The organism is Streptomyces sp. NPDC004542, assembly GCF_040610035.1.
GTDB lineage: Bacteria > Actinomycetota > Actinomycetes > Streptomycetales > Streptomycetaceae > Streptomyces.
In genome coordinates, this window is sequence record NZ_JBEXLP010000026.1 from 1 (window position 1) to 55529 (window position 55529).

A 55529-nucleotide genomic window follows, 5' to 3' on the forward strand; every position below is an offset into this window, starting at 1 on the left:
GGGCGTCGGCTCCCCCCCCCGCCCCCCCCGCGGGGGGGCGGGCCCCCGGCGGCGGCCCCGGGGCGCCCCCCCTACCGGCGGCCGACGGACATACGGACCCGCCGGCCGGGCGCCCAGGCCGTTGCCCGTCTCCGCGGCTCCCTCCGGTACGCGAGGTGACCGTCCCCCCGCCCGCCCGGAGGGCATGGTCACGCCGGCTGGCCGAACAGCTGCCGGAGCACGTCCTCCATCGTCACCAGCCCGGCCAGCCGCCCGTCGGCCCCGAGTACCGCCGCGACGTGCGTACGGCTGCTCCGCATGGCGGTGAGGACGTCGTCCAGCGGCGAGCTCTCGCGCACCCGGGCGATGGACCGCATGTCGCGCAGGCGGAACGGCACGTCCCGTGGCGCGGCGTCCAGCGCGTCCTTCACATGCAGATAGCCGACGATCCGGCGCCCCTCGTCCACGACGGGGAAGCGCGAGAAGCCCGAGCGGGCGGACAGGGCCTCCAACTGCTCGGGCGTGACGCCCACGCGCGCGTACTCCACCCGTTCCAGCGGGACCACCACGTCCCGCACCGGGCGGCTGCCCAGCTCCAGCGCGTCGTGCAGGCGCTCCTGCGCGCGGTCGTCGATCAGGCCGGCCTCGCCGGCGTCCTTGACGATCTCGGCGAGTTCGGCGTCGGAGAAGGTGGCCGAGACCTCGTCCCTGGCCTCGACCCTGAGCAGCTTCAGCAGCGTGTTCGCGAAGGCGTTCACCGTGAAGATCACCGGCCGCAGCGTCCGCGACAGCGCGACCAGCGGCGGGCCGAGCAGCAGCGCGCTGCGCACCGGCTCGGCGAGCGCGATGTTCTTCGGCACCATCTCGCCGAGCAGCATGTGCAGATACGTGGCCAGGGTCAGCGCGATCACGAAGGAGACGGCGTGGCCCGCGCTCGTGGACACGCCCAGGCCGTGGAACACCGGTTCCAGCAGGTGCGCGATGGCCGGTTCCGCGACCACACCGAGGACCAGCGTGCACAGCGTGATGCCGAGCTGCGCCGCCGCCAGCAGCGCGGAGACGTGCTCCAGCCCCCACAGCACGCTCTTCGCCCGCCGGTCGCCCGCCTCCGCGTGCGGCTCGATCTGGCTGCGCCGCACGGAGATCAGCGCGAACTCGGCGCCCACGAAGAAGGCGTTGACGACCAGCGTCGCCAGTCCGATCAGCAATTGGACGGCGGTCATCGCACGGCCTCCCGGTGTTCGTCGTCGAGCGGCGCGTGCAGCAGTACCCGGGCGGCCCGGTGACCCGAGTCGTCCACCACGTCGAGCCGCCATCCGGCGACCTCGACGTGGTCCCCGCTCTCAGGTATCCGCCCCAGCTCCGTCGCCACCAGCCCGGCCAGCGTCTCGTACGGCCCGTCCGGCAGCCGCAGGCCCACCCGGGCGAGCTGGTCGGTGCGGGTGGCGCCGTCCGCCGAGTACAGGGCGCGGCCCTGCTCGTCGGCGCCGGCCGGGGCCAGGTCGGGCGTCTCGTGCGGGTCGTGCTCGTCCCGTACCTCGCCGACGACCTCCTCGACGATGTCCTCCAGGGTGACGACGCCCGCGGTACCGCCGTACTCGTCGATGACCACGGCCATGGTGTTCCTGCCGGAGAGCCGGTCCAGCAGCCGGTCGACGGTGAGCGACTCGGGCACCAACAGGGGTTCGCGCATCACCTGTCCGACGGAGCGGTGGATCCGCTGCTCGGCGGGGACGGCCAGGACGTCCTTGATGTGGGCGCTCCCGACGACCGAGTCGAGGCTGTCGCGGTAGACCGGGAACCGGGACAGCCCGGTCGCCCTGGTCGCGTTCGCCACGTCCTGGCAGGTGGCCTGGACGTCGAGCGCGACGACCTGGACGCGGGGGGTCATCACGTTCTCCGCGGTGAGGTCGGCGAGGTTCAGGGTGCGGACGAACAGTTCGGCGGTGTCCGCCTCCAGCGCGCCCTCCCGGGCGGAGTGCCGGGCCAGCGCCGCCAGCTCCTGTGGCCCGCGCGCGGAGGCCAGCTCCTCGGCGGGCTCCACGCCGAGGCGCCGCACGACACGGTTCGCCGTGTTGTTCAGGTGCGTGATGAAGGGGCGGAAGGCGGCGCTGAACCAGCGCTGCGCGTTGCCGACCCGTTTCGCCACGGCCAGCGGCGACGAGATCGCCCAGTTCTTGGGCACCAGCTCGCCGACGACCATGAGGAACACCGTGGACAGGGCCGTGCCGACCACCAGCCCGACCGAGCTCGCGGCGGACCCCGAGAGGCCCAGTGCCCGCAGCGGACCGGCGAGCAGCTTGGCGATGGACGGTTCGGCGAGCATGCCGACCACCAGGTTGGTGACCGTGATGCCGAGTTGCGCCCCGGAGAGCTGGAACGTCAGGTTCCGTACGGCCTTCAGGGCGCCGGCGGCACCGCGCTCGCCGCGCTGGACGGCCCGCTCCAGCTCGCCCCGCTCGACCGTGGTCAGCGAGAACTCGGCCGCGACGAAGGCGCCGCATGCGAGTGAGAGCAGGATCGCCACCAGCAGGAGGAGCACTTCGGTCATCGGGTCACCTCCTTCCCATGGTTGTACAGGGCAGGAAGTGGCGCGCGGTGTCGCCGGCCAGGAGGCTCGCCCATGGGCGTGGACTCACAACCTTTCATGCAGGAACGAGTGATCCTCCCATGGTAAAGGATGGGCAAAGAACGGTGGAGGGTGCGCTCAGCCGGCGGTGAACGGCTTCACCCAGCGCCGCCAGTGCTCCTCGGGCGCGTACCCGGCGGCCCGCCAGGCGTGGTGCACGCTCTCGTTGCGGACCAGCACCATCGCGTCCCCGCGCCGCCCGCCGAGCCGGACGAACCGCTCCTCGGCGGCGGCCAGCAGCGCCGAGCCGATGCCCTGCCGCCGTCGCCGGGGATCGACCGCCAGCCGGTACAGATGGCAGCGCCAGCCGTCGAAGCCGGCGATCACCGTGCCGACGAGTTCCCCGTCCTTCTCGGCGAGGATCAGCGCCTCGGGATCACGGGTCACCAGCCGTTCGACACCGTCCCGGTCGTCGCTGATGCTGGCGCCCTCGGCGGCCGTCTTCCAGAAGGCCAGCACGGCGTCGAGGTCGTCGGGCCCGGCGGGCCGTAGCCGAAGATCAGTCATGCGGTCATCACACCACTGCTGGTCCGGCGGCCGGATGAATTCCAGCATGCGGACGGCCCTCGGCCGGCTGTGCGCCGCGCAGCTCCTCGATCACCTGCGCGAAGTCCGCCATGTACGGCTCCAGGACGGTCAGGTACGAGAACCCGTACCGTTCCCGCAGCGCCCGCACCCGCCCCACGATCTCCCGCAGGGTGCCGACCAGCACGATCGGCAGCGCCAGCGCCTCCTGAGCGGTCAGCTGCGGCTGGCGGTCGAGCAGCGGCTCGATCACCGCCTCGGGGTCCTCGGTGACCGCCACCGTCTGCACGAGCAGGTTCAGCTCGGCGGGCTCCGTGCGGCCCGTCGCGAACTCCCGGTACCGGGCCACCCGCTCGTCCAGTTCCTCGGGGGTGAGCGGCGCGATCCTGCCCGTCGTGCTCCCCGGGACCACCCGCGCGGCCGTGAACGCGGCGATGGCGGCCCGCTCGGCGGTCAGCCGCAGCATCCGGTCGCCGTTGCCGCCGATCAGCAGCGGCACCCGCGGCTGCGCGGGCCTCGGCTCCGCCGAGTCGAGCAGCCGCTCCAGCTCCGCCACCGTGTGCGCGAGGTGGTCCACCCGCTCGCCCGGCGACCCGAAGGGCAGGTCGGCCGTGTCGTGCTCCGCCCGCACGTAACCGGTGCCGAGTCCGAGTTCGAGACGGCCGCCCGTCAGCGCGTCCGTGGTCGCCACCTCGCGGGCCAGCAGCGCCGGGTTCCAGAAGCCGGCGTTGAGCACGAAGGTGCCCAGGCGCGGCCGCTCGGTCGCCCCGGCAGGTTGACCCCGAAGCGGAACGGACGCGGCATGAACTCTCCTCAGCACCGGGTGACTTGAGCCGTCGCCGCGATTCCATCACTCGTGCGCGATGGCCGCCAGCACATTCATGCGCGATGCACGCAAGGCCGGCAGCAGGGCCGCCACCACACCCACCAGCGCCGAACCGGCCACGACCGCGACGATCGTGCCCCACGGGATCGCCAGCGCGGTCATGCCCTGCAGGGCCAGCACCCGCTGGGTGCACACGCCCCACACCAGGCCCAGGGTGAGCCCCAGCACCGCGCCGAACACCGCGATCACCACCGACTCCAGCCGGATCATCCGGCGCAGCTGCCGCCGGGCCAGCCCGATGGCGCGCAGCAGGCCGATCTCCCGGGTGCGCTCCACGACCGACAGGGCCAGGGTGTTGACCACGCCGAGCACCGCGATCACGATCGCCAGCCCGAGCAGCGCGTACACGAGGTAGAGCAGCACCGCTATCTGGTCGTGGACCAGTTTCTTGTAATCGGCCTGGTCACGGACCTGCACCTGCGGGTACGGCTCGAGCGCCCGCTCCAGTCGCGCGCGCAGCCGGTCCGCGCTCGTGCCCGCGGCCTTGTCCACGTACAGCGCCGCGTCCTGCCCGTCGGGCACGTACTTCTCCGCCGTGGCGATGCCGAAGAACAGCCCGCCCTGCGTGCCGAGACCCGAGCCGCCCTGGTCGGTGAGGGCACCGACGGTCATGTCGGCGGTCCGGCCGCCGGGGAACTCCACCGGGACCGTGCCGCCCAGGCGCACGTGGTGGTCCGCGGCGAAGTCCACGTCCATGCCGAGGTGCCCGTCGGCCAGCGCCGCCGCGCTGTCGCCGCCCCGGTAGGAGACGTGGGCGACGTCGTCCAGCCGCGCGTCGTACCCGGCGGCGCTGGTCTTGACCCGCTTGCCGTCCGGCAGCCGCAGCGCCACCGGCACGAACCGCTGGCGTACGACGAGACGCACGCCCTCGGTGGTGCGGACCTTGTCGGTGATCTCCTTGGTGAAGGGCAGGAAGCGGCCGTTCTGGACGGTGAAGTCGGCGCCCAGCGTCGTGTCGATACGCTGGTCGAACGACCGGGACATGGAGGCGCTGGCCACCGACATCCCGCCGACCAGGGCCAGACCCACCATGAGCGCGGCCGCGGTGGCGCCGGTGCGGCGGGGGTTGCGCAGGGCGTTGCGCTGGCTCATCCGGCCGACCGGGCCGAACAGCGCCGGGAACGCGCCACCGACGACCCGGATCACCGGCCGGACCAGCAGCGGCCCGGCGATCACCGTGGCGACCAGCGTCAGGACCACGCCCAGACCCAGCAGGGAGGCCGCCGACGCCGTCCTCGTCGCCGCCGCGCAGCCCGCCAGCGCGGCCACGCCGGCCGCCCCGACGACACCACCGGCGATCGCGCGCGTCCTCAGCGGCCGTCCGATCCCGGCGATCTCGGCGTCCGCGAGCGCCGCCATCGGCGAGACACCCGCCGCGCGCCGGGCGGGCAGGTACGCCGCGACGAAGGTGACGCCGACGCCGACGACGTACGCCGAGACGGGCGTCGGCCACCCGATGACCATCTCCGTCGCCTTCAGGTTCATCCCGAACGCGCTCATCAGCCGGATCAGCCCGAACGCCAGCCCGATCCCGGCGGCGAGGCCCAGCGTGGAGCCGACCAGGCCGAGCAGCACCGCCTCGGTCAGCACCGACCGCCGCACCTGCCGCCGGTCGGCGCCCAGCGCCCGCAGCAGGCCCAGTTCGCGGGTGCGCTGGGCGATCAGCATGGAGAAGGTGTTGACGATCAGGAAGATCCCGACCAGGACGGCGATCCCCGCGAAGCCGAGCATCACGTACTTGATCACGTCGAGGAAGCCGCCGAGGGTGTCGGCGGCCGACTTGGCCTGTTCACCGGCGGTCTTCAGCTCGTACGGACCGCTGCCGACCGCCCGGCCGATCCGGCTCTTGAGCTCGGCGTCGCTGACGCCCTTCGCCGCGTCCACGGAGATGCTGGTGGCCCGGCCGGGGGAGCCGAGGAGTTCCTCGGCGGCGACCGCGGGGTCGAGGAAGACCAGGGCCGCGCCCGGGTTGGTGGTGGTGAAGGTGGCGATGCCGACGACCCGCACCCGGAAGCTGCCGGGCGCCGCCTGCACCGTCAGCGTGTCGCCGATGCGGACGTGCTTCTTGCCGGCGGTGTCCGCGTCCAGCAGCGCCTCGCCGGCGCCGTGCGGGGCGTGACCGGAGGTCAGCTTCACCGGGCTGCGGTGGCTGAGGTACCAGTCGGTGGCGACGGTCGGGGCGCCGGTGGTCGGGCCCACGGACTTGTTCCGGCTGTCGACCACCACGATGTTCTGCACCGACACCTCCGCGTGGGTGGCCAGGACCCCGTCGACCTTCGCGACCCGGGAGGCGAGCGCGGCGGGCACGGTCCGGACCGCGCCGGTCGGCACGGACGACCGGAGGTCCTCCTTCGGCCGCACCGTCACGTCCGCGGAGGTGGAGGCGAAGAGCCGGTCGAAGGTGCGGGTGACCGTGTCGGAGAAGATCAGACTGCCCGCGACGAACGCCACGGACAGCACGACGGCCAGCGCGGACAGCAGCAGCCGCCCCTTGTGGGCGAGGAAGCTGCGCAGGGTCGCCTTGAGCACCTGGTCAGGCCTCCTCGGTGGCGGCGCCGCGGTCGGAGGTGCCGCGCGTGACGTCGAAAAGCTTCATGCGTTCGAGCACCGCGTCCGCCGTGGGCCGTGCCATCTCGTCCACGATCCGGCCGTCGGCGAGGAAGAGCACCAGGTCGGAGTGGGCGGCGGCGCCCGGGTCGTGGGTCACCATGACCACGGTCTGGCCGAGCTCGTCGACCGCGTCGCGAAGGAACCCGAGGACCTCCAGTCCGGCCCGTGAGTCGAGGTTGCCGGTCGGCTCGTCGGCGAAGATCAGCTCCGGCCGGGAGGCCAGCGCCCGGGCACAGGCCACGCGCTGCTGCTGCCCGCCGGACAGCTGGGCGGGCCGGTGCCCCAGCCGTCCCCGCAGCCCCAGCGTGTCGATGACCTGGTCCAGCCACTTCTCGTCGGGCTTCTTGCCCGCGATGTCCATCGGCAGGGTGATGTTCTCGGCCGCGTTCAGCGTCGGGATGAGGTTGAACGCCTGGAACATGAAGCCGATCCGGTCCCGCCGCAGCCGGGTCAGCTCGCGCTCCCTCAGCCCCGTGATCTCGGTGCCGCCGAGCCACACCTGACCGGCCGACACGGTGTCGAGGCCCGCCAGGCAGTGCATCAGGGTGGACTTCCCGGAGCCCGAGGGCCCCATGACCGCGGTGAACCGGCCCCGTTCGATGTCCACGTCCACCGAGTCCAGGGCGAGCACGGCGGTCTCGCCCGAGCCGTACGCCTTGGTCAGCCCCCGGGCGCGGGCCGCGGTCCCCTCGCCGGGCGCCCGGCCGGGCGCGTGCTCCGCAGCAGATGTGGACAAGGCCGCCTCCTCGCTCGCCTGGACGTCGTGACTCCTCGTCCCGGCCGAGCGTAGTGTGACCGGTCGCACACCCGGTATCCCCCCTGGGACAGAGCCGCTCTCCGCCTCAGGTCGCACCCGCGCTACCGGTGTAAGGGCCACTCTCCACCCGGGGGAGGAGAACCGGCGCTCACCGCTCTCCGGGCCGCCAGGCCGTGCCCAGCACGCAGTACGACAGGGGCAGCCTCGGTCCCTTCTCCGGCATCAGCAGCTCGCGGTAGGGGCCGAGTTCGAACCCGGCCGCCCGCAGCGCCGCGACCGGCTCGCGGGACAGGTGGCAGCCGCCGCTCAGCGCCGGCCACACGGTCCCGTCCAGGGCACGCTGGGCGAGGGCCATCGTCCGGCCGCCGCCCCGGCCGTGCTCGAAGAACCGCACCTCACCGCCGGGCCGCAGCACCCGCCGCACCTCGCCCAGCGCACGCGGCACGTCCCGGACGCTGCACAGCACCAGCGACAGCACGACCGCGTCGAAGGCCTCGCTCTTCACCGGCAGCGCCTCCGCCGCGCCCGGCACCACGTCCACCGGCACCTCGGCGCGCAGGGCCGCCCGCACCGCCGGCTGTCGGAGCAGGCGCTCGGGCTCGATCGCGACGACCTCCGCGACCGCGCCCGGATAGTGCGCGAAGTTCAGACCGTTGCCCGCGCCGATCTCGATCACCCGCCCGGACAGCCCGGCGAGCATCCGCTCCCGCACCCCGGCCAGCCCCAGCCTGGACTCGGCGCACGTGCTGGCGCGGGCGTAACAGCGGGCGAAGAGCGGGTGGTGGACGGGACCCCGTGCGACCTTGCCGGAGCCGGTGGAGCGCAGCCGCATGACGACCTCCCGGACAGGACGGGCCTGTACCGGGATCGTCCCCCGTACGGGCCCGTCGCACCCTCCGCCTAGGAGATGAAGTCGCGCACCTTCTGGTACACGCCCTGGTCGTTGTTCATGTCGGTGTGCGAGATGCAGCCGACGTCGACGTTGGTCGCACCGCTGAGCAGCGCCGAGGAGTCCGGGTCGATCGCCTCGTCGCAGTCCGACCAGTAACTCGCGTACGACACGCTGCCGGGTGTCTCGTCGCCGGAGTTGAGGGCGGTGAGGAAGGAACTGCCCGTCTTCATCTCCTTGCAGGACGTGTACAGCCACCCGCACAGGGAGGCGACGGAGGTGCCGTGGTTCACCCCGGCGACCGACACGAAGTCGTCGACGTACGACGTCCCGCCGAGGTTCTTGAGGTAGTAACGGCCGCTCAGCGCGCCCATGGAGTGGACGACCAGGTCGACCTTCGAGGCGCCGGTCTTCGCCAGCACGGACGTGACCTCGGTGGCCAGCTGCTGGGCGGTGGTGGCGTTCGACTGGGTCCAGTCGTACGACCACGCGAACAGCTGGGACGACGTGTAGCCGTCGGCCTCGAAGTCCGCGACCCAGTCGTCCCAGCCGCTCGCCGAGCCGCTGAGCCCGTGCACGAACACGACCGGGTCGTGGCTCGCCGCGTGGGCCGGGGCCGCGGTGAGCGGGAGGGACAGAAGGAACGATGCGGTCACCGCCGATACTGCCGTGGCGATTCGACGCTTGTGGCGCTGCATGAAGCCTCCTGGAACGGGTGGGGTTGCCAGGAGTGTCCGGAAGGGTCTACGCGCGCCGCATCGGTGAAGTCGCCAGTCTTTACGAATCAACTGACCCACCAGTAACATCGATGGCGTGGTGCCGCCGGTGAACCCCCCACCTCTGCCCCGCACTTCGCCACCCCCGCCCCCCGACGCGGCTCCCGCCCCGGCGGAGGGCGTCCGCGCACGGCTGCGGCACGTCGCGTACGGCGACCCGCGCGCCGTCGCCGAGCTCCTCGCGCGCCTGACCGAACGACAGGCCGCGGGCCTCGACCCGCTGCCCACGCGGCCCGCCGCCGTCGCCCCCCGGCTGCTGCGCGCCCACCGCCAGGAGATCCGCTCCCTGCCGGACGACACCCGGCTGCTCCTCCTCCTCGCCGCGGCCGACCAGTATCCCGTCGCCACCCACGCCTTCCTGCGCGCCGTCGCCGCGGCCCGCCTCGACACCCGGCCGCTGGAGGCCGCCGACGTGGCGGGCGTCGCCCATACCGCCGTCGACGGAGTGGAGTTCCGCGACACCTGGACGAGGATCGCCGCGTACGAGGCCGCGTCCCCGCAGGAGCGGCGGGAAGCCCACCGGCTGCTCGCCCGCGTGCTGAGCGGCACCGGCGAGGCACCCCGCCGCTCCTGGCACCGGGCCGCGGGCGCCCTCGGCCCCAGTGCGCGCCTCGCCGCGGAACTGCGCACGTCCGCCGACCGGGCCCGGGCCGCCGGCGACCCGGCCCTGGCCGGTGCGCTGGCCGAACGCGCCGCCGCCCTCTGCACCGACCCGGGCACCCGGACCCGGCTGCTGACCGGCGCCGCCGCCGACGCCTGGCGGACCGGCGACGCGGACCGGGCCCGCACCCTGGCCGCCCGCACGGACGACCCCGCCCTCAACGGCGTCTTCGCCCTGCGCGCCGGCAACGCGGCGGAGGCCTTCGACGCCCTGCTGGCGGCGGCGATCCGGTCCGGGAGAACGGAGGACGAGGGCCGGGCGGACCCCGTGGCCCGGGAGGGTGGGGGCGGTGGTGGTGCGAAGACGTCGGGTGGCGGCGGTGGTGGTGCGGAAGCCTTGTCCGGGGGCGGAGGCTCCAGGGGCCCCGGCCCGGGTGGTGGCTCAGGCCGCCCCGGCGGGGACGGAGTCGAGGCGGTCTCGGCGCGGGGCGGCGGCGCGCGCACGGTGGCCGGGCGGAGCACCGCCTCCTCACCGGTGCGGCGCGGCAGCGTGCGCGCCGTGGGCGGGGACGGGCGTCGGGAGGGCGGTGGGGGCCAGGCCGTGGAGTTGCTGGCGCTGGCCACGGAGGCCGCCGTCTACACCGGGGACCTGCGCCGGTGCCGGGAGGTGTTCCTGGTCGCCCACTGGCTGGGCGTGCCGCCGCCCGGCGCGCTCGGCGGGCTGGCCGCGGCGGTGGAGGGACGCTACGAGGACGCCCGGGACCTGCTCAGGCGGACCGCCGGACGGTGCGGGCCCGGCGGTGACCCCACCCTGCTGATCCACGCCGGCATGACCGCCCTGATGCTCGGCGACCACTCCCGCGCCGCCACCGCCACCCTCCGGGCGGCCACCACGGCCCGGGCCCGGGGCGCCCTCGCGACCGTCGCGCAGGCCATGGAGTTCCGGGCCTACGCCGACTTCTGGACCGGCCGCACCCACGCCGCCGAGGCCGCCGCCCGGGAGGCGCTGGAACTCGCGTACGCCACCGGGCAGGACAACGGCGCCTGCCACCTGCGGGCCGCCCTGGCCATGTTCGCGGCGGTCACCGGCGACGAGAGTGCCTGCCACGAGCACGCCCGGGCCGCCCGCGCCCATGCCCTGGCGCGTGGCCTGGGCCTGCCCGCCGCCCTCGCCCAGTGGGCGCTCGCCTTCCTCGACCTGACGGGCGGCCGTTTCCCCGCCGCGGCGGCCCGGCTGCGCGCCCTCGCCGGGTTCGGCCCCGGCCATGGCCACCGTGCCATCCGGCACCTGGCCACCCCCCACTACGTGGAGGCCGCCGTCCGCAGCGGCGACACCCGGGTCGCGCGCGCCGCCCACGCCGACTACCACCGCTGGGCGAGCGCCGTCCGCAGCCCCGACGACCTGGCACTCAGCGCCCGTTGCCGAGCGCTGCTCGCCCCCGCGGCCGAGGCCGTCGGCCACTACCGCACCGCACTCGACCTGCACGCCCGCGGCACCCGGGAGTACGAACGGGCCCGCACGGAGCTGCTGTTCGGCAGCGCGCTGCGCCGGCTGCGCCGCCGGAGCGAGGCCCGCGACCGGCTGCACAGCGCCCTGGAGGCGTTCGAGTCCTTCGGCGCCCCGCACTGCGCGGCCCGGGCCCGCGCGGAACTCCGCGCCCTCGGCGCCCCGTCGACCCCGTCACCCACCGATCAAAGCCCCGCGACCGCCCGGCTGACGGCCCAGCAGCTGGTGATCGCCCGCATGGCCGCCGAGGGCGCCACCAACCGCGAGATCGCCGACCGCCTCGCGCTCAGCCCCCGCACCATCGACCACCATCTGCGCGGGGTCTTCGCCCGGCTGGACATCCGGTCGCGGATCGAGCTGGTACGGCTGCTCGGGGACGACGACACCCCGGGCAGCCGTTGACCGCCCCGCTCAGGGAGCGTTGCGCACCCGGAACGCCTCCGCGTCCCACGTCCCCTCCAGTCGCGGCGCCAGCCAGCCCGGGGCCCCCGCGCGGAACTCCGCGGGCGGCAGCGCGCCGGCCCCGGCGGGCAGCGCGCCCAGCAGCGGCACTCCCGCCACCTCCGGGAGATCGGCGAGGTTGCACCGGCAGGCCAGGTCCGGGGACTCGGGCCAGCTGCCGATCACCACACCCGGCAACTCGATCCCGCGCGAGCGCAGTTCCCGCGCCGTCAGCTCGGTCGTGTTCAGCGTGCCAAGACCGGCCGAGGCGACGACCAGCACCGGTGCCTTCAGCAGCCGGGCCGCGTCCGCGAGCGTGCCGCCCGCCGCGTCGAACCGGACGAGCAGCCCGCCCGCCCCCTCGACCAGCACCAGATCGTGGTCCGCGGCCAGCTTGGCGGCCGCCTCGGCCACCTCGTGCGGGTGCACGGGCGCCATGCCCGCCCGGCGGGCCGCCGTACCGGGGGCCAACGGCTCCGGGTACCGCGCCAGCTCCGCCGTCGCCACGTCTCCCGCGAGCCGCGCGACCTCGTCGGCGTCCCCGCGCTCGTCGGGCCGTACCCCCGTCTGCGCGGCCTTCAGCACGGCGACCGACCGCCCGGCCGCCACCGCGGCGGCCGCGACGGCGGCGGTCGTGACCGTCTTGCCGACCTCCGTGCCCGTGCCCGTGATCACCAGTACCGGCATCTCATCCCTCCCGTGCCGCCGCGCACACGGCACGCGTGATCCGCGCCACGTCCGCGTCGGCGGTGACGTACGGCGGCATCGTGTAGATCAGGTCGCGGAAGGGCCGCAGCCAGACGCCCTCGCGCACGGCGGCCCGGGTGGCCGCCGCCATGTCGACCCCGTGGTCCAGCTGTACCACCCCGATGGCGCCCAGGACCCGGACGTCCCGTACTCCCGGCAGCCGCGCGGCCGGCGCGAGCCCGTCGCGCAGGCCCGCCTCGATCCGCGTGACCTCCGCGAGCCAGTCCTGCCCGAGCAGCACTCCGATGGAGGCGCAGGCGACGGCCGCGGCCAGCGGATTGCCCATGAACGTCGGCCCGTGGGCCAGCACCGGCACCTCGCCCCGCGAGATGCCGTCGGCCACGCGCGTGGTGCACAACGTGGCCGCCATCGTCAGGTAGCCGCCGGTCAGGGCCTTGCCCACGCACATCACGTCCGGGGCCACGGCCGCGTGCTCCGCCGCGAACAGCGCGCCGGTGCGCCCGAAGCCGGTCGCGATCTCGTCGAACACCAGCAGCACGTCGTGCGCGTCGCACGCCTCGCGCAGGGTGCGCAGATACGCGGGGGAGTGGAACCGCATCCCACCCGCGCCCTGCACCACCGGCTCCACGATCACGGCGGCCAGCTCACCGGCGTGCCGCTCGATCAGGTCGTGCAGCCGGCCGGCGTAGGCGTCGTCGTACTCCGCCGGCGGCGCGTCGGCGAACACCTGGCGCGGGAGCACCCCGCTCCACAGCTCGTGCATCCCGCCCTCGGGGTCGCACACGGACATCGGCTGCCAGGTGTCGCCGTGGTAGCCGCCCCGCCAGGTCAGCAGCCGCCGCTTCTCCGGGCGGCCGAGCGAACGCCAGTACTGGAGGCACATCTTGACCGCGACCTCGACCGACACCGAGCCGGAGTCGGCCAGGAAGACGTGCTCGAGCCCTTCCGGCGACATGTCGACAAGGAGCTTCGCGAGGCGTACGGCGGGCTCGTGGGTGAGCCCGCCGAACATCACATGGCTCATCCGCCCCAGCTGCTCGCGCGCCGCCTCGTTCAGGACCGGGTGGTTGTAGCCGTGGATCGCCGACCACCAGGAGGACATGCCGTCGACCAGTTCGCCCGAGCCGTCGGCGAGCCGGAGCCGGACCCCGCTCGCCGACTCCACCACCAGCGGCTCGGTACGTCCGGGCATCGGGCCGTACGGATGCCACACGTGCCGCCGGTCCAGTTCCAGCAGCTCCGGCACGCCCGGCCCGGGCTGGTCAGGCATTGGGCGCGAGGTCCGTTCCGGCACCCCGGCGGCGGACGGCGACGAGGTCGGTGCGGGGCTCGCCCGCCACCGTGGCGGCCGCGGCGGTACCGCAGACGCCGCCGCCCTCATGGGACCCGCAGCCCGCGTCCCCGTGCGATCCGCAGCCCGCGGCGTCGTGCGATCCGCAGCCGGCCGCGTCCCCGTGCGACCCGCAGCCGCCCCCGGCTGCCACGCGGTGCTCCGGCAGCGTCACCTGGCCGGCGCCCTCCACCTCGAACCCGGCGTCCGCGATCATCTCCAGGTCGGCCTTGCCCGCCTGGCCCTCACTGGTCAGGTAGTCGCCGAGGAAGATGGAGTTGGCCAGGTGCAGGGCCAGCGGCTGCAGGGTGCGCAGATGCACCTCACGGCCGCCCGCGATGCGCACCTCGACGTCCGGGCAGACGAACCGGACCATCGCCAGGATGCGCAGGCAGCGCTGCGGGGTGAGGTGCCAGTCCTTGGCGAGCGGGGTGCCCTCCATCGGGATCAGGAAGTTCACCGGAACGGAGTCAGGGTCCAGCTCGCGCAGCGAGAAGACCACGTCGACCAGGTCCTCGTCGCTCTCGCCCATGCCCGCGATCAGACCGGAGCAGGCGGACAGGCCGGCCGCGTGCGCCTTGCGCACCGTGTCCACCCGGTCGGCGTACGTGTGCGTGGTCGTGATGTCCGCGTACGTGCCCTCGGAAGTGTTGAGGTTGTGGTTGTACGCGTCCGCGCCCGCGTCCCGCAGCCGCTCGGCCTGGCCGTCGGAGAGCAGGCCGAGGCAGGCGCAGACCTCGACGTCCTCGTTCTGCTCCTTGATCGTCCTGATCGTCTGGGAGACCCGGTCCACGTCCCGGTCCGTCGGACCGCGCCCGCTGGCCACCAGGCAGACCCGCTTGGCACCCCCGGCCAGGCCCGCGGCCGCCGCCCTGGAGGCGTCGTCGGGCTTGAGCCAGGTGTACTTCAGGATGTCGGCCTTGGAGCCGAGCCGCTGGGAGCAGTAGGAGCAGTCCTCCGGGCACAAGCCGGACTTGAGGTTGACCAGGTAGTTGAGTTTCACGCGCCGGCCGAACCAGTGCCGGCGCACCTTGCCGGCCGCGGCCACCACATCGAGTACGTCGTCGTCGGAGGTGGCCAGTACGGCGAGTGCTTCCTCGCGGGTCGGCAGCTCGCGCCGAAGCCCCTTGTCCACCAGCGTGTTCAGCAGGTCCATGAGGTCCGATCCTGTCCTACGTGACCGCTCCGGGCCAAGGAGAGTTTGCACAACGGAGGCTGGTTGCTCGTGTGGGTATTGCCACATCCTGGGCGGTCGGCCGTCCGGCTAGTGTCTGTCCACTGCCTACAAAATCCCCGGAGGAGCCATGGCGTTCGGCTGGATCGACGACCAGGCGGAGCTGCGCCGCCGCGCCGGGCTGGTACGGACCCTCAGGCCCCGGGCCGCCGGCTCACCGCTCCTCGACCTCGCCAGCAACGACTACCTGGGCCTGGCCCGTCATCCCGAGATCACCGAGGGGGCCGCGGCGGCGGCCCGGACCTGGGGCGGCGGCGCCACCGGTTCCCGGCTGGTGACCGGCACCACGGAGCTGCACACCGAGCTCGAACACGAGCTCGCCGCGTTCTGCGGCTTCGAGGCGGCCCTGGTGTTCTCCTCCGGCTACGCCGCCAATCTCGCGGCCGTCACCGCGCTCGGACCGCACGGCTCCCTGATCGTCTCCGACGTGGGCAACCACGCGTCCCTCATCGACGGATGCCGGCTGGCCCGGGGCACGACCCAGGTCGTGGGGCACGCCGACCCGGAGGCGGTCCGCAAAGCCCTGAACACGCACGAGGGAGCCGCGGTCGTCGTCTCCGACACGGTGTTCTCCGTCGACGGGGACGCGGCGCCGCTGGCCGCGCTCGCCGAGGCCTGCCGGGAACACGGTGCCGGGATGGTCGTGGACGACGCCCATGGCCTGGGTGTCCTGGGCGACGGCGGCCGGGGAGCACCCTGCGCGGCCGGGCTCGCCGGTGCCGAGGACGTGGTCGTCACGGTCACCCTGTCCAAGTCGCTGGGCAGCCAGGGCGGTGCCGTCCTCGGACCGGCCCGGGTGATCGACCACCTGGTCAACGCGGCACGGACGTTCATTTTCGACACCGGTCTCGCCCCCGCCGCGGCGGGCGCGGCCCTGGCGGCCCTCAGGCTGCTGCGCCGCGAGCCGGAACGGGCGGCGCGGGCCCGTGAGGTGGCGGCCGAACTGCACGCACGCCTGACGGCCGCGGGGCTGGAGGCGGTGCGCCCGGACGCCGCGGTCGTCTCCGTGCGTGCCCCGTCCCCGGAGGAGGCCGTGCGCTGGGCGGCCGACTGCCGGACGGCAGGCCTGGCCGTGGGCTGCTTCCGTCCTCCTTCCGTGCCCGACGGCATCTCACGGCTCAGGCTGACGGCCCGTGCGGACCTCTCCGGGGCCGAGATCGAACGCGCTGTACGAGTCATCGGCGAGACGCGACCGTGAGTCGGCGTGACACGGCCGTGCACCGCCTGGGTGAAGTCTGATCAGATCTGATCGAAGCTGATAGGGCTTGATGGGGCTCGATCGGATCAGAAGGAACCTGATCCGATCAGTGGGTCATCGCAGGGCGGCGAGGAACCCCGCCCAGCTCCCGGGGGAGAAGAGCAGCGCGGGGCCGGCCGGGTCCTTGGAGTCGCGCACGGCGAGCAGCCCGGTCCGGGGACCGGAGCGCGGCCTCGCCGTCTCCACACAGTTGTTCGCTCCGGTGCTGTAGCTGCTGCGCAGCCACCGCACACCGTGCAGTTCGGTGCTGGAAAGTACGTTCCGAGGCAGTGCAGACATGGTGCCTCCTTACGCGCCGTCACTCATACCGGCGAGGTAATCCAACGAGTCCTCGGGGGAAAGGGCGTGGATCTGAAGGGAGCTGAAGGCCTCTGAGTAGGCCCGGAGGTCTTCTTTCCGCTCGAGGTAGAGGCTACTCGTCAAGTGGTCGAGAACAACCACATCCAGATCAGAAGTGCGCGGAAATGAGAAGATAACGAAAGGGCCGGTGATGCCGACATGCGCCCCGGCGGAGAACGGCAACACCTGGAGGCGTACGTGCGGCATGCGCGCCGCCTCGACGAGCCGCTGAAGCTGCCGTGCCATCACGTCCGGCCCGCCGACCTCCCGCCGCAGCACCGCCTCGTCGAGGACGGCGCTGAGCTTCAGCGGCGGATCCGACCGCAGCACGTCCTGCCTGGCCAGCCGCACCTCCACCAGGGTGTCCAGCCGCTCCTCGGCGTCGTCGACACCCCCGCCCACGGCCGCCCCGGTGACCGCGCGGGCGTACTCCGGTGTCTGCAGCAGCCCCGGGACCACCGATGTCTCCAGAGTGCGCATCGCGCTCGCCTGCGACTCCAGGCTGATGAAGTCACGGTAGGCGGGCGGCAGCACCCCCCGGTAGGCGTGCCACCAGTGGTGACGGCCCCCGCCCTCGTCCGATCCCGCCAGCACCATCAGCAACTCACGCAGTTGCCGGTCCGTCACCCCGTAGGCGTCCAGGAGTAACCGCACATCGGCCGGTTTCACTCCGCTGGCGCCCGTCTCGATCCGGCTCACCTTCGACTGGTGCCAGCCCACCAGACGGGCGGCCTCACCACTGGTGAACCCCGCACCGGTGCGCAGCGCGCGCAGTTCGGCGCCCAGTTTCCGGCGGCGCACCGCGGGACCGTTCTGCATGGGCCACTCCTTACTCGCCATTACTCCTTACGCGCCGCCCGAATACGCTCTGCCGTCGCAGAGTTCACCGCTTCGAGCGACAGATATATGCATATCTTGGTGGATCCCACCCGCTGACCGGCGTGCTGATGGCAGTCTGGCGATGAAGCACCAGTCCGGGACCGTACTCGAACCATCCGCTTCGTGTCGGACTCCGGTCCCGTGGGAAAGGGACGACGTCGCCATGGCAGACCACCTGGAAGCATCCGTCACTCTGCCGAGCGATCCCGCCTCGGTCCGCGCCGCCCGCACCTATGTCGTGGCGACCCTCGCGGAGTGGGGCCTTCCACCGGACACCGAGGTGGCCGACACCGTCCGGCTCATCGTCTCCGAGCTCGCCACCAACGCCGTGCAGCACACCTTCGGGCAGTCACCCACCTTCACGGTGGAGCTCGCGCTCGACCGTGACGAACACCTGCACATCGGCGTCACCGACAGCCATCCCCAGCTCCCGAGGAGACTTCCCGCCGCCGTGCAGCAGGACAACGGCCGCGGCATGGTCATCATCCGCTGGCTGACCGCCGAGTCCGGCGGCAGGCTGCGGGTGCGGCGCACCCGCGAGGGAGGCAAGACCGTGCTCATCGAGCTGCCGTGGGCGCGACCGGAACGACCGGTCGCGGCAGCGGGCCGACAGGAGACCTAGGAGACCTAGGATCTCGCCGGTCCTCCACGACCTCGCCGGGCCTCCACAGGCCCGTCCGGGGCTGTGTCCGGGCCTGGAACGGCTCGCGCGGCCTTCGGGTGTGGCCCTGTCCCCGAAAGCCGTGCGAGCCGTGACGGCCGGTCAGCTGACCCGGCCGTACCAGACGCTCTTCGTCCAGATCTTCTGCAGCTTCACCACGTCACCTGTCTTGGGGGCGTGCCAGATCTTCCCCTTTCCGGCGTAGATGCCGACGTGGTAGACGTTCGACCCCGAATGGAAGAAGACCAGGTCTCCGGCCTTGCGGTTCCTGGCCGAGACGTGGTGGGTCTTGTTGTACTGCTGGGCGGCCGTCCGGGGCAGGCTCTTGCCCGCCTTCTTGAACGAGTACAGCGTGAGTCCGGAGCAGTCGAACCTGCGCGGACCGGTGGCGCCCCACCTGTACGGAGCGCCCTTCTTGGACGCCGCGATCTGGAGCGCCTTGGTCGCCGGAGTCGCGGCCGCGGCGTCGGAGGCGACGCCCGGGACCACGATGGAGCCGCCCACGGCGGCGATGGCGAAGGCCGAGGCGGTGCCGGCCCGGGCCATGAGCGACGGGACACGATTGAGCGCAGTCATGCGCAACCCTTCGTCAGCCGCCTGTGAAGGATGACCTGTCGGATTCGGGCTGGCGAAGTTGCCCGGCCGCGTTGCCGCGGCTTCACCCCAAGGGCTGCTCGGAGGCGAACAGATGTCCGCTCCGGCGACCCGTCTTGCCTGGGTCCTCCACTCCTGCCGATCCACTCCTGTCGACCGGTCATCCGGGCGGCGGCAGGACTCGGCGTCCGCCCGGATCGCCCCGCCATGGTGGCGGGGGCTTGTCGTCAGACAGGGATCTTCGCCCACACCTGTCTGAAAATCCCAACGGAACCGGGGATTTGTGGTGTTACTCACCACTCACCCGTTTGGGTGGACAGGTCTGTTCTCGAGCCGCTGCCGTGACCACCGCGCACCCTCCGACCAGGGCAGAAGTCGCTCCCGGCAGTCATCGGCCGGGAGCTTCGCGCGACTTCGGAGGCCCTGAAAAAGGATGCGCGGTTACTCCGAACGTAGGTACGTCTTTTGGTCCGTTTCGACTCAGACTCGAACGCGCAAGCCTCAACCGGCCCCGTCCGGGGGCGCGGTGACGCGCTCGGTACGGCGCTCGCCGTGCAGCGCCCTGAGCGCCCGGGCCGGGGTGGCCGCGTGCAACTCCGTCTCGCCCCGCTGGTGCACCGACGCCAGCGCGTCGCGCAGTTCCACCGCCTTGCGCACCAGCGCCTGGGCGGCCCGCAGCCCGCGGTGGGTGTCACCGTGCTGCGCCGGGTTGATGCGTCCCAGCAGGTCGACCACGTCCAGGTAACGGTCGATCAGCTCACCCTCGGTGCGGGTCAGGGCGGGCAGCGGCGGCTAGCGCGTCCCGGGAGCCGCACAAGCCCGGGGAAGCCGCCGGACGGCATGACCGCGCCCGCGGCGGGGCCCCCTGTGCCTCCTCGCGCCTCCCCGCGGGCCGCGGGCGGGCCCGGCAGGGGCACCACCGAGCCCGCCCGCGGTTCCCGCCGTGGGGCGACGACCGCGCCGTATACGGTCCGGCCCCCGGCGGTTCCGCGCTCCGCTTCGCCCGCCCGCACACCGAGGTCCCGCACGACCACGAGCGGGCGGTCCCGGTCCACGCGGAGCACACCGCGGCGCCGGCGGGCACGCGCGGCCCGCACGCCGGCGGCCGGCGGATCACGACTCGGTTAACGTCGTCGAAACCCGCCCCCACTAGCCTGCCGATCCACGCCACCAGGGACTTCGGCCCGTGGCCGCGGCAACCGGACCCCGCACGGTCCGGAGCGAGGACTGTGAGGTGGGACGTGCAACTGACCCCGCACGAGCAAGAGAGGCTGCTGATCCACGTCGCGGCCGACGTGGCCGCCAAACGCCGGGCCCGCGGGCTCAGGCTCAACCACCCCGAGGCGGTGGCCCTCATCACCTCGCACCTCCTCGAAGGCGCGCGCGACGGCCGCACCGTCGCCGAACTCATGTCCTCCGGGCGCACGCTGCTCACCCGGGACGACGTCATGGAAGGCGTGCCCGAGATGATCCACGACGTCCAGGTCGAGGCCACCTTCCCGGACGGCACCAAGCTCGTCACCGTGCACGACCCGATCGTCTGAGGGGCCGTAGATGATTCCCGGAGAGATCCTGTTCGCCGACGACCCGGTCGTCTTCAACGACGGGCGCGAGGTCACCCGGCTCACCGTCCTCAACGCCGCCGACCGGCCGGTCCAGGTCGGCTCCCACTACCACTTCGCCGAGGCCAACCCGGGCCTGGAGTTCGACCGCGCCGCCGCGCGGGGCACGCGCCTGAACGTCGCCGCCGGCACCGCCGTGCGCTTCGAGCCCGGTATCCCCGTCGACGTCGAACTCGTCCCGATCGGCGGCGCCCGGGTCGTGCCCGGCCTGCGCGGGGAGACCGGAGGTGCCCTGGATGCCTGAGATCTCCCGCGCCGCGTACGCGGACCTGTTCGGCCCGACCACCGGTGACCGGATCCGGCTCGCCGACACCGACCTGCTGATCGAGATCGAGGAGGACCGTTCCGGCGGCCCGGGACGCGCCGGCGACGAGGCGGTCTTCGGCGGCGGCAAGGTCATCCGCGAGTCCATGGGCCAGTCCCGCGCCACGCGCGCGGAAGGCACCCCCGACACGGTCGTCACCGGTGCCGTCATCGTCGACCACTGGGGGATCGTCAAGGCCGACGTCGGCATCCGGGACGGCCGGATCACCGGGATCGGCAAGGCCGGCAACCCCGACACGATGGACGGCGTCCACCCGGACCTGGTGATCGGCCCGGAGACGGAGGTCATCGCCGGCAACGGGCGGATCCTCACCGCCGGCGCGATCGACGCCCACGTCCACTTCATCTGCCCGCAGATCGCCGACGAGGCCCTGTCCGCCGGAATCACCACGCTGGTCGGCGGCGGCACCGGCCCGGCGGAGGGCTCCAAGGCCACCACCGTCACCCCCGGCCCCTGGCACCTGGCCCGGATGCTGGAGGCGATGGAGGCCTACCCGCTCAACATCGGCTTCCTCGGCAAGGGCAACACCGTCTCGCACGAGGCGATGCTGTCGCAGATCCGCGGCGGCGCGCTGGGCCTGAAACTGCACGAGGACTGGGGCTCCACCCCGGCCGTCATCGACGCCTCGCTGACCGTCGCCGACCGCACCGGCATCCAGGTCGCCATCCACACCGACACCCTCAACGAGGCCGGTTTCGTCGGCGACACGCTCGCCGCGATCGCCGGTCGAGGCATCCACGCGTACCACACCGAGGGCGCCGGCGGCGGGCACGCGCCGGACATCATGACCGTGGTCTCCGAGCCGCACGTGCTGCCCAGCTCCACCAACCCGACGCGGCCGTTCACCGTCAACACCGCCGAGGAACACCTCGACATGCTGATGGTCTGCCACCACCTCAACCCCGCCGTCCCCGAGGACCTGGCCTTCGCCGAGTCCCGGATCCGGCCGTCGACGATCGGCGCCGAGGACGTCCTGCACGACCTGGGCGCGATCTCGATCATCTCCTCCGACTCCCAGGCCATGGGGCGGGTGGGTGAGGTCGTCCTGCGGACCTGGCAGACCGCCCATGTGATGAAGCGCCGGCGCGGTGCGCTGCCGGGGGACGGCCGGGCGGACAACCGGCGGGTGCGGCGGTACGTCGCCAAGTACACGATCAACCCCGCGCTCGCCCAGGGCCTCGCCCGCGAGATCGGTTCCGTCGAGACCGGCAAGCTCGCCGACCTGGTGCTGTGGGAGCCCGCGTTCTTCGGGGTCAAGCCGCTCCTCGTCCTCAAGGGCGGCCAGATCGCGTACGCGCAGATGGGCGACGCGAACGCGTCCATCCCGACACCGCAGCCGGTGCTCCCGCGGCCCATGTACGGGGCCGTCGGACGGGCGCCCGCCGCCAACTCCGTCAACTTCGTGGCGCCGCTCGCCCTCGACGACGGGCTGCCGGAACGGCTGTGCCTGGGCAAGCGCTTCCTCGCCATCGAGTCGACGCGTGGCGTGACGAAGGCGGACATGAAGGAGAACGACGCCCGGCCGCGCGTCGAGGTCGACCCCGACAGCTTCGCCGTGCGGATCGACGGTGAACCGGTCGAGGCCGTACCGGCGGCCGAACTGCCCATGGCCCAGCGTTACTTCCTCTTCTGATGTCCAGGGCGGCACTTCTCGTGCTGGCCGACGGCCGCTTCCCGGCCGGCGGCCACGCCCACTCCGGCGGGGCCGAGGCGGCCGTCAAGGCCGGGCGGATCGGCGGGGCCGGGAGCCTGGAGGACTTCTGCCGGGGGCGGCTGCACACCGCCGGGCTGGTGGCCGCCGCGCTCGCCGCGGCTGCCGTGCTCGGGGTGGATCCCGTGGCCCTGGACGCGGCGGCGGACGCGCGGACCCCGTCGCCCGCGTTGCGGGGTGCCGCGCGGCGGCTGGGGCGGCAACTCCTGCGCGCCGCTCGGGCTGCCTGGCCGTGCGGTGAACTGGACGCCGTGGCGGGGAAGTTCCCCAAGGGGGCCCATCAGCCCGTGGTGCTGGGGCTCGCGGCGCGGGCGGCCGGCCTCGAGGCGTTGGACGCGGCGTACTGCGCGGCGTACGAGAGCGTGAGCGGGCCCGCGACCGCGACGGTGCGGTTGCTGGGTCTCGATCCCTTCGACGCCACCGCGGTGCTGGCGCGACTGGCGCCGGAGCTGGATCGCGTCGCGGACCGGGCGGTGGAGGCGGCGCTGCGGGTGGGCGGGGAGGGGGTCGACGCGTTGCCCGCGGCGTCCGCGCCGTTGCTGGAGGTGGGGGCACAGTGGCACGCGGCCTGGCCCGTACGGCTGTTCGCGTCGTAGGAGTGTTCCGCCCCCGCCGCCCCTACCCTTCCCGTCCCCCAAGGGCTCCGCCCCTGTCACCCCGCCAGGGTCTCCGCCCCTTTCACCCCGCCAGGGGCTCCGCCCCTGGGCCACCGTTCGGCCTGAACGGCCTCGTCCTCGAATCCCCCGGAGGGGATCCCGGACGTGCTGACCGATGGAGTTCTTCGCATGCATCTCGACCACTCCCACACGCACACCGCCCCCGCCCTCAGCGCCGACGCCCACCGGCCCGACGGCGCCCGCCGGGCCCTGCGGATCGGGCTCGGCGGGCCGGTCGGGTCCGGGAAGACCGCCACGGTCGCCGCGCTCTGCCGGGCGCTGCGCGACACGTTGTCGTTGGCCGTCGTCACGAACGACATCTACACCCGGGAGGACGCCGAGTTCCTGCTCAGGGAGGCCGTGCTGCCGCCGGAGCGGATCGCCGCCGTGGAGACGGGGGCCTGTCCGCACACCGCCATCAGGGACGACATCTCGGCCAACCTCGAAGCGGTGGAGGACCTGGAGGACGAGGTGGGGCCGCTGGACCTGATCCTGGTGGAGTCCGGCGGGGACAACCTGACCGCGACCTTCTCCAAGGGGCTCGTGGACGCGCAGATCTTCGTCATCGACGTCGCCGGGGGTGACGACATCCCGCGCAAGGGCGGTCCGGGGGTCACCACCGCCGATCTGCTCGTGGTGAACAAGACCGACCTCGCGCCGTACGTGGGCTCCGACCTGGCGCGGATGGCCGCCGACGCGAAGGCGCAGCGGGCCGGGTTGCCGGTGGTGTTCCAGTCGCTCAGGAGCGAGGCGGGCGTGATGGAGGTGGCCGGATGGGTGCGCGGGCGGCTCGCCGCGTGGACGGCGTGACCGCGACCGGGGTGCGGGCCGCCGCCCGGATCACCGCCCGGGACGACGGGCGGGGCGGTACCGCGCTGCCCGTGCTGGACGGCGAGGGGCCGCTGGCGCCGCGTCGTACCCGGGCGCGGGGGACCGAGGCGCGGGTCGTGCTCGTCGGTGCGATGAGCGGGCCGCTCGGCGGGGACCGGTTCGCCGTGGCGGCCGAGGTGGGGGAGGGCGCCCGGCTGCACGTCGGGTCCGCCGCGGCGACCATCGCGCTGCCGGGACAGGGCAAGGAGGAGGCCCGGTACGACGTCCGGCTCCGCGTCGCCGAGGGCGGTGAACTGCACTGGCTGCCGGAGCAGTTGATCTCCGCGCGGGGCAGCGACCTGTACGTCACCACCCGCGTCGACCTCGCGGCCGGGGCCCGGCTCGTGCTGCGCGAGGAGCAGGTGCTGGGACGGGCCGGGGAGGAACCCGGACGGCTCACCAGCCGCCTCACGGTGCGGCTCGCCGGGGGGACCGTGCTCGACCAGGAACTGGCCTGCGGGCCCGGCGCCCCGGGCGGCTGGGACGGGCCGGCCGTGCTGGCGGGACACCGTGCGGTCGGGCAACTCGTGGTGGTGAGGCCCGAGTTCGAGCATGAGCCGGTGGCGGCGCGGATGCTGGGGGAGGGGGCCGCCGTGATGCCGCTCGCCGGGCCCGCCGTGCTGGTGACCGCCGTGGCGGCCGACGCGTTGCGGCTGCGGCGGGTGCTGGACGAGGCGCTGGAGCTGCTGGTGCGGTGACCGGAACCACGGCGTTCCGCTCAGCGGGACTTGATCATCCGGTTATCGGATTGGTAAAGAAGGTCAACGCCCCCTGTTCTCAGGTGGTTCACAGCGGCGAGGATCCCCCGTGACCATTCACAGCTACGTACGGGGAGGGGCCCACTTGAGGGACATCAGACCGAAGAGGCGTGTCCTGGCGCTCGGTTCGGCCGGAGCGCTCGTCACGGCGACCCTGCTGGCCGGTGCCGTCTCGGCGCCCAGGGCCGTCGCGGCCGAGCGGCACGGCCAGGACCGCGAGGCCCGCGGTGCCGCGATCGCCGCGGACCGGGCGGCCAAGGCCGGGATCGACTGGCAGGACTGCCCCGCCGACTGGGGGCTGGAGAAGCCGATCCAGTGCGGCTGGGTCTCCGTACCGCTGGACTACGCCAAGCCGAACGGCAAGCAGATCAAGCTCGCCGTCGACCGCATCGGCAACACGGGGACGAAGCAGGAGCGCCAGGGCGCGCTCGTCTACAACCCCGGCGGTCCCGGCGGCTCCGGCATGCGCTTCCCGCGCCGGGTCACCACCAAGAGCCCCGTGTGGGCCAACACCGCGAAGGCGTACGACTTCGTGGGCTTCGACCCGCGCGGCGTCGGCCACTCGGCCCCCATCTCGTGCGTCGACCCGCAGGAGTTCGTCAAGGCGCCCAAGATGGACCCGGTGCCGGACACCGAGGCCGACAAGAAGGCCCAGCGCAAGCTCGCCCGGGAGTACGCCGACGGCTGCTACGACCGCAGCGGCGGCATGCTGCCGTACATGACCACGCCGAACACCGCCCGCGACCTGGACGTCATCCGGGCCGCACTCGGCGAGAAGAAGCTCAACTACCTCGGCGTCTCCTACGGCACCTACCTCGGCGCGGTCTACGGGACGCTCTTCCCGGGCCACGTCCGCCGGATGGTCGTCGACAGCGTGGTCAACCCCGCCCGCGAGAACATCTGGTACCAGGCCAACCTCAACCAGGACATCGCCTTCGAGGGCCGCTGGAAGGACTGGGAGGACTGGGTCGCCGCCAACGACGCGAGCTTCCACCTCGGCACCACCCGCGCCGCCGTCCAGGCCAAGTGGCTCCAACTGCGCGCCACCGCCAAGAAGAAACCCCTCGGCGGGGTCGTCGGCCCGGCCGAGCTGATTTCCTTCTTCCAGAGCGCCCCGTACTACGACTCCTCGTGGGTGCCGGTCGCCACGGTGTTCGGCAAGTACGTCGCCGGTGACACCCAGGCCCTCGTCGACGCGGCCGCCCCGGACCTGTCCGACACCGCCGGCAACATCTCCTCGGAGAACGGCAACGCCGTCTACACGGCCGTCGAGTGCACCGACGCCAAGTGGCCCACCAGCTGGCGGAAGTGGGACCGCGACAACACGCGGCTCAACAAGGACTACCCGTTCATGACCTGGGCCAACGCCTGGATGAACCTGCCGTGCGCCACCTGGCCGGTCAAGCAGCGGACCCCGGTCGACGTGGTGACCCACAAGGGCCTGCCGCCGGTTCTCATCGTGCAGTCCACGCGGGACGCCGCCACCCCGTACGAGGGCGCCGTCGAACTGCACAAGCGCTTCAAGGGCTCCCGCCTGATCACCGAGAAGGGCGCGGGCTCCCACGGCGTGACCGGCCTGGTCAACCCGTGCATCAACGACCGGGTGGACACCTACCTGCTCACCGGCGGGCTGGACACCGCGGACGTCACCTGCGCTCCGCACGCCACGCCCAAGCCGTGACCGCGGCACGGTGAGGAGGGGCGGCCGGTTGATCCGGCCGCCCCTCAGGCATGCCCGGCCCGTCAGCTCAGCGGCATCCGCGGGAAGCGGCGTTCCCGCTCCGCGCCGGCCGTGGCCTGCTCCGCCTTGGCCACGGCCGCGTACTGGTCGACGTACTCCTGCTCGGACAGCGACAGGATGGCGTACATGATCTCGTCGGTGACCGCCCGCAGGACGGCCTTCTCGTTCTCCATGCCCGCGTAGCGGGAGAAGTCGAGGGGCTTGCCGAAGCGGATGACGATGGGGTGGAGGTGCGGGACGACCCGGCCCGGCGGCTGGGCCTCGAAGGTGCCGATCATCGCGCAGGGCACGACCGGCACCCCGGCCTTCAGCGCCATCACCGCGACGCCGACCTTGCCCTTGTAGAGGCGGCCGTCGTGCGAACGGGTGCCCTCGGGATAGATGCCGAGCAGTTCCCCCTTCCGGAGCACGCCGAGGCCCTCGCGGATCGCGGCCTGACCGGCGTCCTTGCCCGAGCGGTCGACCGGGATCTGGCCCGCGCTGCGGAAGAAGAACGCGGTCAGGCGGCCCTTGACGCCCGGTCCGGTGAAGTACTCGGCCTTGGCGAGGAAGGTGATGCGCCGCTTGAGGATGGCCGGCATCAGGAAGTGGTCCGAGAAGGACAGGTGGTTGCCGGCGACGATGGCGGCGCCCGAGGAGGGCACGTGCTCAAGGCCTTCGATGCGGGGCCGGAAGACCACTCTCAGCAGCGGCCCCAGCAGCACGTACTTGAGCAGGTAGTAGAACAAGGGGTCGCTCCTCACTGTGACGGATCGGCTCAACCGCTGTGTTCTAGCAGGTCAACCGGCGTGCTGTGGGGAGTCAGTGTAGGTGGCGACGCAGTCACGCGGAACCGGGTCCGACACGGGATCGGCCAGGGCCCGCGGCAGCGCCGTCGACGGTGATCCGGCCTTCGTCCCGGGTCCCCGGTGCCCGTCCACCGGTCGGTACGGCCCGTGGACGCCCCTCTCCGGAGTGACCCCGGGCTGCGCCGACCGGCCGGGTTCGAGACCACGAGGCAGCCGTGTCCCGCCGCCCGGCCCGTCGACGACCTCAGCTCCGCCCGAGTACCCGCTCCAACGCGGCCAGCGCGTGGCGCAGTTCCCCGGCCGTGATGGTCAGCGGCGGGGCCAGCCGGATCGTGGAACCGTGGGTGTCCTTGACCAGGATCCCCTCCCGCATGAGGCGCTCGCTGACCTCGCGGCCGGTGCCGATGGCCGGGTCGACGTCCACGCCCGCCCACAGCCCGCGCGAGCGGAAGCCGACCACGCCCCGGCCGACCAGATCGGCCAGTCCGTCCCGCAGCACGACGCCCAGCTCCGTCGCCCGGCGCTGGAACTCGCCCGTCTCGAGAAGCCCGACCACGGCCGTGCCGACGGCCGCCGCGAGCGGGTTGCCGCCGAACGTGGAGCCGTGCTCGCCCGGCCGCAGCACGCCGAGCACCTCGCGCCGGCCCACCACGGCCGACACCGGCACGATCCCGCCACCCAGCGCCTTGCCGAGCAGCAGCAGGTCCGGTACGACGTCCTCGTGCTCCACCGCGAGGGTGCGGCCGGTGCGGCCCAGGCCCGACTGGATCTCGTCCGCGACGAACAGGCAGCCCCTGCGGCGGGTCAGCGCACCGACGCCGGCCAGATAGCCCTCGGCGGGGATGACGACCCCGGCCTCCCCCTGGATCGGCTCGAGCAGCACCGCCGCCGTCGTCTCGTCGACGGCCTCCTCCAGCGCGGCCAGGTCGCCGTACGGGACGATCCGGAAGCCCGGCGTGAAGGGGCCGAAGCCCGCCCGGGCCGTCTCGTCGGTGGAGAAGCCCACGATCGTCGTCGTACGGCCGTGGAAGTTGTCCGCCGCGACCACGATCGTCGCCCGGTCGGCCGGGACGCCCTTCACCTCGTACGCCCACTTCCGGGCCACCTTGATGCCGCTCTCCACCGCCTCGGCCCCGGTGTTCATCGGCAGCACCATGTCCTGGCCGGTCAGCTCCGCGAGCCGCTCCGCGAACCCGGCGAGCCGGTCGTTGTGGAAGGCGCGGGAGGTGAGCGTCAACAGGTCCAGCTGGCGGTGCGCGGCCTCGATCAGCGCCGGATGCCGGTGGCCGAAGTTCAGCGCCGAGTATCCGGCGAGCATGTCCAGGTAGCGGTTGCCCTCGACGTCCTCCACCCAGGTGCCCTCGGCCCGTGCCACCACCACGGGCAGCGGGTGGTAGTTGTGCGCCAGGACGGGCTCCTCCGCACGGATCAGGTCGGCGGACGTACGCGTGCGGGCGGGTGCGGTCATCAGCGGATCTCCTGGGTGCAGCACTTGATGCCACCGCCGGCCTTGTGGAACTCCGACAGGTCGACGGGGACGGGGACATAGCCGTGGCCGGCGAGACGCTCGGCGAGGGCTTCGGCGCGGGGCGCGATGAAGACGTTCCGGCCGTCGGACACGGAGTTCAGGCCGAACACCATGGCGTCCCGGCGGGTGGCGAGCACCGCGTCCGGGTACAGCCGCCGCAGCACCTCCCGGCTGCCCGCCGAGAACGCCTCCGGGTAGTAGCAGACGTTGTCGTCGTCCAGCACGAACAGCGCCGTGTCCAGATGGTAGAAGTACGGGTCCACCAGGGTGAGGCCGATCACCGGGTGGCCGAGGAACTCCTGCACCTCCCGGTGCGCCTCGCGGGTGGTGCGGAACCCGGTGCCGGCGAGCACGTACCGGCCCGTCCACACCAGGTCCCCCTCGCCCTCGGACACCGACTCGGGGCGGTGCACGTCGTAGCCGGCCGTCTTGAACCAGGTGTCGTAGTGCACCGACTCCGCACGCCGCTCCGGCGCGTGGAAGAGGGAGCCGAAGACCCGGCCGCCGACCACGAACGCCGCGTTCGCGGAGAAGACCATGTCCGGCAGTCCGGGGACCGGCTCGACGGACTCCACCGAGTGGCCGTGGGCGCGGTAGGCGCGGATCAGCGCCTGCCACTGCTCCTGGGCGAGATCCACGTCGACGGGCCGGTCGGGATGCATCCAGGGATTGATCGCGTACTGCACCGCGAAATGTCTGGGTTCACAGACGAGGAAGCGCCGGGGGCGCGGCACACGGCTTTCGGCCACAGAGGGTTCCCTCCGTTTTCCTGTGTGTCACTGAGGGGTGACACCAAGGTAGGAAGCGGGAAAGGCGGACGACAAGGAAAAAAGGCTGCGTTCCTGCGCAGTATCGCTGCGTTCTGCGGATTCGACACGCACGGATGATGCGCATACCCGGCGTCATTCCGGTGCCGCGTGGGTGGCTCCCGCTTCCGGGCTTTCCGGGATGAGGTGGGACAGCACCATCACGCTGATCGTCTTCCGGATGAACGGCTCCACGCGGATCCGCTCCAGCACCTCCTCGAAGTGCTCCACGTCCCGGGCCCGCACGTGCAGCAGCGCGTCCGCGCCGCCCGTCACGGTCATCGCGGCCGTGATCTCCGGATGGTTGCGGACCACCTCCGCCAGCCGCCTCGGCGGCGCCGCCCCCTCGCAGTACACCTCCACGTACGCCTCCGTCCGCCAGCCCAGCGCCGACGGCTGCACGGTGGCCGTGAACCCCGTGATCACGCCGGTGTCCCGCAGCCGGTCCACCCGCCGCTTCACCGCGGTGGCCGACAGCCCGATCGCCGATCCGATCTCGGCGAAGCTGGTCCTGGCGTTCGCCATCAACGCGGTGACGATTTTCCGGTCGAGCTCGTCGAACGCGGTGGTCCTGCTGTTCATGCCGGCACTGTATCCAGCGCGGACGTCCACGCCCGGCACATGTCCAGGCATGCGGTTTCCTCCTACACTCCACGTTCATGCTGCGCGCCCTCGCCGTCGACGACGAACGCCCCTCGCTCGAGGAACTCCTCTACCTGCTCCACGCCGACCCGCGCATCAGCAGCGCCGAGGGCGCGGGGGACGCCACCGGCGCGCTGCGCCGCATCACCCGTGCCCTGGAGTCCGGTCCGGCCGGGCCCGACGCCATCGACGTGGTCTTCCTCGACATCCAGATGCCCGGCCTCGACGGCCTGGAGATGGCCCGGTTACTGACCGGGTTCGCCCACCCGCCGCTGGTCGTGTTCGTCACCGCGCACGAGGACTTCGCCGTACGCGCGTTCGATCTCAAGGCGGTCGACTACGTACTCAAACCCGTCGGCAAGGAACGCCTGGCCGAGGCCGTCCGCCGGGCCGCCGAACTGCGCGGCACCGCGCCACCGATCCCCGTGCACGAACCCGACCCCGAACAGATACCCGTCGAACGCGGCGGCGTGACCCGCTTCCTCGCCGTCGACGACATCACCCACGTCGAGGCGCACGGCGACTACGCCCGGCTGCACACCGACCGCGGCAGTCACCTCGTCCGCATCCCGCTGTCCACCCTGGAGGAACGCTGGCGCGGCCGTGGCTTCGTCCGCATCCACCGCCGCCACCTCGTCGCCCTGCGCCACATCGGCGAGCTCCGCCTGGACGCGGGCACCGTGAGCGTCCTGGTCGGCGGCGAGGAACTCCAGGTCAGCCGGCGGCACGCCCGGGAGCTGCGGGACCTGCTGATGCGCCGGACCGCGGGGTAGGGAGGCACCGTGGAGCCCACCGAACGCCGTGTCACCGTCACCGGACCGCCCCGCCGCACCCGCAGGACCTCCGGCTACTACCGGCCGCGCACCGAGATCGACGAGCTCACCACCCTCGGCCACACCTACGTCCGCTCCCTGATGCGCACCCAGCTGCGCGCCGCGCTCACCGGACTCGCGGTCCTGGTGCTGCTCGTCGGCCCGCTCCCGCTGGTCTTCGCGGCCGCCCCCGACGCCCGCCGCCTCGCCTGGGTGGTGCTCGGCTTCTGCCTGTACGCGCCGCTGGTCCTGCTCGCCCGCTGGTACGTGCGCCGCGCCGAACGCAACGAGCGCGACTTCGTACGCCTCATCGAAGACCGATGACCGAAAGCGGACCGATGAACTCCGGCTACGCCGTCCCCGCCGTCGCCCTCGTCGTCGTGGCGACCGTCCTCGTCGGCGCCTTCGGCCTGCGCGTCTCCCGCACCACCTCCGACTTCTACGTCGCCTCGCGCACCGTCGGCCCCCGCCTGAACGCGGCCGCCATCAGCGGCGAGTACCTCTCCGCCGCCTCCTTCCTCGGCATCGCGGGACTGGTCCTCGTCCAGGGCCCGGACATGCTCTGGTACCCGGTCGGCTACACGGCCGGCTACCTCGTCCTGCTCCTCTTCGTCGCCGCCCCGCTGCGCCGCTCCGGCGCCTACACCCTGCCGGACTTCGCCGAGGCCAGGCTCGCCTCACAGGGCGTGCGACGGCTGGCCGGGGCCTTCGTGGTCGGCGTCGGCTGGCTGTACCTGCTGCCCCAGCTCCAGGGCGCCGGACTGACGCTGACGGTGCTCACCGGGGCCCCCGACCTGCTCGGCGGGGTCATCGTCGCCGTGGTCGTGGTGGCGACCGTCGCCGCGGGAGGCATGCGCAGCATCACCTTCGTACAGGCCTTCCAGTACTGGCTCAAGCTCACCGCCCTCCTCGTCCCCGCCCTCTTCCTCGTCCTGGCCTGGCAGGCCGACGGCGGCCCGAAACCCGCGTTCGCGGAACCGGCCGCCTTCCGCGAGCAGCGCACCGTCCGGGTGGGGGAGAGTCTCGACCTCCGGCTCGAGAAGCCGCTCACGGTCACCGTCCGCGGCACGGTCGACGGCCGCGGCCACGACGGCACCCGGCTCCGCCTGCCCGCGGGCACCCACCGCATCGAGGGCGGCACCCGCCTGAGCTTCGCCCGGGGCACCCCCGTCCCCGCCGCCGGCCGGGTCAGCGCCGGCGGCATGTCCACCTCCCTCACGACGAGCCGCGAGGAACGCCCGCTGTACGCCACGTACGGGCTGATGCTGGCCACCTTCCTCGGCACCATGGGCCTGCCGCACGTCGTCGTCCGCTTCTACACCAGCCCGCACGGTGGTGCCGCCCGCCGCACCACGGTCGCCGTCCTCGCCCTGATCGGCGGCTTCTACCTGCTGCCGCCGGTCTACGGCGCCCTCGGCCGCCTGTACGCCCCCGAGCTCACCCTCGGCGGCGACGCGGACGCCGCCGTCCTGCTGCTGCCCGGCCGCATGATCGGCGGTGCCGGCGGCGACCTGCTGGGCGCGCTGGTCGCGGGCGGTGCCTTCGCCGCCTTCCTGTCCACGGCCTCCGGGCTGACCATGGCGGTCGCCGGGGTGCTCACCCAGGACGTGCTGCCCTCGCGCGGCGTACGGCACTTCCGGCTGGGCACGGTGCTAGCCATGGCCGTGCCGCTGGCGGCGAGCATGCTGGTCGGCGGGCTGCCGGTGGCGGACGCGGTGGGGCTGGCCTTCGCGGTGTCGGCGTCCTCCTTCTGCCCGCTGCTCGTCCTCGGCATCTGGTGGCGCCGGCTGACCCCGCCCGGCGCGGCCGCGGGCATGCTGGTGGGCGGCGGCTCCGCGTTCCTCGCGGTCGCCGCGACCATGGCGGACGTCCCGGGCACCGGCTCGCTGCACGCCCTGCTCGCCTGGCCCGCCCTGTGGTCGGTGCCGCTGGGCTTCCTCACCATGGTGCTGGTGTCCCTGGCCACCCCGGCCCGGGTACCGCCCGGCACGGCGGCGGTCCTCGCCCGCTTCCACCTGCCCGAGGAACTACGGGCCGAGGTGACGGTGTGAGCGGCTTCCCGGCGGGTCCCCGCGGTGCGCCGTGGCTATGGGCGGCGGGCTCGCGGTTGCGGTGGGCCGGGGGGTGCCCGGGGGGTTCTGGGGGCGTTCGCCCTGGTGCCGGTGTGCTGCGGGCCGGGAGGAGGGTGTGAGCGGCTTTCTCGCGGGTCTCTGTGCCGCCGTCCTGCCGTTGCTGGCGGCCGGCTTCTGGCTCGGGCGCCGGACCGCCCGGCCCGAGACGCTCGGCGGCCTCGGCACGCCCGTGGAGCACGCCACCTTCCAGACGCTGCACACCGCCTCGCTCGCCGCGCCCCCGCTGCGGGCCGGCCTCACCGGGGAGACCGCCCGCAAGTCCGCCCGCGGCCTGCGCACCCTGCTCGGCACGGACGCGCTGTGCCTCACCGATCTTGAGGACGTGCTGGTCTGGGACGGAGTGGGCGCCCACCACCGCGCGGAGGTGATGGCGCGGCTGGCGGGGCCGCTGGAGACCGGGCGCGGCGAGGCCTTCCGGCTCAGCTGCGCCACCCCCGACTGCCCCGTCCGCTGGGCCGTCGTGGCGCCCCTGACCGTCGACGACCGGGTGCACGGCGCGCTCGTCGCCTGCGCCCCGCGCGAGTCCGCGGTCCTGGTCCGGGCGGCCGGAGAGGTGGCCCGCTGGGTGAGCGTCCAGCTGGAGCTCGCGGACCTCGACCGGTCCCGGACGCGGCTCATCGAGGCCGAGATCAAGGCCCTGCGCGCCCAGATATCCCCGCACTTCATCTTCAACTCGCTCGCGGTGATCGCCTCGTTCGTGCGCACCGACCCGGAGCGGGCCAGGGAACTGCTGCTGGAGTTCGCCGACTTCACCCGCTACTCGTTCCGCAGGCACGGCGACTTCACCACCCTCGCCGACGAACTGCACGCCATCGACCACTACCTGGCGCTGGTCCGGGCCCGCTTCGGCGACCGCCTCTCCGTCACCCTGCAGATCGCCCCCGAGGTGCTGCCGGTCACCCTGCCCTTCCTGTGCCTCCAGCCCCTCGTGGAGAACGCCGTCAAGCACGGTCTGGAGGGCAAGGCCGACGCCTGCCACATCCAGATCACCGCGCGGGACGCGGGCGCCGAGGCGCTGGTCGTCATCGAGGACGACGGCGTCGGCATGGACCCCGGCCTGCTGCGCCGCATCCTCGCCGGCGAGGCCGGCCCCTCGGGCGGCATCGGCCTGTCCAACGTCGACGACCGGCTCCGCCAGGTCTACGGCGACGACCACGGCCTCGTCATCGAGACCGCGGCCGGCGCGGGCATGAAGATCACCGCACGGCTGCCGAAGTACCAGCCGGGGGTGCACTGAGGAGGGCCGGGCTCAGGGCCTCTCGGTCACGATCATCGCCAGCGTGAGCAGCCCCAGCACCACCCAGCCGAACCACAGCCAGCCGTTGCTGCCGAGCGCCACCGTGTAGGCCGTCACGACGACGAGCCCGCCGACGGTGAGCACCCCCATGGCCTTCGTGGAACCGTTCGTGGAACCGGGCATCGCACCAGCCTCCTCAGGGTCCGTGCCTCCATGGTGCCCCGAACGGTTGCGCTACGGCATACCGGTGACTCAGTTCTCGCGTGCGTTCAGTGAGGCCAGATAGGCGTTGTACGCCGCCAGCTCCTGGTCCCCGTCACGGTCGGCGGCCCGGTCCTTGCGCCTGGCCTGCCGCTGCTCCGAGCCGTACCACTGGAACAGCAGCGCGATCAGCACCAGCACGGACGGGATCTCGCTGAACGCCCAGGCGATCCCGCCGGCCGCGTTCTGGTCGGAGAGCGCGTCGATGCCGAGCGAGGCGGGCGGGTTGCGGAACGTCGCCACCATCGGCGTCGACGCCATCATCAGCGCGATCCCGAAGAACGCGTGGAACGGCATGCCCGCGAACAGCTCCAGCATCCTGATCAGGTACCCGGGCCGGTGCGGCCCCGGGTCCACGCCGATGATCGGCCAGAAGAACACCACGCCCACCGCGAGGAAGTGCACCATCATCGCGACGTGCCCCGTCTTCGAGCCCATCAGGAAGTCGAAGATCGGCGTGAAGTACAGCGCGTACAGGCTCGCGATGAACAGCGGGATCGTGAACACGGGATGCGTGATCACCCGCATGTACCGGCTGTGCAGCAGCGCCAGCAGCAGCTCGCGCGGACCGGCGCGGCCCTTGCCCGCGACCGGCAGTGCGCGCAGTGCCAGGGTGACCGGGGCGCCCAGCAGGACCAGGATCGGCGACAGCATGCTGATCACCATGTGCTGGACCATGTGCACGCTGAACATGACCATGCCGTAGTCGTTCAGCCTGGTGCACATCATCAGCCCTATGGTCAGCACACCCACGGCGTACGACACCGTCCGGCCGGCCGGCCACGTGTCACCGCGCCGCCGCAGCCGTACCACGCCCCACCCGTACAGCCCGAGCCCCAGCAGGCACGCCACGAGGAAGAACGGGTCCGCCGACCACTGAAGACCCCGCCCCAGCGTGAACGGCGGCAGATCCATGACCATGCCGTGCCCGCTGTGATCCATCCGCCGGCTCCTGATTCGTGGGGGTTGTACGCGTCTGTCCGCCCCCAAGAGTAGAGCCGCCCCCGGTCACGTCCGCGGCCGGGGGCGGGGAGGTCCGCTCGGACCGGGAGCTCAGAGCACGCACTCCGCCTCGTCGTACCGCTCGGAGGGCACGGTCTTCAGCGTCTGGACGGCCTCGGCCAGCGACACCATCACGATGTCCGTACCCCGCAGCGCGGTCATCCGGCCGAACTCGCCGCGGTGCACCGCCTCCACCGCGTGCCAGCCGAACCGGGTGGCCAGCACCCTGTCGTACGCGGTCGGCGTGCCACCGCGCTGCACGTGCCCGAGGATGACCGGCCGTGCCTCCTTGCCCAGCCGCTGCTCCAGTTCGACGGAGAGCTGCCGGGCGATCCCGGCGAAGCGCTCGTGGCCGTAGACGTCCTTGCCGCCCTCGTCGAACTCCATGGAACCGGGCTTCGGCTTGGCACCCTCGGCCGCCACCACGATCGCGAACCGCTTGCCCGCCTCGAACCGCTCGCCGACCTTCCGGGTCAGCTCCTCGATGTCGAAGGGCCGCTCGGGCACGACGACGGCGTGGGCGCCGGCCGCCATGCCCGAGTGCAGGGCGATCCAGCCGGTGTGGCGGCCCATGACCTCCACGATCAGCACACGCTGGTGGGACTCGGCCGTGGTCTTCAGCCGGTCCAGGGCCTCGGTGGCGACGCCGACGGCCGTGTCGAAGCCGAAGGTGACGTCCGTGACCGCGATGTCGTTGTCGATGGTCTTCGGCACGCCCACGATGGGCAGGCCGCTGTCCGACAGCAGGCGGGCCGCCTTCAGCGTGCCCTCGCCGCCGATCGGGATGATCGCGTCGAGACCGAGCTCCTCGACGTGCCCCCTGGCCCGTGCCACACCGTCCCTCAGGTGCTCCGGGCGGACCCGGGAGGAGCCGAGGATGGTGCCGCCGCGCGCCAGGATGCCACCCACGGCGTCCAGGTCGAGCTTGAGGTAGTCGCACTCCAGGAGGCCCTTCCAGCCGTCCCGGAATCCGATGACCTCGTCGCCGTGGTCGGCGACGGCGCGGTGCACGACGGACCGGATGACGGCGTTCAGGCCGGGGCAGTCGCCGCCGGACGTGAGGACACCAATGCGCATAGCCCGAATACCTTCTAGACGTGGGCCGGGGACCGGACCACGCTGTCCGGCTGTATCCCGGCCACCCTACCGGCGTGAGGGGGTGGCTCCGCAGCAGGCGTCCGCCTGCTGGACGTGCCCGCACATGTGAGCGGACGCGCTGTCAGGCGGGCCTGCGGACCACCCTCGGCCAGGGCACTCGAAGGCGGCTCCAGTCCCTGTGGACCGGACCCCGCACGGGCCGGCCGGGCCGCCTAGGCGGGCTGCTGCGCGGCCGTGATGCGTTCGGTGCGCAGCGCCTCGTACCACCGGTCGTCGATCGGCGGCAGCGCGTTGACGTCCAGCGCCAGCTTCAGCAGCAGGTCGGCGATCTGCGGATTGCGGGCGAGGACGGGCCCGTGCATGTACGTACCGAAGACGGTGTCGTTGTACGCGCCCTCCGTGCCGTCCCCCGTGCCGTTGCCCTTGCCCAGGCGGACCTGGGCGAGGGGGCGGGCGGTCGGGCCGAGCTGGGTGACGCCCTGGTGGTTCTCGAAGCCGGTCAGCTGGGGCAGGCCCAGGCGCGGGTCGATGTCCGCGAGGACGTCCCCGACGCACCGCTCGCCCGTACCGCGCACGGTCGTCACGTCGAGCAGACCGAGGCCGGGCTCGCGCTGGCCGAGGTCGTTGACGAACTCGTGGCCGAGGATCTGGTAGCCGGCGCAGACCGCGAAGACGATCGCGCCGTTCTGCACCGCCTGGTACAGGTGCCCGTCGCGGCGCAGCCGCTCCGCGGCGAGCCGCTGCGGCCGGTCCTCACCGCCGCCGATCAGGTAGATGTCGCCGGAGGTGGGGATCGGCTGGTCGCTGCGCACGTCGAGCCGCGCCACGTCCAGGCCGCGCTGCCGGGCCCGCCGCTCGATGACCAGCGCGTTGCCCTGGTCGCCGTAGGTGCTCAGCAGATCCGGGTAGATCCACACCAGCCGCAGTTGGTTGTCGCTCATGAGGGATCGTCGCTCCGTTGTCCGATGCGGTTGTCTGATGCGGTCAGTTGCCGACACGGCGCCGCAGGTCCTGGAACGCGGTGTAGTTCGCGATGACCTCGACCCGGCCCGGCGGGCACATCTGCACGGCCTGCTCCAGGTTCTCGCAGACCTGGAAGTGCTGGTTCGCGACCTCCAGGCGCACCGCGAGGTCCAGCTTGCGGTCGCCGAGGACGAAGATCGGGTGGCCGGTCAGCCGCGTGTAGTCGACGTCCCACAGCCAGGAGGTGTCGGTGCCGTCGGCACCGCGGGCGTTCACGGACAGGATCACCGGGGCGGGCGGCGGGTCGATGAGCGAGAACGTCTCCAGCCAGCCGGCCGGGTTCTTCGCCAGCAGCAGGCGCAGGTCACGGCCCTGGAACTGCACGACGTCGTACCGTCCGGCGACCGCCTGCACCTGGTACATCCGCTCCAGGGCGACCTGCGGCGGCACCCCGAAGACGGCGGCGACGGCCGCGGAGGAGGTGGCGTTGGCCTTGTTGGCGCGGCCCGGCAGCTGGAGGTGGATCGGCCAGGCCGAGCCGTGCGGGTCGAGCACGTGGTCCCCGGACAGCGCCCAGCTCGGCGTCGGACGGCGGAAGCCGCACTCGCCGCAGAACCAGTCGTCGCCGGGCCGCTGCATCACACCGCCGCATGACGGGCAGGACCAGGCGTCGTCCTTCCACATCTGCCCGGCGGCGACCCAGATCACGTTGGGGGAGGAGGAGGCGGCCCACACCACCAGCGGGTCGTCGCAGTTGGCGACGATGACCGCCTTGGACCCGGCCAGGCCCTCGCGCCAGTTCTCGGCCAGCATCCGCGTCTCGGCGGCGCGGTCGAGCTGGTCGCGGGAGAGGTTGAGCAGGGCGATGCACTTGGGGGCGGTGTCCCGGGCCACACCGGCCAGGTACTTCTCGTCGACCTCGATCACGCCGAACTTGGAGTCCGAGCCGCCCGCCAGCGCCGAGGTGATGCCGGCCGGCATGTTGGCGCCGAGCGCGTTGGACACCACCGGGCCGGCGGCCCGCAGCGCCTCGGCGATGAGCCGGGTGGTGGTGGTCTTGCCGTTGGTCGCCGACACCAGGATGACGTCCAGGTTCTGGGCGAGCCGGGCGAGGAGGTCGGGGTCGAGTCTGAGCGCCACCTTGCCGCCGATCACCGAACCGCTGCCGCGTCCCGCGGCGCGCGACGCCGCCGCGACCGCCTTGCCCGCGGTCACGGCCAGCTTGGCCCGCGGCGTGAGCGGGTCCGAGTTGCCTGCCATCAGATCTCGATCCTCCTTGCGTACGCGCCGCGCCTCAAGTCAACCGGCAACGTGGTGGGGCATCAGCCTATCGAGATCCACTCACATGCCCGAACCGCGGCCCACGTCTGCGCGGCGGTCGTGGGCCGAAGGAACCGTACCCTTGCGGCCATGCGACACGGTTTCATCCCGGGCGCCCGCGGGCGGGTCCGGCCCCTCACCCTGCTCGGCGACGCGGTGCTGCGCGAACGATGCGCCGAGGTCACCGACTTCGGTCCCGAGCTGGCGGCCCTGGTGGAGGACCTGTTCGCCACCATGTACGCGGCGCAGGGGGTGGGCCTGGCCGCGAATCAGATCGGGGTGCCGCTGCGCGTCTTCGTCTACGACTGCCCGGACGACGACGAGGTGCGCCACCTGGGACATGTGGTGAACCCGCGGATGGTGGAGGCGGACGGTGTGGTGGTCCGGGGCCCGGAGGGCTGCCTGTCCCTGCCGGGGCTGGAGGCGGGGACGGAGCGGTTCGACCACGCGGTCGTCGAGGGACGCACCGTGACCGGGGAGCCGGTCACGGTGCACGGCACGGGGTTCTTCGCCAGGTGCCTCCAGCACGAGTGCGATCACCTGGAGGGCAGGCTGTACGCGGACCACCTGACGGGCCGGCGTCACCGCAGGCTGATGCGGCAGGTGGCGCGGGCGTCGTGGGAGCGGTGACGGGTGCGCCGACGGGTGCGGGGGCCTCAGAACCGCGGACCGCCCACCTTGTCCCCCGCCGCCGCCAGGCGCCCCCACAGCAGGTCGGCCAGGCTGCGCACCAACTCCGCACGGTTGCAGGGGCGTTCGCCCAGCCACCAGTCACCCGCCGCGTGCATCATCCCGACGATCCCGTGGCCCCACACCCGGGCCAGCTGCTGGCTGCCCGGGCCCAGGTCCAGCCGCTCCTCGATCACCTGGGCCAGTTCCTCGCCCATCCGCCTGAGCAGCGGAGCCGAGTGCTTGCCGACGTCGAAGCCCTGGTCGCCGCCCTGACCGCCCTCCGACGGGTGCATCAGGAAGCGGTACACCTGGGGCCGGGCCTCGATCGCGGCGAGGTAGGTGTCCAGCGTGGCCTCCACCCGCTCCCGCCGTTCGGCGGGCGCGTCCAGCGCGGCCCGCAGCGAATCGAGCAGGGCGTCCGTGTGCCGCTTGGCCAGGGCCGCGTAAAGGCCGCCCTTGTCGCCGAAGTGGCGGTACAGGATGGGCTTGGTGATGCCCGCCTCCGCGGCGATCGCGTTCATCGAGGCCTGTGGGCCGTCGCGGAGCACCACCCGGTCGGCGGCCTCCAGCAGCTCGCGCCGTCGGCGGTCGGCGGACCGCTGCTGATCGGTCCGCTGTGTGGTGTCCATGTGCTCTCCCCACCCGTGCTGATTCGGTCACGCCTGCGCAAACTAACACTGACGATGCCCCTGACATCGAACGGGATGCCGAGGTGCCGTCCGGAGTTGACTTTTCCTACTGACGAGTAACAGACTTGTGTTACCGCTAGTAACACGTACTGCCGCCGCTGGAGGGGACATGGCCGAGTTCACCATGGAGCTCAACGACGAACAGAAGGAGGTCCGGGACTGGCTGCACGGCTTCGCCGCCGACGTCATCCGGCCCGCGGCCGCCGAATGGGACGAGCGTGAGGAGACTCCCTGGCCGGTCATCCAGGAGGCCGCGAAGGTCGGCATCTACTCCCTCGACTTCTACGCGCAGCAGTACTTCGACCCCACCGGGCTCGGCATCCCGATGGCCATGGAGGAACTGTTCTGGGGTGACGCGGGCATCGCCCTGTCCATTGTGGGCACCGGCCTGGCCGCCGTGGGCGTTCTCGCCAACGGGACCGACGAGCAGATCGGCACCTGGATCCCCCAGATGTACGGCGACGCGAGCGACGTGAAGGTGGCCGCCTTCTGCTCCTCCGAGCCCGACGCCGGCTCCGACGTGGCCTCCATGCGCACCCGCGCGGTGTACGACGAGGCCAAGGACGAGTGGGTGATCAACGGCACCAAGACCTGGGCGACCAACGGCGGCATCGCCAACGTCCACGTCGTCGTCGCCGTCGTCGACCCGGAGCTGGGCTCCAAGGGCCACGCCTCCTTCATCGTCCCGCCGGGGACGCCGGGGCTCGCGCAGGGCCAGAAGTTCAAGAAGCACGGCATCCGCGCCTCCCACACCGCCGAGGTGATCCTGGACAACGTGCGCGTCCCCGGCTCCTGCCTGCTCGGCGGCAAGGAGAAGCTGGACGAGCGGCTCGCCCGTGCCCGGGAGAAGGCCAAGGCGGGCGGTGAGCGCGTGAAGAACGCGGCGATGGCCACCTTCGAGGCCTCGCGTCCGGCGGTGGGCGCGATGGCGGTGGGCACCGCCCGGGCCGCGTACGAGGTCGCCCTCGACTACGCGAAGACCCGCGAGCAGTTCGGCCGCCCGATCATCGACAACCAGGGCGTCGCCTTCCAGCTCGCGGACATGCGGACGCAGATCGACGCCGCCCGGCTCCTCGTCTGGCGGGCGTCCTGGATGGCGGTCAACGGCAAGCAGTTCACCGCGGCCGAGGGCTCCATGTCGAAGCTGTTCGCCAGCGAGACCGCGAAGAAGGTCACCGCCCAGGCGATACAGATCCTCGGCGGCAACGGCTACACCCGTGAGTACCCGGTGGAGCGCATGCACCGCGACGCCGCGATCTACACCATCTTCGAAGGGACGAGCGAGATCCAGCGCCTGGTGATCGCCCGGACGCTCGCGGGGATGCCGATCCGCTAGGACCTGTCGTGGCCGGTGGGGGCACCTCCCACGCCCTTCAGGGTCCGGGGCCCCTCGTCCGGATCAGGCTCCGTGAGCCCGGCGTGATCCGGACGAGGGGCCCTCGGCCCCGTGGCTCACCGGTGCCGCAGCGGGGTGAGCTGTTCGATGTCGTAGCGCTTGCGCAGCGCCTCGATCGCCTCGTGGTCCGGCGGCCCCCCGTCCCCGAGGATCTCGAGCAGCTCCTCGAAGTAGCGCTCGTGGTCCGGGGGCGGGGAGGCCTGGAAGAACATCCGCGCCGGTGACTCCGTCGGGTTCGCGAACGCGTGCGGGCACCCCGGCGGTACGACGATGACCGTGCCCGGGGTCGCCCGGACCACCCGGTTGCCCGAACTCGACTCCCACTTCTGCCAGTTGTCGGGGGTCCGGATGCGCGGCTCGAAGGCGAGCACGTCCAGCTCGCCGTCCAGCACGTAGAACAGCTCCTCGCTGCGGGTGTGCACATGGGCACCCACGTCGAAGCCCGGCGGGACCTCCACCTCGAAGGTGGACGCCATCCGCGAGTGGGTGCCGGTCACCTTGAAGGTCACGCGCTGGGCCGGCGTCTGCACCACCCGGCCGTGGCCGGGCGGCACGAGCAGCCCCTCGGTCGCCGTCATCGGTTCCTCACCTTCCCCGGCTCACCGGGAAGACCTCCGGTCGCCGGATCAGCGCCCCCCTTCCCGGGGGGCGGTCGACCCGGCGCGGCGGCGAGCCTCATGCCGTGTCCTCGTCCGGGACGCTCCAGCGGCCCAGCGTCATCTCCGCGGTGATACCGGGACCGAACCCGGCCAGCAGCCCGCGAGCCCGGTGCTCGGCACCGCCCTCGTCGAACAGCCGGCGCAGGGCGTCCAGCACCACGGCGCTGGCGATGTTGCCGTACTCGGTGAGCGTGGCCCGGCTGAAGCGGAACGCGTGCGGGTCGACCTCCAGGAACTTGCTGAGGTCGTCGAGTATTCGGGGGCCGCCCGCGTGGACGATGTAGAAGTCCAGGTCGGCCGCGTCCCAGCCGTGCCGGCCTGCCAGGGCCTGCAGCGCCGGGGCGAGCGGCTCCATCGTGGCCGGCACCCGCTTGTCCAGCAGGAAGTGGAAGCCGGTGGCCCGGACGTCGTACATGATCCAGTCCTCGGTCTTCGGGATGAGGTACGAGCCGTTGCGTTCGAGCTCCACACCGGTGCCGCCCCGGCCGCGGACCACGGCGGCGGCGATGCCGTCGCCGAACAGGCCGTTGGAGAGCAGCGAGCCGACGCCGAGGTCGGTGGGCTGGTAGCAGAGCGAGCAGAACTCGCACGCCACGATCAGCGCGTTGGTCTCGGGGTAGGCCGTGCAGAAGTCGTGCGCCCGGTTGATCGCGGCGCCGCCGGCGGCACAGCCCAGCTGGGCTATGGGCATCTGCCGGGTGGTGCTGTCGAAGTCCATCTCGTTGATCAGCCACGCGGTGAGCGAGGGCATCATGAAGCCCGTGCACGAGACGAAGACGATCACGTCGATGTCGCTGGTGAGCAGCTCCGCGTCGTCGAGCGCGCGCTGGATCACCGCGGGGACCCGGGCCTTGGCCTCGGCCTCGTAGAGCTTGTTGCGCTCCTCGAAGCCCGGGTGCTTCAGGGTCTCCTCGATCGGCTGCACGATGTGCCGGGTCTTCACGCCCGTGTTCTCGATCAGCCGGAGAGCCAGCGGCAGCTGTGGGTGGTCCGCGTGGCGGGAGCGCGCCAGCTCCAGCGTCTCCTCCATCGTGATCACGTGCTCCGGAACCGACACCGAGGGTCTGCACAAAGTCGCCATGAACCGTGCCTGCTTTCGCCGTCCGGCGGGCTCGCACCCGCCGGTCAGAAGGTGGTTCACCTCAGGGGGTGGTCCATCCACGATCACCCGGGAGAGCGACGATCTCGCGTCGGACTACTCCAGACCGGTGAACGCCCGTCCTACGGCGCACCCCCGCTGCTGTGGGCGATGCACGCGACGTCGATCCGGTCGGCCAGCTTCGCCAGCTCGATGGTCAGCGCGGCCACGGTGTCCTCGTCGAGGCCGTCTTCACCGGCCTCGACAAGGCGCAGCCACCGCCCACCGACCGTCCGCAACAGCTTGCTCACTTCGGAGGCAGCCACCTGCAAGGTCCCGCGGTCGTCGACGATCAGAGGCAGAGTCACTTCGCGGTTCACAGACGGGATGGTAGTCGTGCGACCGTCACGCACCGTGCCAAACGGTCGTGATGTTGCAGAACTCCCGGATTCCTTGCCCGGACAGCTCACGCCCGTACCCGGACCTCTTCACACCCCCGAACGGGATCGCCGGGTGGGACGCCGTCATACCGTTCACGAACACCGACCCGGCCTCGAGGTCCCGCGTGAACCGCTCGACCTCCCCCTCCTCCCGCGTCCAGACGTTCGAACTGAGCCCGAAGGGCGAGTCGTTGGCGATCAGGACCGCCTCGTCCAGGTCCCCGGCCCGGTAGAGCCCGGCGACCGGCCCGAACGCCTCCTCACGGTGGATGCGCATCTCCCGGGTGATCCCGGCGAGCACGGTCGGCGGGTAGAACCAGCCCGGCCCGTCCGGCCGCTCCCCGCCGCACAGCACCTCGGCTCCGGAGCGCCTGGCGTCGTCGACCAGCTCCTCCAGGTCGGCCCGCCCCCGCTCACTGGCGAGCGGCCCGATGTCCGTGTCCTCCTCCAGCGGGTCGCCGACCTTCAGCGCCCGCATGCCCGCGACGAACTTCTCGGCGAAGGCGTCGTAGACGTCGGAGTGCACGATGAACCGTTTGGCGGCGATGCACGACTGCCCGTTGTTCTGCGTCCGCGCGGTCACCGCGATCCGGGCCGCCCGGTCGAGGTCGGCGGAGGGCATGACGATGTACGGGTCGCTGCCGCCCAGCTCCAGCACCGTCTTCTTGATCATCTCCCCGGCGGTGGAGGCGACCGCCCGCCCGGCCGGCTCGCTGCCCGTCAGGGTGGCGGCCTTCACCCGGTCGTCGCGCAGGATGTCGTCCACCGCCGCCGAGCCGATCAGCAGCGTCTGGAAGCAGCCTGGCGTGAAGCCCGCCCGGTGCAGCAGGTCCTCCAGGTACAGGGCGGTCTGGGGGACGTTGGAGGCGTGCTTGAGCAGCCCCACGTTGCCCGCCATCAGCGCGGGCGCGGCGAACCGGACCACCTGCCACAGCGGGAAGTTCCAGGGCATCACCGCGAGGACGGGGCCCAGCGGGCGGTACCGCACCCGTACCCGGGACGCGCCGGAATCCCGTACGTCCGACTCGGCGGGCTCCTCGTCGGCCAGCAGCCCCTCGGCGCGCTCGGCGTACCAGCGCATGGCCTTGGCGCACTTCGCGGCCTCCGCCCGCGCCTGCTTGACCGGCTTGCCCATCTCGGTGGTCATCACCCGGGCGATCTCGTCCTGATCCTCGTCGAGCAGGTCGGCGGCCCGGTGGAGCAGCCGGGCACGCTCGGCGAACGTGGTCGTCCGGTAGCTGCGGAACGTGGCCTCGGCGAGCTGGAGCCGGCGCTCCAGTTCTTCCTCGTCCATGGCCTCGTACGTCTTGAGCGTCTCGCCGTTCGCCGGGTTCACCGTCGCGATGGGCATGGCTGGCCTCCCTCGGAGCGGGGCTTGATACGACCTTCCCGCGCGGCGGTCGGCGCCGCAACGCGGAGCGGACGTGTCCGTCCAGGTGAGCCGCGGGGTGGCTCACCTGTGGTTCGAGTGCTCCGCCAGCCGGTCCAGAAACGCGGCCTGGGCTGTGACGATCACCGCACGGGCCCGGTCCACGCCGAACCACCGCACGCGGTCCAGCTCGGGGAACTCCTGGACGCGGCCCGACCGCGGCGGCCACTCCATGGTGAAGGTGCCGGGTTCGATCGTCTCCGGGTCCAGGTCGGCCTCGACCGCCCAGGCCGTGACGGTCTTGCCGCCGCTCTGTCGGACCTCGCCCAGCGCGACGGCCTCCCCGTCGGGCGGCGGCAGGCCCAGCTCCTCCCGGAACTCCCGGCGCGCCGCGTCCCAGGCGGCCTCGCCGGGCCCGTACTCGCCCTTGGGCACGGTCCAGGCACCGGCGTCCTTCTTGCTGAAGTAGGGGCCGCCCATATGACCGAGCAACACCTCGAGGCCGTCGTCGGTGTGCCGGAACAGCAGCAGTCCGGCGCTGCGCCTGGGCGCGGTCGGGCTCACGGCCTCACCTCCGGGTGCGCGGCCAGCACCGTCTCGACGGTGTCCGCCTGCTCGGGACGTTTGTCGGCACGGTAGCGGACGACACGGGCGAAACGGAGGGTGACGCCGGCCGGGTAACGGGAGGAGCGCTGCAGGCCGTCGTAGGCGATCTCCACAACGAGTTCGGGGCGTACGGTCACCCCCCAGCCGTGCTCCCGGACCGCCAGTGCGGCCAGCCGCTCGGTCTGCCAGGTGAGCACCGCGTCGGTCATGCCCTTGAAGGTCTTGCCGAGCATGGCGAAGCCGCCGTCCCGGGTCCGGGCGCCGAGGTGCAGGTTGGACAGCTTCCCGGTGCGGCGGCCGTGGCCCCACTCGGCGGCCAGGACGACCAGGTCGAGCGTGTGCACGGGCTTGACCTTCAGCCAGGCCGCGCCGCGCCGGCCCGCGCTGTAGGCGGCGTCGAGGGCCTTGACGACCACGCCCTCGTGGCCGCGGGCGAGGGTGTCGGCGAGGAACCGTTCCGCCTCGGCCATGTCCCATGGGTTCTCCGGTCCGGACACCAGCGTCCTGCGCACCCGCATCGGCCCGGGCACCAGCCGGGCCAGCTCCGCGTGCCGCTCGGCGAACGGCAGGTCGAGCAGGTCGCGGCCGTCGACCGCGAGCGCGTCGAAGAACACGGGGGAGACGGGCACCTCCCCGGCGGCCTTCGCCACGTCCACGCGTGAGCCGACCCGCCCCGCCGTCTCCTGGAAGGAACGGGGCCGCCCGGCCGCGTCGAAGGAGATCACCTCGCCGTCCAGGATGAACCGCTCGCCGGCCAGCTCCGCAACGGCCGAGGTCACTTCGGGCAGCCGGTCGGTGATGTCGTCGAGGGTGCGGGTGACCACCCGTACGGTGGGCCCGTCCCGGTGCACCTGCACGCGGATGCCGTCCAGCTTCTCCTCCACCGCGCAGGCGCCGAGCTTCCCGACCGCCTCGGCGACCGACGAAGCGCTGTGCGCCAGCATCGGCAGCACCGGCCGGCCGACGGTCAGCCGGAAGCGGTCCAGCGCCCCGGGCCCCTCGCCGAGCAGCGCCGCGGCGACCGTCTGCAGGGAACCGGCCAGCATCACCGCCCGCCGTACGTCCGCCGCGTCCGCGCCGGTCGCCGCCGCCAGCCCCTCCACGGCGACCGCGTCCAGGGCGCCCTGCCGCACCTCGCCGGTGATCAGCCCGAGCAGGAAGCGCTGCTCGTCCTCGGTGGCCGCGCCCATCAGCTCACCGACCAGCCGCGTCCGTTCCGCCTGCGAACCGGGCCCGGAGACCTTGCCGAGCTCGGTGAGCCGGGCGTCCGTCCCGGCCACGGTGAGGGACGGCTCGGCGGCGGGCCGGACGGGGCGCGAGAGGACCTTCCAGCCGACCCCGAGCCGCCCCTGCGGCAGCCGTCCCGCGAGGTACGGGATGACGATCGGCACCTCGTCCGCCTCCGCCTGCCGGAACAGCTCCGCGAGCAGCGCGGTCTTCCGGGACCGCGCCGACGTGGCGGCGACCTCGCGGGACACCTGGGCGAGCCGGGACAGCAGCATGCAGCCATGGTGCTACGGGCCCGCCGTGACCACACCCCCACGTGCGCGACCACCCCCACGTGCGCGACCACCCCCACTCCGCCTCCGGGCCGGCGGACTGTGGACGACACGGGGAGACGGTCACGCTCCATGTGCCATATTGACAAACCTGGTTGCCGGTTCTGCAATGACGGTCATGACGACCCATGACGTACTGGCCGAGGTGGGCCCGAGGCTCCGGCGCATCCGCAAGGAGCGGGAGGTGACCCTGGCCGCGCTCTCCGAGTCGACCGGGATCTCCGTCAGCACCCTCTCCCGCCTGGAGTCCGGCCTGCGCAAGCCCAGCCTCGAGCTGCTGCTGCCGATCGCCCAGGCCCACCAGGTGCCGCTGGACGAGCTGGTCGGCGCGCCGCCGGTAGGGGACCCGCGGGTGCGGGCCGAGCCGATCGTGCGGCACGGGCGGACGCACTGGCCGCTGACCAGGCAGCCCGGCGGGCTCCAGGCGTACAAGGTCCTGGAACCGCGGCGGAAGCAGGCCCCGGACCCGCGCACCCACGAGGGCTACGAGTGGCTGTACGTGCTGTCCGGACGGCTGCGGCTGGTGCTGGGCGAGCACGACGTGGTGCTCACGGCCGGGGAGGCCGCCGAGTTCGACACCCGGGTGCCGCACTGGTTCGGGTCGACGGGGGACGGCCCGGCGGAGTTCCTCAGCCTGTTCGGGCCGCAGGGGGAGCGGATGCACGTACGGGCGCGCCCCCGGCGGGCGTGACGCACGCGCCTGTTCCCCGATCGGCAAGCGACCGCTTAGTATGCAGTCGACCCCGTCGGACGAAGCAGTCGCGTGGAGGCACCCGCATGCAGGCATGGCAAGTGCACGAGAACGGCGAGCCGAGCGAGGTGATGCGGCTGGCCGAAGTGGAGCGGCCCACGCCCGGCGACGGCCAGGTCCTGCTGAAGGTGCGCGCCGCCAACATCAACTTCCCGGACGTGCTCATGGCCCGCGGCCAGTACCAGGTCCGCCCGCCGCTGCCGTTCACCCCGGGCGTGGAGATCTGCGGCGAGACCGAGGACGGGCGGCGGGTGATCGCCAACCCGGTGCTGCCGCACGGCGGCTTCGCCGAGTACGCCGTCGCCGACTCCGCCGCCCTGCTGCCCGCCCCCGGGTCGCTGGACGACGCCGAGGCCGCCGCTTTGCACATCGGCTACCAGACCGGCTGGTTCGGCCTGCACCGCCGGGCCGGGCTCGAGGCCGGCGAGACGCTGCTCGTCCACGCCGCCGCGGGAGGGGTCGGCAGCGCGGCCGTGCAGCTCGGCAAGGCGGCCGGCGCCACCGTCATCGGTGTCGTGGGCGGCGCCGCCAAGGCGGCCGTCGCCCGCGAGCTGGGCTGCGACGTCGTGATCGACCGGCGTGCCGAGGACGTCGTCGCGGCGGTCAAGGAGGCCACCGGCGGGCGGGGCGCCGACGTGATCTACGACCCGGTCGGCGGCGACGCCTACACCTGGTCCACCAAGGTCGTCGCGTTCGAGGGCCGGATCGTGGTGGTCGGCTTCGCGGGCGGCACCATCCCCAGCCCCGGGCTCAACCACGCCCTGGTGAAGAACTACTCGATCCTCGGCCTGCACTGGGGCCTGTACAACACCAAGAACCCGAAGCTCGTCCAGCACTGCCACGAGCGGCTCACCGAGCTGGCCGCCCGGGGCGCGATCAGGCCGCTGGTGAGCGAGCGGGTGCCGCTGGGCGAGGCGGCGGCGGCCGTGCAGCGGGTCGGCGACGGGGCCACCACCGGCCGGGTCGCCGTCGTGCCGGCCCTGGAGAACGGAGCCGCGGCATGACCGACGCAGCCGGACTCAGGCGCCGCACGGAGGAGCTGCTGGCCGCCCACCCGCCCGCCACCACCGGCCGCCTGGACTTCCTCAAGGCCCGCTTCGACGCGGGACTGGCCTGGGTGCACTACCCGGAGGGGCTCGGCGGCCTCGGTGCCCCGCGCTCCCTCCAGGCCGTCGTGGACACCGAGCTGGAGGCGGCCGGAGCCCCCGACAACGACCCGCGCCGCAACGGCATCGGGCTCGGCATGGCCGCCCCGACGATCCTCAGGTACGGCACCGAGGAGCAGAAGCGGCGTTTTCTGCGGCCCCTGTGGACCGGCGAGGAGGTGTGGTGCCAGCTGTTCAGCGAACCCGGCGCCGGCTCCGACCTCGCGGCCCTCGGGACCCGGGCCGTCCGGGAGGGCGACCACTGGGTGGTCAACGGGCAGAAGGTGTGGACCTCCGGCGCGCACCATGCCCGCTGGGCCATCCTCATCGCCCGCACCGACCCGGCCGTGCCCAAGCACGCGGGCATCACCTACTTCCTCTGCGACATGACCGATCCCGGTGTCGACGTCCGCCCGCTGCGGCAGATCACCGGCGAGGCCGAGTTCAACGAGGTCTTCCTCACCGACGTCCGCATCCCCGACTCCCGGCGCCTCGGCGGGACCGGCGACGGCTGGCGCGTCGCGCAGACCACCCTGAACAACGAACGCGTCGCCATCGGCGGTATGCGGCTGCCCCGCGAGGGCGGCATGATCGGCCCGGTCTCGAAGACCTGGCGCGAACGCCCCGGACTGCGCACCCACGACCTCCACCAGCGGCTGCTCACGCTGTGGGTGGAGTCCGAGGTCGCCCGTCTCACCGCCGAACGCCTGCGCCAGCAGCTCGTCGCCGGCCAGCCCGGCCCCGAGGGCGCCGGCATGAAGCTCGCCTTCGCCCGCCTCAACCAGGAGATCAGCGGCCTGGAGGTCGAACTCCGGGGCGAAGAGGGCCTGTTGTACGACGACTGGACCATGCGCCGCCCCGAGCTGGTGGACTTCACCGGCCGCGACGCCGGCTACCGCTACCTCCGCGCCAAGGGCAACAGCATCGAGGGCGGGACCAGCGAGGTCCTGCTGAACATCGTCGCCGAGCGCGTCCTGGGCCTGCCCGCCGAGCCGCGCACCGACAAGGACGTCGCCTGGAAGGACCTCGCCCGATGACCACACGGCGCACCGAGCCGGACCTGCTGTACTCGGAGGAGGAAGAGGCGCTCAGGGCGGTCGTACGGGACCTGCTCGCCGACCACTGCGACGCGCCGGGCGTGATCGCCCGCACCGAGTCGGACGCGCCGCACGACCTGGCCGCCTGGAAGGCGCTCGCCGATCGTATGGGCCTCGCGGGCCTGCTGGTGCCCGAGGCGCAGGGCGGCCAGGGCGCCACGCACCGTGAAGTGGCCGTCGTGCTCGAGGAGTTGGGGCGCGTGGTCGCTCCCGTGCCGTACCTCACCAGCGCCGTGGTCGCCACGGAGGCGCTGCTGGCCTGTGCCGACGGGGAACTGCTCGGCAGGCTGGCGTCCGGCCGGACCATCGGCGCGCTGGCCGTCGGGCTGCACACCGCTCCCGGCGCCGCCTTCACGACCGTACGCGTCGAAGAGGGCACTCTGCGCGGGGAGCTGACCGGGATCGCCGACGCGGCGGCCGCCGATGTGCTGCTCGTGCCCGCCGAGGACGGCGGCCTGTACGCGGTCTCCGTGGCGGACACGGACACGGTGACCGTCACCCCGCAGGTCTCCTTCGACCTCACCCGCCCCCTCGCCACCGTCACCCTCACCGGTGCCCCCGGCCGCCGTCTCGGCGACGCCGAACCCGCCGTACGCCGTGCCCTGCACGCCGCTGCCGGGCTGCTCGCCTCCGAGCAACTCGGCCTCGCGGAATGGCTGCTGACCGAGACCGTGCGCTACCTCAAGGAGCGCAAGCAGTTCAACCGGCCGGTCGGCGGCTTCCAGGCGCTCAAGCACCGGCTCGCCCAGCTGTGGCTGGAGGTCGTCAACCTCCGCGCCGCCGCCCGCAACGCGGCCGACGCGCTGGCGAGAGGCCAGGACGCCGGGGTGGCGGTGGCCGTGGCCCAGGCGTACGCGGCACCGGTCGCCGTGCACGCCGCCGAGGAGGCGCTGCAGCTGCACGCCGGTATCGGCATGACCTGGGAGCACCCCGTCCATCTGTATCTGAAGCGCGCCAAGGCCGACTCGATCGCCTACGGCACCGCGGGCGCCCACCGCGCCGCGGTCGCCGAACTGGCCGACCTGCGGGCTCCCTGACCCCCACCGGCAAGAGCCCGCCCCGAACGGGGCGGGCTCTTCAATGTGTGCCTGCGCGCAAGCGGTGAACACCCGGCGGCAGTCCGGCCAACTCCTGTCACTGGCGGGACCTTTGGGAGCTCGCGGACCGCATACTCACTGCGTTCCCCCACGGCCCTCACCGGGAGGCACGGCATGGCCCTCATCACCCGTCGCAGAGCCCTCACCACCCTTGGCGCCGCCCTCGCGGGTTCGCTCGCACCGCCCGGCGCGCAGGCGTCGGCGGCGCGGCGGAAGCACGGTCCGCGCCCGCTGTGGCGCGCCCACGCCCACAACGACTACGCGCACCCCCGCCCCCTCTTCGACGCCCTCGACCACCGCTTCGGCAGTGTCGAGGCCGACATCTTCCTCGTCGGCGGCCACCTGCTCGTCGGCCACGACGCCACCGAGCTCGACCCGTCCCGCACCCTCGAGTCCCTCTACCTCGACCCGCTGGCCGCCCGGGTGGCGGCCCACCACGGCTCCGTCTACCGCGGATGGCGCGGGCCGCTGCAGCTGCTCATCGACATCAAGACCGAGGGCTCCTCGACGTACCTCGAACTCGACCGCCACCTCCGGCGCTACCGGCACCTGTTCACCGCCTACGCCCACGGACGCGTCCACCCCGGGCCCGTGACGGCCGTGATCTCCGGTGACCGGGCGGCCCGTACCCCCATGGAGGCGCAGACCGTGCGCCGGGCCTTCTACGACGGCCGGCTCACCGATCTGGGCACCGCGGCGCCCGCTTCCCTCATCCCGCTGATCAGTGACAACTGGACGCTCAACTTCAGCTGGGCGGGCGACGGCCCCTTCCCCGACGCCGAGCGGCACAAGCTGCGGAGCATCGTCGCCGACGCACACGCGCACGGGCAGCGGGTCCGGTTCTGGGCCACCCCCGACACGGCCGGTCCGGCGCGGGACGCACTGTGGGCGGAACTGCTCGCCGCCGGCGTCGACTACGTCAACACCGACGACCTCGCCGGGCTGGAGGCGTTCCTGGACGCCCGCCCTCACTCCTGAACATCACACGAACGGGGGACATGTCGGCTCACAGGACAAACCCTCCGCTACGCCACACTTGCGGGCGGACGCCGCGAAATGGATGTGGCGGAGGAGGTTCCCGATGGCCGTGTCCATCTCTGTGGTGCTGCTGTTCCTGATCATGGCGGTGATCTTCATCCGCAACGGCGCACTGAAGGTCTCGCACGCCCTGGTCTGCGTCCTGCTCGGCTTCTACCTGGCCAGCACGACCATGGCCCCCACCATCCACAGCGGGCTGGCCGCGACCGCCGAACTGGTCGGCAGCCTGCGGCCGTGAACCGTCCGCGCGTCACGGCGCCGAGAAGACCCCGATGCCGTTGGGCACGGGACGCTCGGCGCCGTCGCTCGGGTGGTTGCGCACCGACACCGAGCCGGCACCCGGCTCGCGCGCGACCAGTTCTGTCGAGCCGCCGCCGTCCAGGCTGAAGGCGTCGACCGAGCCCAACGCCGCCATCTCGTCGGCCACTTCGGCGATCGTCAGACCGCTGCGGTAGGCCGGCGCGCCGTCGAGCGCCAGCAGCAGCAGCCGGCGTCCGCCGTCCGCGATTCCCACGGCCGTGCGCACCGCCGAGGTGACGCGGTCGAGACCGGGCAGCGGCTGCCCGTCCCGCAGCACCGGACAGCCGCCGAGGGCGAAGCGGTACGGGACCCGGGAGGAGGACGCGACCAGCCGGTACCGCACGGTCACCCGCACGCCCGTGGACAGCTTCCGCAGCCGCCGCGCGCCCGCCTCCCGGCCGACCAGCACCGTGGTGTCCGCGGCGATGGGGCCGCTGCCGGGCTTGTCGGCGGCGGCCACCACGCGGCCGTGACGGACCGTCACCTCGTAGGTGTCCGTACTGCACGGGTCCGCCCGCACGGTGTCCGTGCCGCAGGTGGCGCGGACCCGGGAGGCACCGCCCCACCGCGCGGTGAACGCGCCGACGGACTCCACCGGCAGCGCGTACTGGTTGAGCCCGCCGAGCGGCAGTCGTTCCCCGGGCGCGCCCACGGATCCTTCGAGGCGGAGCCGGTCCAGGCGGGCCCGCCGGTCGGTGCCCACGCCGAGGACGTCCTCGGTGCTCGTGCCGGGCGGCGGCGCGGGGCCGAACCGCTGTCCGCCCGGCACCGCCGCCTTGAGTACCCGGCCGTGCGCGATCGCCGGTCCGACCGTGGCGCCGGTCGCCTCGACGCCCGGGTGCTGGGTCTCGGTGATGTTGAAGAAGTCCCCGTTGACGCCCGCGACCGCGCCCGCCTCGTCGGCCATGTGGGAGACGGGGGCGCGGGCGGCCACCGCGCCCGGGTGGAGCAGGTCCAGGCGTACGCGCCGGTTGCGCAGATCTACGGTCAGCAGATGGGCGTGGGCCGTGCCCTTGGCCGCCGCGAGGTCGAACTGCTCGTAGGTGACCCCCGGCGCGATCTCGGTGCCGCCGCCCCGCACCGCGGCGGCCGGTGCCGCTCCCGACAGGGCGGCACCGGCCAGCACACCCAACGCCGTGAGAACCGTGCCGACCGCTCTGCCCGCCGCGTACCGTTTCCGACGACGCGTCACTGTCCCCCCTGATGTCTCCCCGGATCTGTCAGGACTCGGGGGAAGTGCACCAGACCGCGGTGTCCGGCGCGGTCGTTACGCGTCGACTACGCGAGAACGGGTGAGGAAACGTACCCCCTCGGGTGCCTCCAGAGAGAAGCCGCTGCCCCGCCCGGGCACCACGTCCACGATCAGCCGGGTGTGGCTCCACACCTCGTACTGGCTCCTCGACATCCAGAAGGTCACGGGCTCGTCGACGCCGTCGACCGCCAGTTCGGCCAGGAGCACGTCGGAGGCGCCGGTGCGGAACTCGCCGTCCGGGTAGCACATCGGCGCGCTGCCGTCACAGCAGCCGCCGGACTGGTGGAACATCAACGGCCCGTGCTCGGCGCGCAGTCGGCGCAGCAGGTCGGCGGCCCGCGGGGTGAGTTCGACGCGCGGCGTTTCCTGGTCCATGGTCACCGTCCCGGCGGCTGGGAGAGCTGGCTGACGCCCAGTCTCACGGCTCGTCGGGAAGGCGTCCAGGGGCGGTCCGGGCGTACTCGGCCACCGCGACCGTCCCCCGGGCCATGCCTTCGTCCCGCGTCCGGGCCGGTCCACCGGCCCGCGCCCGCCGCGCCGGTCCCGTCGTCGAAGCCTCGCCGGTCCACCGGTGTCACGGCGCCGCGGGAGGAACACACTTGACACCCCCAAAGGTCTAGGCCAAGCTCCACCGTACTGGTCTACACCATTAGTGGCCAGGTCCCGAGTCCCACGTGCGGCAGCGGCATACGCAGGTCATGGCAGGGGGCGTGGGGGGTCAGTGGCATCCCTGAGGAGGGTGGCGTGAAGCGCAAGCTGATAGCCGCGATCGGTATCGCAGGCATGATGATCTCCGTCGCGGCGTGCGGCGGCGACGACGGCGACAGCGGCGAGAACGCGGGACCGGACAGCTTCAAGGGCCAGGCGCTGCGGGTCTGGACGATGGACGGATCCGCGCCGGACCAGTGGACCAAGGACGTGCGGGCCGCCTTCGAGGAGAAGACCGGCGCGAAGCTGAAGTTCGAGATCCAGAAGTGGGACGGGATCCAGGAGAAGATCACCACGGCCCTCTCCGAGGACAACCCGCCGGACGTCCTCGAGGTCGGCAACACCCAGACCCCGGCCTACGCGGCCACCGGCGGCCTCGTCCGCTCGTCCTGATCCTCAACAAGAGCATCGAGAAGCAGACCCTGCCGATCTGGCTGTCCCAGTTCCGCACCGCCTTCGGCGACGACTGGGGAGCCACGATGGCGGCGTCGACGCTGTTCGCGCTGCCCCTCCTGATCCTTTTCACCGTTCTGCAACGCAAGGCCGTCAGCGGCCTGACCGACGGTGCCGTGAAGGGATGACACCCCCGATGACCTCACTCGCCAGCACCGCCTCCGACAGCGGCTCCGCCGCGGGTGACAGCCTGACCCGCGACGCGCTCGCCGTGCTCCAGCCGGGCTTCGCCGGCACCACCGCGCCGGACTGGGTGCGCCGCCGGCTCGGTGAAGGGCTGGCCTCCGTCGCCCTGTTCGGCCGCAACGTCACCGGTCCGGAGCAGGTCACCGGCCTCACCGCCCGG

Annotated in this window: 55 protein-coding genes, 3 pseudogenes and 1 riboswitch (1 of these 59 running past the window's edge); of the genes and pseudogenes, 25 read left to right on the forward strand and 33 right to left on the reverse strand. The window is 72.8% G+C overall.

Annotation, left to right across the window (positions count from 1 at the left end; translation table 11 throughout):
* Positions 1-188 precede the first annotated feature (188 nt).
* From ABZX30_RS16745 to ABZX30_RS16780, 8 genes and pseudogenes are all read right to left on the reverse strand, one after another.
* On the reverse strand, positions 189-1202 hold the full coding sequence (locus ABZX30_RS16745; protein ID WP_355934096.1) for a hemolysin family protein: 1014 nt from the start codon (positions 1200-1202) through the stop codon (positions 189-191).
* The gene (locus ABZX30_RS16750) at positions 1199-2530 is read right to left on the reverse strand and encodes a hemolysin family protein (protein ID WP_355934098.1); all 1332 of its coding nucleotides are present in this window, start codon (positions 2528-2530) and stop codon (positions 1199-1201) included. The genes ABZX30_RS16745 and ABZX30_RS16750 overlap by 4 nt, the downstream gene beginning before the upstream one ends.
* Positions 2531-2686: 156 nt before the next feature.
* Complete coding sequence (locus ABZX30_RS16755; protein WP_355934100.1) at positions 2687-3115, reverse strand: GNAT family N-acetyltransferase; 429 nt, start codon at positions 3113-3115, stop codon at positions 2687-2689.
* A gap of 7 nt (positions 3116-3122) precedes the next feature.
* Positions 3123-3899 (reverse strand): annotated as a pseudogene (locus tag ABZX30_RS16760) (TIGR03621 family F420-dependent LLM class oxidoreductase); the annotation flags it as partial.
* Positions 3900-3983: 84 nt separating this feature from the next.
* Positions 3984-6548: an ABC transporter permease gene (locus ABZX30_RS16765; protein WP_355934102.1), complete on the reverse strand. Its 2565-nt coding sequence runs from the start codon at positions 6546-6548 to the stop codon at positions 3984-3986.
* A gap of 4 nt (positions 6549-6552) precedes the next feature.
* Positions 6553-7365, reverse strand: a complete 813-nt coding sequence (locus tag ABZX30_RS16770; RefSeq protein ID WP_355934104.1) for an ABC transporter ATP-binding protein — start codon at positions 7363-7365, stop codon at positions 6553-6555.
* Between the two features lie 169 nt (positions 7366-7534).
* Positions 7535-8218 (reverse strand): class I SAM-dependent methyltransferase, encoded by a 684-nt coding sequence (locus ABZX30_RS16775; protein ID WP_355934106.1) that lies wholly within the window; start codon positions 8216-8218, stop codon positions 7535-7537.
* Between the two features lie 68 nt (positions 8219-8286).
* Complete coding sequence (locus ABZX30_RS16780; protein WP_355934108.1) at positions 8287-8973, reverse strand: triacylglycerol lipase; 687 nt, start codon at positions 8971-8973, stop codon at positions 8287-8289.
* Between the two features lie 118 nt (positions 8974-9091).
* On the opposite strand from ABZX30_RS16780, the gene ABZX30_RS16785 reads away from it, so the two are divergent.
* Positions 9092-11560 (forward strand): LuxR C-terminal-related transcriptional regulator, encoded by a 2469-nt coding sequence (locus ABZX30_RS16785; RefSeq protein WP_355934225.1) that lies wholly within the window; start codon positions 9092-9094, stop codon positions 11558-11560.
* 9 nt (positions 11561-11569) lie between these two features.
* Here the strand turns inward: ABZX30_RS16785 and bioD are convergent, their stop codons facing one another.
* The 3 genes from bioD to bioB are packed head-to-tail and all read right to left on the reverse strand — an operon-like array spanning position 11570 to position 14793.
* The gene (gene bioD / locus ABZX30_RS16790; protein ID WP_355934109.1) at positions 11570-12286 is read right to left on the reverse strand and encodes a dethiobiotin synthase; all 717 of its coding nucleotides are present in this window, start codon (positions 12284-12286) and stop codon (positions 11570-11572) included.
* A gap of 1 nt (position 12287) precedes the next feature.
* Positions 12288-13577, reverse strand: coding sequence for an adenosylmethionine--8-amino-7-oxononanoate transaminase (locus tag ABZX30_RS16795; RefSeq protein WP_355934111.1), 1290 nt, complete (start codon positions 13575-13577; stop codon positions 12288-12290).
* Entirely contained in the window at positions 13570-14793 is a 1224-nt protein-coding gene (gene bioB / locus ABZX30_RS16800) for a biotin synthase BioB (RefSeq protein WP_355934112.1), read from the reverse strand. The genes ABZX30_RS16795 and bioB overlap by 8 nt, the downstream gene beginning before the upstream one ends.
* A 148-nt stretch (positions 14794-14941) precedes the next feature.
* Between bioB and ABZX30_RS16805 the strand changes: the two genes are divergently transcribed.
* Positions 14942-16069, forward strand: coding sequence for an 8-amino-7-oxononanoate synthase (locus tag ABZX30_RS16805; RefSeq protein WP_355934114.1), 1128 nt, complete (start codon positions 14942-14944; stop codon positions 16067-16069).
* 114 nt (positions 16070-16183) lie between these two features.
* Here ABZX30_RS16805 and ABZX30_RS16810 read toward each other — a convergent pair whose 3' ends face one another.
* Both ABZX30_RS16810 and ABZX30_RS16815 read right to left on the reverse strand, forming a co-directional pair.
* Positions 16184-16408 (reverse strand): DUF397 domain-containing protein, encoded by a 225-nt coding sequence (locus ABZX30_RS16810; protein ID WP_355934116.1) that lies wholly within the window; start codon positions 16406-16408, stop codon positions 16184-16186.
* A gap of 9 nt (positions 16409-16417) precedes the next feature.
* A complete protein-coding gene (locus ABZX30_RS16815) occupies positions 16418-17287 on the reverse strand; it encodes a helix-turn-helix transcriptional regulator (RefSeq protein ID WP_355934117.1) in 870 nt (289 codons plus the stop codon).
* 223 nt (positions 17288-17510) lie between these two features.
* Here ABZX30_RS16815 and ABZX30_RS16820 point away from each other — a divergent pair, with 223 nt between their 5' ends.
* Positions 17511-17969: an ATP-binding protein gene (locus tag ABZX30_RS16820; RefSeq protein ID WP_355934119.1), complete on the forward strand. Its 459-nt coding sequence runs from the start codon at positions 17511-17513 to the stop codon at positions 17967-17969.
* Positions 17970-18110: 141 nt separating this feature from the next.
* Here the strand turns inward: ABZX30_RS16820 and ABZX30_RS16825 are convergent, their stop codons facing one another.
* Positions 18111-18584, reverse strand: a complete 474-nt coding sequence (locus ABZX30_RS16825) for a C40 family peptidase (protein ID WP_355934121.1) — start codon at positions 18582-18584, stop codon at positions 18111-18113.
* Between the two features lie 3 nt (positions 18585-18587).
* Positions 18588-18799: riboswitch (cyclic di-AMP (ydaO/yuaA leader) on the reverse strand.
* A gap of 304 nt (positions 18800-19103) precedes the next feature.
* Positions 19104-19388 carry a hypothetical protein gene (locus tag ABZX30_RS16830; RefSeq protein ID WP_355934226.1) on the reverse strand — a complete coding sequence of 95 codons (285 nt, stop codon included), beginning with the start codon at positions 19386-19388 and terminating at the stop codon, positions 19104-19106.
* Between the two features lie 455 nt (positions 19389-19843).
* Between ABZX30_RS16830 and ABZX30_RS16835 the strand changes: the two genes are divergently transcribed.
* The 7 genes from ABZX30_RS16835 (at position 19844) to ABZX30_RS16865 (ending at position 26225) form a co-directional block, all read left to right on the forward strand.
* Complete coding sequence (locus ABZX30_RS16835) at positions 19844-20146, forward strand: urease subunit gamma (RefSeq protein ID WP_355934123.1); 303 nt, start codon at positions 19844-19846, stop codon at positions 20144-20146.
* 10 nt (positions 20147-20156) lie between these two features.
* Positions 20157-20468, forward strand: a complete 312-nt coding sequence (locus ABZX30_RS16840) for an urease subunit beta (RefSeq protein WP_355934125.1) — start codon at positions 20157-20159, stop codon at positions 20466-20468.
* Positions 20461-22182, forward strand: a complete 1722-nt coding sequence (locus ABZX30_RS16845) for an urease subunit alpha (RefSeq protein WP_355934126.1) — start codon at positions 20461-20463, stop codon at positions 22180-22182. Before ABZX30_RS16840 ends, ABZX30_RS16845 begins: the two co-directional genes overlap by 8 nt.
* Positions 22182-22856 carry an urease accessory UreF family protein gene (locus ABZX30_RS16850; protein WP_355934127.1) on the forward strand — a complete coding sequence of 225 codons (675 nt, stop codon included), beginning with the start codon at positions 22182-22184 and terminating at the stop codon, positions 22854-22856. Before ABZX30_RS16845 ends, ABZX30_RS16850 begins: the two co-directional genes overlap by 1 nt.
* 189 nt (positions 22857-23045) lie before the next feature.
* Positions 23046-23726: an urease accessory protein UreG gene (gene ureG / locus ABZX30_RS16855; protein WP_355934128.1), complete on the forward strand. Its 681-nt coding sequence runs from the start codon at positions 23046-23048 to the stop codon at positions 23724-23726.
* Positions 23714-24484 carry an urease accessory protein UreD gene (locus ABZX30_RS16860; RefSeq protein WP_355934130.1) on the forward strand — a complete coding sequence of 257 codons (771 nt, stop codon included), beginning with the start codon at positions 23714-23716 and terminating at the stop codon, positions 24482-24484. Before ureG ends, ABZX30_RS16860 begins: the two co-directional genes overlap by 13 nt.
* A gap of 145 nt (positions 24485-24629) precedes the next feature.
* Complete coding sequence (locus ABZX30_RS16865) at positions 24630-26225, forward strand: alpha/beta hydrolase (RefSeq protein WP_355934132.1); 1596 nt, start codon at positions 24630-24632, stop codon at positions 26223-26225.
* Between the two features lie 62 nt (positions 26226-26287).
* Here the strand turns inward: ABZX30_RS16865 and ABZX30_RS16870 are convergent, their stop codons facing one another.
* The 4 genes from ABZX30_RS16870 to ABZX30_RS16885 form a co-directional block, all read right to left on the reverse strand.
* Positions 26288-27013, reverse strand: coding sequence for a lysophospholipid acyltransferase family protein (locus ABZX30_RS16870; protein WP_355934133.1), 726 nt, complete (start codon positions 27011-27013; stop codon positions 26288-26290).
* A 304-nt stretch (positions 27014-27317) separates the two neighbouring features.
* On the reverse strand, positions 27318-28541 hold the full coding sequence (gene rocD, locus ABZX30_RS16875; protein ID WP_355934134.1) for an ornithine--oxo-acid transaminase: 1224 nt from the start codon (positions 28539-28541) through the stop codon (positions 27318-27320).
* Positions 28541-29350, reverse strand: coding sequence for a dimethylargininase (ddaH, locus tag ABZX30_RS16880; RefSeq protein ID WP_355934136.1), 810 nt, complete (start codon positions 29348-29350; stop codon positions 28541-28543). The genes rocD and ddaH overlap by 1 nt, the downstream gene beginning before the upstream one ends.
* 153 nt (positions 29351-29503) lie before the next feature.
* Positions 29504-29989: an Lrp/AsnC family transcriptional regulator gene (locus ABZX30_RS16885; protein ID WP_355934137.1), complete on the reverse strand. Its 486-nt coding sequence runs from the start codon at positions 29987-29989 to the stop codon at positions 29504-29506.
* A gap of 77 nt (positions 29990-30066) precedes the next feature.
* Here ABZX30_RS16885 and ABZX30_RS16890 point away from each other — a divergent pair, with 77 nt between their 5' ends.
* The 4 genes from ABZX30_RS16890 (at position 30067) to ABZX30_RS16905 (ending at position 34230) form a co-directional block, all read left to right on the forward strand.
* The gene (locus ABZX30_RS16890) at positions 30067-30822 is read left to right on the forward strand and encodes a LytTR family DNA-binding domain-containing protein (protein ID WP_355934139.1); all 756 of its coding nucleotides are present in this window, start codon (positions 30067-30069) and stop codon (positions 30820-30822) included.
* A gap of 9 nt (positions 30823-30831) precedes the next feature.
* On the forward strand, positions 30832-31185 hold the full coding sequence (locus tag ABZX30_RS16895) for a hypothetical protein (protein ID WP_355934140.1): 354 nt from the start codon (positions 30832-30834) through the stop codon (positions 31183-31185).
* Positions 31186-31199: 14 nt separating this feature from the next.
* Complete coding sequence (locus ABZX30_RS16900; RefSeq protein ID WP_355934228.1) at positions 31200-32912, forward strand: cation acetate symporter; 1713 nt, start codon at positions 31200-31202, stop codon at positions 32910-32912.
* A 136-nt stretch (positions 32913-33048) separates the two neighbouring features.
* The gene (locus ABZX30_RS16905; protein WP_355934142.1) at positions 33049-34230 is read left to right on the forward strand and encodes a histidine kinase; all 1182 of its coding nucleotides are present in this window, start codon (positions 33049-33051) and stop codon (positions 34228-34230) included.
* Between the two features lie 12 nt (positions 34231-34242).
* On the opposite strand, the gene ABZX30_RS16910 is transcribed toward ABZX30_RS16905, so the two are convergent.
* From ABZX30_RS16910 to ABZX30_RS16930, 5 genes are all read right to left on the reverse strand, one after another.
* The gene (locus ABZX30_RS16910) at positions 34243-34413 is read right to left on the reverse strand and encodes a hypothetical protein (RefSeq protein ID WP_355934143.1); all 171 of its coding nucleotides are present in this window, start codon (positions 34411-34413) and stop codon (positions 34243-34245) included.
* 69 nt (positions 34414-34482) lie between these two features.
* A complete protein-coding gene (locus ABZX30_RS16915) occupies positions 34483-35433 on the reverse strand; it encodes a cytochrome c oxidase assembly protein (RefSeq protein WP_355934144.1) in 951 nt (316 codons plus the stop codon).
* Between the two features lie 111 nt (positions 35434-35544).
* Entirely contained in the window at positions 35545-36570 is a 1026-nt protein-coding gene (locus ABZX30_RS16920; RefSeq protein ID WP_355934146.1) for a 6-phosphofructokinase, read from the reverse strand.
* 233 nt (positions 36571-36803) lie between these two features.
* Positions 36804-37532 (reverse strand): glutamine amidotransferase, encoded by a 729-nt coding sequence (locus ABZX30_RS16925; protein WP_355934147.1) that lies wholly within the window; start codon positions 37530-37532, stop codon positions 36804-36806.
* 43 nt (positions 37533-37575) lie between these two features.
* Positions 37576-38814: a MurT ligase domain-containing protein gene (locus tag ABZX30_RS16930; protein ID WP_355934149.1), complete on the reverse strand. Its 1239-nt coding sequence runs from the start codon at positions 38812-38814 to the stop codon at positions 37576-37578.
* A 150-nt stretch (positions 38815-38964) separates the two neighbouring features.
* On the opposite strand from ABZX30_RS16930, the gene def reads away from it, so the two are divergent.
* Positions 38965-39504, forward strand: coding sequence for a peptide deformylase (gene def, locus ABZX30_RS16935; protein WP_355934150.1), 540 nt, complete (start codon positions 38965-38967; stop codon positions 39502-39504).
* A gap of 26 nt (positions 39505-39530) precedes the next feature.
* Here def and ABZX30_RS16940 read toward each other — a convergent pair whose 3' ends face one another.
* Positions 39531-40175: a TetR family transcriptional regulator gene (locus tag ABZX30_RS16940; protein ID WP_355934152.1), complete on the reverse strand. Its 645-nt coding sequence runs from the start codon at positions 40173-40175 to the stop codon at positions 39531-39533.
* Between the two features lie 169 nt (positions 40176-40344).
* Here ABZX30_RS16940 and ABZX30_RS16945 point away from each other — a divergent pair, with 169 nt between their 5' ends.
* Complete coding sequence (locus tag ABZX30_RS16945; RefSeq protein ID WP_355934154.1) at positions 40345-41571, forward strand: acyl-CoA dehydrogenase family protein; 1227 nt, start codon at positions 40345-40347, stop codon at positions 41569-41571.
* 116 nt (positions 41572-41687) lie between these two features.
* On the opposite strand, the gene ABZX30_RS16950 is transcribed toward ABZX30_RS16945, so the two are convergent.
* The 6 genes from ABZX30_RS16950 to ABZX30_RS16975 all read right to left on the reverse strand — a co-directional run bounded on the left by ABZX30_RS16950 (position 41688) and on the right by ABZX30_RS16975 (position 47285).
* Entirely contained in the window at positions 41688-42209 is a 522-nt protein-coding gene (locus ABZX30_RS16950) for a cupin domain-containing protein (RefSeq protein ID WP_355934156.1), read from the reverse strand.
* 97 nt (positions 42210-42306) lie between these two features.
* Positions 42307-43419, reverse strand: a complete 1113-nt coding sequence (locus ABZX30_RS16955) for a type III polyketide synthase (protein ID WP_355934230.1) — start codon at positions 43417-43419, stop codon at positions 42307-42309.
* Between the two features lie 92 nt (positions 43420-43511).
* Complete coding sequence (locus ABZX30_RS16960) at positions 43512-43748, reverse strand: DUF6213 family protein (RefSeq protein WP_132854892.1); 237 nt, start codon at positions 43746-43748, stop codon at positions 43512-43514.
* Between the two features lie 25 nt (positions 43749-43773).
* The gene (locus tag ABZX30_RS16965; RefSeq protein WP_355934158.1) at positions 43774-45159 is read right to left on the reverse strand and encodes an NADP-dependent succinic semialdehyde dehydrogenase; all 1386 of its coding nucleotides are present in this window, start codon (positions 45157-45159) and stop codon (positions 43774-43776) included.
* Between the two features lie 102 nt (positions 45160-45261).
* The gene (locus ABZX30_RS16970; RefSeq protein ID WP_355934160.1) at positions 45262-45741 is read right to left on the reverse strand and encodes an NUDIX domain-containing protein; all 480 of its coding nucleotides are present in this window, start codon (positions 45739-45741) and stop codon (positions 45262-45264) included.
* The gene (locus ABZX30_RS16975) at positions 45738-47285 is read right to left on the reverse strand and encodes an ATP-dependent DNA ligase (protein ID WP_355934162.1); all 1548 of its coding nucleotides are present in this window, start codon (positions 47283-47285) and stop codon (positions 45738-45740) included. The genes ABZX30_RS16970 and ABZX30_RS16975 overlap by 4 nt, the downstream gene beginning before the upstream one ends.
* A 175-nt stretch (positions 47286-47460) precedes the next feature.
* Here ABZX30_RS16975 and ABZX30_RS16980 point away from each other — a divergent pair, with 175 nt between their 5' ends.
* The 6 genes from ABZX30_RS16980 to ABZX30_RS17005 all read left to right on the forward strand — a co-directional run bounded on the left by ABZX30_RS16980 (position 47461) and on the right by ABZX30_RS17005 (position 52708).
* Complete coding sequence (locus ABZX30_RS16980) at positions 47461-48033, forward strand: XRE family transcriptional regulator (RefSeq protein WP_355934163.1); 573 nt, start codon at positions 47461-47463, stop codon at positions 48031-48033.
* An 86-nt stretch (positions 48034-48119) separates the two neighbouring features.
* Positions 48120-49097: an NADPH:quinone oxidoreductase family protein gene (locus ABZX30_RS16985; RefSeq protein WP_355934165.1), complete on the forward strand. Its 978-nt coding sequence runs from the start codon at positions 48120-48122 to the stop codon at positions 49095-49097.
* A complete protein-coding gene (locus tag ABZX30_RS16990) occupies positions 49094-50275 on the forward strand; it encodes an acyl-CoA dehydrogenase family protein (RefSeq protein ID WP_355934167.1) in 1182 nt (393 codons plus the stop codon). The genes ABZX30_RS16985 and ABZX30_RS16990 overlap by 4 nt, the downstream gene beginning before the upstream one ends.
* Positions 50272-51372: an acyl-CoA dehydrogenase family protein gene (locus tag ABZX30_RS16995; RefSeq protein ID WP_355934169.1), complete on the forward strand. Its 1101-nt coding sequence runs from the start codon at positions 50272-50274 to the stop codon at positions 51370-51372. The genes ABZX30_RS16990 and ABZX30_RS16995 overlap by 4 nt, the downstream gene beginning before the upstream one ends.
* A gap of 174 nt (positions 51373-51546) precedes the next feature.
* Positions 51547-52410: a phosphatidylinositol-specific phospholipase C/glycerophosphodiester phosphodiesterase family protein gene (locus ABZX30_RS17000; RefSeq protein WP_355934171.1), complete on the forward strand. Its 864-nt coding sequence runs from the start codon at positions 51547-51549 to the stop codon at positions 52408-52410.
* Between the two features lie 103 nt (positions 52411-52513).
* Positions 52514-52708 (forward strand): hypothetical protein, encoded by a 195-nt coding sequence (locus ABZX30_RS17005; RefSeq protein ID WP_355934173.1) that lies wholly within the window; start codon positions 52514-52516, stop codon positions 52706-52708.
* Positions 52709-52720: 12 nt separating this feature from the next.
* On the opposite strand, the gene ABZX30_RS17010 is transcribed toward ABZX30_RS17005, so the two are convergent.
* Together ABZX30_RS17010 and ABZX30_RS17015 are read right to left on the reverse strand one after the other, a co-directional pair.
* The gene (locus ABZX30_RS17010) at positions 52721-53962 is read right to left on the reverse strand and encodes a phosphodiester glycosidase family protein (RefSeq protein ID WP_355934175.1); all 1242 of its coding nucleotides are present in this window, start codon (positions 53960-53962) and stop codon (positions 52721-52723) included.
* 75 nt (positions 53963-54037) lie between these two features.
* A complete protein-coding gene (locus tag ABZX30_RS17015; RefSeq protein ID WP_355934177.1) occupies positions 54038-54397 on the reverse strand; it encodes a DUF779 domain-containing protein in 360 nt (119 codons plus the stop codon).
* 369 nt (positions 54398-54766) lie between these two features.
* Here ABZX30_RS17015 and ABZX30_RS17020 point away from each other — a divergent pair.
* The 3 genes and pseudogenes from ABZX30_RS17020 to ABZX30_RS17030 form a co-directional block, all read left to right on the forward strand.
* Positions 54767-55108, forward strand: a pseudogene (locus tag ABZX30_RS17020) (extracellular solute-binding protein); the annotation flags it as partial.
* A 2-nt stretch (positions 55109-55110) separates the two neighbouring features.
* Positions 55111-55311 (forward strand): annotated as a pseudogene (locus ABZX30_RS17025) (carbohydrate ABC transporter permease); the annotation flags it as partial.
* A gap of 8 nt (positions 55312-55319) precedes the next feature.
* On the forward strand, positions 55320-55529 hold the 5' portion of the coding sequence (locus ABZX30_RS17030; RefSeq protein ID WP_355934179.1) for a glycoside hydrolase family 3 N-terminal domain-containing protein. 1389 nt of this gene lie beyond the right edge of the window; 210 of the gene's 1599 nt are visible here — the first part of the coding sequence; the start codon lies at positions 55320-55322; its stop codon lies beyond the right edge, outside the window.

Bases quoted from the DNA above. Each gene is read 5' to 3' on its own strand.
- ABZX30_RS16850 (WP_355934127.1), top strand. From the start codon at position 22,182: ATGTCCAGGGCGGCACTTCTCGTGCTGGCCGACGGCCGCTTCCCGGCC.
- ABZX30_RS17005 (WP_355934173.1), top strand. From the start codon at position 52,514: ATGGCCGTGTCCATCTCTGTGGTGCTGCTGTTCCTGATCATGGCGGTG.
- ABZX30_RS16930 (WP_355934149.1), bottom strand. From the start codon at position 38,814: ATGGCAGGCAACTCGGACCCGCTCACGCCGCGGGCCAAGCTGGCCGTG.
- ABZX30_RS16885 (WP_355934137.1), bottom strand. From the start codon at position 29,989: ATGAACAGCAGGACCACCGCGTTCGACGAGCTCGACCGGAAAATCGTC.
- ABZX30_RS17000 (WP_355934171.1), top strand. From the start codon at position 51,547: ATGGCCCTCATCACCCGTCGCAGAGCCCTCACCACCCTTGGCGCCGCC.
- ABZX30_RS16945 (WP_355934154.1), top strand. From the start codon at position 40,345: ATGGCCGAGTTCACCATGGAGCTCAACGACGAACAGAAGGAGGTCCGG.
- ABZX30_RS16950 (WP_355934156.1), bottom strand. From the start codon at position 42,209: ATGACGGCGACCGAGGGGCTGCTCGTGCCGCCCGGCCACGGCCGGGTG.
- ABZX30_RS16780 (WP_355934108.1), bottom strand. From the start codon at position 8,973: ATGCAGCGCCACAAGCGTCGAATCGCCACGGCAGTATCGGCGGTGACC.
- ABZX30_RS16825 (WP_355934121.1), bottom strand. From the start codon at position 18,584: ATGACTGCGCTCAATCGTGTCCCGTCGCTCATGGCCCGGGCCGGCACC.
- ABZX30_RS16915 (WP_355934144.1), bottom strand. From the start codon at position 35,433: ATGGATCACAGCGGGCACGGCATGGTCATGGATCTGCCGCCGTTCACG.
- ABZX30_RS16965 (WP_355934158.1), bottom strand. From the start codon at position 45,159: ATGCCCATCGCGACGGTGAACCCGGCGAACGGCGAGACGCTCAAGACG.
- ABZX30_RS16775 (WP_355934106.1), bottom strand. From the start codon at position 8,218: ATGCGGCTGCGCTCCACCGGCTCCGGCAAGGTCGCACGGGGTCCCGTC.
- ureG (WP_355934128.1), top strand. From the start codon at position 23,046: ATGCATCTCGACCACTCCCACACGCACACCGCCCCCGCCCTCAGCGCC.
- ABZX30_RS16890 (WP_355934139.1), top strand. From the start codon at position 30,067: ATGCTGCGCGCCCTCGCCGTCGACGACGAACGCCCCTCGCTCGAGGAA.
- ABZX30_RS16845 (WP_355934126.1), top strand. From the start codon at position 20,461: ATGCCTGAGATCTCCCGCGCCGCGTACGCGGACCTGTTCGGCCCGACC.
- ABZX30_RS16745 (WP_355934096.1), bottom strand. From the start codon at position 1,202: ATGACCGCCGTCCAATTGCTGATCGGACTGGCGACGCTGGTCGTCAAC.
- ABZX30_RS16995 (WP_355934169.1), top strand. From the start codon at position 50,272: ATGACCACACGGCGCACCGAGCCGGACCTGCTGTACTCGGAGGAGGAA.
- bioD (WP_355934109.1), bottom strand. From the start codon at position 12,286: ATGCCGGTACTGGTGATCACGGGCACGGGCACGGAGGTCGGCAAGACG.
- ABZX30_RS17015 (WP_355934177.1), bottom strand. From the start codon at position 54,397: ATGGACCAGGAAACGCCGCGCGTCGAACTCACCCCGCGGGCCGCCGAC.
- ABZX30_RS16755 (WP_355934100.1), bottom strand. From the start codon at position 3,115: ATGACTGATCTTCGGCTACGGCCCGCCGGGCCCGACGACCTCGACGCC.
- ABZX30_RS16820 (WP_355934119.1), top strand. From the start codon at position 17,511: ATGGCAGACCACCTGGAAGCATCCGTCACTCTGCCGAGCGATCCCGCC.
- ABZX30_RS16900 (WP_355934228.1), top strand. From the start codon at position 31,200: ATGAACTCCGGCTACGCCGTCCCCGCCGTCGCCCTCGTCGTCGTGGCG.
- ABZX30_RS16810 (WP_355934116.1), bottom strand. From the start codon at position 16,408: ATGTCTGCACTGCCTCGGAACGTACTTTCCAGCACCGAACTGCACGGT.
- ABZX30_RS16985 (WP_355934165.1), top strand. From the start codon at position 48,120: ATGCAGGCATGGCAAGTGCACGAGAACGGCGAGCCGAGCGAGGTGATG.
- bioB (WP_355934112.1), bottom strand. From the start codon at position 14,793: ATGGACCTGCTGAACACGCTGGTGGACAAGGGGCTTCGGCGCGAGCTG.
- ABZX30_RS16920 (WP_355934146.1), bottom strand. From the start codon at position 36,570: ATGCGCATTGGTGTCCTCACGTCCGGCGGCGACTGCCCCGGCCTGAAC.
- ABZX30_RS16750 (WP_355934098.1), bottom strand. From the start codon at position 2,530: ATGACCGAAGTGCTCCTCCTGCTGGTGGCGATCCTGCTCTCACTCGCA.
- ABZX30_RS16910 (WP_355934143.1), bottom strand. From the start codon at position 34,413: ATGCCCGGTTCCACGAACGGTTCCACGAAGGCCATGGGGGTGCTCACC.
- ABZX30_RS16940 (WP_355934152.1), bottom strand. From the start codon at position 40,175: ATGGACACCACACAGCGGACCGATCAGCAGCGGTCCGCCGACCGCCGA.
- ABZX30_RS16925 (WP_355934147.1), bottom strand. From the start codon at position 37,532: ATGAGCGACAACCAACTGCGGCTGGTGTGGATCTACCCGGATCTGCTG.
- ABZX30_RS16980 (WP_355934163.1), top strand. From the start codon at position 47,461: ATGACGACCCATGACGTACTGGCCGAGGTGGGCCCGAGGCTCCGGCGC.
- ABZX30_RS16805 (WP_355934114.1), top strand. From the start codon at position 14,942: ATGGCGTTCGGCTGGATCGACGACCAGGCGGAGCTGCGCCGCCGCGCC.
- ABZX30_RS16815 (WP_355934117.1), bottom strand. From the start codon at position 17,287: ATGCAGAACGGTCCCGCGGTGCGCCGCCGGAAACTGGGCGCCGAACTG.
- ABZX30_RS16795 (WP_355934111.1), bottom strand. From the start codon at position 13,577: ATGCCTGACCAGCCCGGGCCGGGCGTGCCGGAGCTGCTGGAACTGGAC.
- ABZX30_RS16975 (WP_355934162.1), bottom strand. From the start codon at position 47,285: ATGCTGCTGTCCCGGCTCGCCCAGGTGTCCCGCGAGGTCGCCGCCACG.
- def (WP_355934150.1), top strand. From the start codon at position 38,965: ATGCGACACGGTTTCATCCCGGGCGCCCGCGGGCGGGTCCGGCCCCTC.
- ABZX30_RS16990 (WP_355934167.1), top strand. From the start codon at position 49,094: ATGACCGACGCAGCCGGACTCAGGCGCCGCACGGAGGAGCTGCTGGCC.
- ABZX30_RS16840 (WP_355934125.1), top strand. From the start codon at position 20,157: ATGATTCCCGGAGAGATCCTGTTCGCCGACGACCCGGTCGTCTTCAAC.
- rocD (WP_355934134.1), bottom strand. From the start codon at position 28,541: ATGACCGCACCCGCCCGCACGCGTACGTCCGCCGACCTGATCCGTGCG.